Annotated in this window: 49 protein-coding genes and 1 pseudogene; 17 read left to right on the forward strand and 33 right to left on the reverse strand. The window is 63.2% G+C overall.

From position 1 onward, the window contains the following. Positions 1-134: 134 nt before the first annotated feature. Positions 135-839, reverse strand: coding sequence for a PAQR family membrane homeostasis protein TrhA (gene trhA, locus NOV21_RS08900; RefSeq protein ID WP_283170693.1), 705 nt, complete (start codon positions 837-839; stop codon positions 135-137). A gap of 148 nt (positions 840-987) precedes the next feature. Between trhA and NOV21_RS08905 the strand changes: the two genes are divergently transcribed. From NOV21_RS08905 to NOV21_RS08940, 9 genes and pseudogenes are all read left to right on the forward strand, one after another. Continuing rightward, positions 988-1,518 (forward strand): DUF1836 domain-containing protein, encoded by a 531-nt coding sequence (locus NOV21_RS08905; RefSeq protein ID WP_283170694.1) that lies wholly within the window; start codon positions 988-990, stop codon positions 1,516-1,518. A gap of 24 nt (positions 1,519-1,542) precedes the next feature. Next, the gene (locus NOV21_RS08910) at positions 1,543-3,060 is read left to right on the forward strand and encodes a TerB N-terminal domain-containing protein (protein ID WP_283170695.1); all 1,518 of its coding nucleotides are present in this window, start codon (positions 1,543-1,545) and stop codon (positions 3,058-3,060) included. Beyond that, complete coding sequence (locus NOV21_RS08915) at positions 3,057-4,373, forward strand: ATP-binding protein (protein ID WP_283170696.1); 1,317 nt, start codon at positions 3,057-3,059, stop codon at positions 4,371-4,373. Before NOV21_RS08910 ends, NOV21_RS08915 begins: the two co-directional genes overlap by 4 nt. Before the next feature lie 9 nt (positions 4,374-4,382). Further along, a complete protein-coding gene (locus NOV21_RS08920) occupies positions 4,383-6,935 on the forward strand; it encodes a DEAD/DEAH box helicase (protein ID WP_283170697.1) in 2,553 nt (850 codons plus the stop codon). Further along, on the forward strand, positions 6,925-8,454 hold the full coding sequence (locus NOV21_RS08925) for a Y-family DNA polymerase (protein WP_283170698.1): 1,530 nt from the start codon (positions 6,925-6,927) through the stop codon (positions 8,452-8,454). Before NOV21_RS08920 ends, NOV21_RS08925 begins: the two co-directional genes overlap by 11 nt. Continuing rightward, positions 8,451-8,663, forward strand: a complete 213-nt coding sequence (locus NOV21_RS08930) for a hypothetical protein (protein ID WP_283170699.1) — start codon at positions 8,451-8,453, stop codon at positions 8,661-8,663. The genes NOV21_RS08925 and NOV21_RS08930 overlap by 4 nt, the downstream gene beginning before the upstream one ends. Before the next feature lie 106 nt (positions 8,664-8,769). Beyond that, a pseudogene (locus tag NOV21_RS11385) lies at positions 8,770-8,835 on the forward strand (zinc-ribbon domain-containing protein); the annotation flags it as partial. Between the two features lie 309 nt (positions 8,836-9,144). Next, a complete protein-coding gene (locus tag NOV21_RS08935; protein ID WP_283170700.1) occupies positions 9,145-10,020 on the forward strand; it encodes a hypothetical protein in 876 nt (291 codons plus the stop codon). Positions 10,021-10,108: 88 nt separating this feature from the next. Continuing rightward, the gene (locus tag NOV21_RS08940) at positions 10,109-10,582 is read left to right on the forward strand and encodes a hypothetical protein (RefSeq protein WP_283170701.1); all 474 of its coding nucleotides are present in this window, start codon (positions 10,109-10,111) and stop codon (positions 10,580-10,582) included. 613 nt (positions 10,583-11,195) lie between these two features. Here the strand turns inward: NOV21_RS08940 and NOV21_RS08945 are convergent. From NOV21_RS08945 to NOV21_RS08955, 3 genes are read right to left on the reverse strand one after another with little or no spacing between them, the layout of a single operon-like run. After that, positions 11,196-11,741, reverse strand: a complete 546-nt coding sequence (locus NOV21_RS08945; protein WP_283170702.1) for a hemerythrin domain-containing protein — start codon at positions 11,739-11,741, stop codon at positions 11,196-11,198. Between the two features lies 1 nt (position 11,742). Continuing rightward, positions 11,743-12,315, reverse strand: a complete 573-nt coding sequence (locus NOV21_RS08950; protein WP_283170703.1) for a hypothetical protein — start codon at positions 12,313-12,315, stop codon at positions 11,743-11,745. 1 nt (position 12,316) lies between these two features. Continuing rightward, positions 12,317-12,517 (reverse strand): DUF1858 domain-containing protein, encoded by a 201-nt coding sequence (locus NOV21_RS08955; RefSeq protein WP_283170704.1) that lies wholly within the window; start codon positions 12,515-12,517, stop codon positions 12,317-12,319. Between the two features lie 1,117 nt (positions 12,518-13,634). Here NOV21_RS08955 and NOV21_RS08960 point away from each other — a divergent pair. Further along, on the forward strand, positions 13,635-14,387 hold the full coding sequence (locus NOV21_RS08960; RefSeq protein WP_283170705.1) for a hypothetical protein: 753 nt from the start codon (positions 13,635-13,637) through the stop codon (positions 14,385-14,387). A gap of 742 nt (positions 14,388-15,129) precedes the next feature. Here the strand turns inward: NOV21_RS08960 and narI are convergent. From narI to NOV21_RS08995, 7 genes are all read right to left on the reverse strand, one after another. Next, entirely contained in the window at positions 15,130-15,909 is a 780-nt protein-coding gene (gene narI / locus NOV21_RS08965; RefSeq protein WP_283170706.1) for a respiratory nitrate reductase subunit gamma, read from the reverse strand. Then, positions 15,909-16,448, reverse strand: a complete 540-nt coding sequence (gene narJ, locus NOV21_RS08970) for a nitrate reductase molybdenum cofactor assembly chaperone (RefSeq protein WP_283170707.1) — start codon at positions 16,446-16,448, stop codon at positions 15,909-15,911. The genes narI and narJ overlap by 1 nt, the downstream gene beginning before the upstream one ends. Then, positions 16,445-17,881 (reverse strand): nitrate reductase subunit beta, encoded by a 1,437-nt coding sequence (gene narH, locus NOV21_RS08975; RefSeq protein ID WP_283170708.1) that lies wholly within the window; start codon positions 17,879-17,881, stop codon positions 16,445-16,447. The genes narJ and narH overlap by 4 nt, the downstream gene beginning before the upstream one ends. Beyond that, the gene (locus tag NOV21_RS08980; protein WP_283170709.1) at positions 17,871-21,566 is read right to left on the reverse strand and encodes a nitrate reductase subunit alpha; all 3,696 of its coding nucleotides are present in this window, start codon (positions 21,564-21,566) and stop codon (positions 17,871-17,873) included. Before NOV21_RS08980 ends, narH begins: the two co-directional genes overlap by 11 nt. 63 nt (positions 21,567-21,629) lie before the next feature. Further along, on the reverse strand, positions 21,630-22,955 hold the full coding sequence (locus tag NOV21_RS08985; RefSeq protein WP_283170710.1) for an MFS transporter: 1,326 nt from the start codon (positions 22,953-22,955) through the stop codon (positions 21,630-21,632). 292 nt (positions 22,956-23,247) lie between these two features. Next, positions 23,248-24,933, reverse strand: coding sequence for a helix-turn-helix transcriptional regulator (locus tag NOV21_RS08990; protein ID WP_283170711.1), 1,686 nt, complete (start codon positions 24,931-24,933; stop codon positions 23,248-23,250). A gap of 103 nt (positions 24,934-25,036) precedes the next feature. Continuing rightward, the gene (locus NOV21_RS08995) at positions 25,037-26,497 is read right to left on the reverse strand and encodes an FAD-dependent oxidoreductase (protein ID WP_283170712.1); all 1,461 of its coding nucleotides are present in this window, start codon (positions 26,495-26,497) and stop codon (positions 25,037-25,039) included. Between the two features lie 349 nt (positions 26,498-26,846). On the opposite strand from NOV21_RS08995, the gene NOV21_RS09000 reads away from it, so the two are divergent. Further along, positions 26,847-27,344: an NUDIX hydrolase gene (locus tag NOV21_RS09000; RefSeq protein ID WP_283170713.1), complete on the forward strand. Its 498-nt coding sequence runs from the start codon at positions 26,847-26,849 to the stop codon at positions 27,342-27,344. On the opposite strand, the gene NOV21_RS09005 is transcribed toward NOV21_RS09000, so the two are convergent. Further along, the gene (locus tag NOV21_RS09005) at positions 27,341-28,855 is read right to left on the reverse strand and encodes a helix-turn-helix transcriptional regulator (RefSeq protein ID WP_283170714.1); all 1,515 of its coding nucleotides are present in this window, start codon (positions 28,853-28,855) and stop codon (positions 27,341-27,343) included. The genes NOV21_RS09000 and NOV21_RS09005 overlap by 4 nt on opposite strands. Before the next feature lie 261 nt (positions 28,856-29,116). Between NOV21_RS09005 and NOV21_RS09010 the strand changes: the two genes are divergently transcribed. Next, positions 29,117-30,769, forward strand: coding sequence for an FAD-dependent oxidoreductase (locus tag NOV21_RS09010; protein WP_283170715.1), 1,653 nt, complete (start codon positions 29,117-29,119; stop codon positions 30,767-30,769). A 178-nt stretch (positions 30,770-30,947) separates the two neighbouring features. Here the strand turns inward: NOV21_RS09010 and NOV21_RS09015 are convergent, their stop codons facing one another. Continuing rightward, positions 30,948-31,169, reverse strand: coding sequence for an acyl carrier protein (locus NOV21_RS09015; RefSeq protein WP_283170716.1), 222 nt, complete (start codon positions 31,167-31,169; stop codon positions 30,948-30,950). Positions 31,170-31,488: 319 nt separating this feature from the next. Here NOV21_RS09015 and NOV21_RS09020 point away from each other — a divergent pair, with 319 nt between their 5' ends. Beyond that, entirely contained in the window at positions 31,489-31,851 is a 363-nt protein-coding gene (locus tag NOV21_RS09020) for a hypothetical protein (protein WP_283170717.1), read from the forward strand. Positions 31,852-31,992: 141 nt separating this feature from the next. On the opposite strand, the gene NOV21_RS09025 is transcribed toward NOV21_RS09020, so the two are convergent. Continuing rightward, on the reverse strand, positions 31,993-33,918 hold the full coding sequence (locus NOV21_RS09025) for a fructose-1,6-bisphosphatase (RefSeq protein ID WP_283170718.1): 1,926 nt from the start codon (positions 33,916-33,918) through the stop codon (positions 31,993-31,995). A 101-nt stretch (positions 33,919-34,019) separates the two neighbouring features. On the opposite strand from NOV21_RS09025, the gene NOV21_RS09030 reads away from it, so the two are divergent. After that, entirely contained in the window at positions 34,020-34,307 is a 288-nt protein-coding gene (locus NOV21_RS09030) for a type II toxin-antitoxin system RelB/DinJ family antitoxin (protein ID WP_283170719.1), read from the forward strand. Beyond that, positions 34,288-34,656, forward strand: a complete 369-nt coding sequence (locus NOV21_RS09035; protein ID WP_283170720.1) for a type II toxin-antitoxin system VapC family toxin — start codon at positions 34,288-34,290, stop codon at positions 34,654-34,656. The genes NOV21_RS09030 and NOV21_RS09035 overlap by 20 nt, the downstream gene beginning before the upstream one ends. 105 nt (positions 34,657-34,761) lie before the next feature. On the opposite strand, the gene NOV21_RS09040 is transcribed toward NOV21_RS09035, so the two are convergent. The 18 genes from NOV21_RS09040 to NOV21_RS09125 all read right to left on the reverse strand — a co-directional run bounded on the left by NOV21_RS09040 (position 34,762) and on the right by NOV21_RS09125 (position 53,264). Beyond that, positions 34,762-35,253 carry a hypothetical protein gene (locus tag NOV21_RS09040; RefSeq protein WP_283170721.1) on the reverse strand — a complete coding sequence of 164 codons (492 nt, stop codon included), beginning with the start codon at positions 35,251-35,253 and terminating at the stop codon, positions 34,762-34,764. A gap of 101 nt (positions 35,254-35,354) precedes the next feature. After that, positions 35,355-35,915 (reverse strand): redoxin domain-containing protein, encoded by a 561-nt coding sequence (locus tag NOV21_RS09045; protein WP_283170722.1) that lies wholly within the window; start codon positions 35,913-35,915, stop codon positions 35,355-35,357. Between the two features lie 157 nt (positions 35,916-36,072). After that, positions 36,073-36,915 carry a formate/nitrite transporter family protein gene (locus NOV21_RS09050; RefSeq protein WP_283170723.1) on the reverse strand — a complete coding sequence of 281 codons (843 nt, stop codon included), beginning with the start codon at positions 36,913-36,915 and terminating at the stop codon, positions 36,073-36,075. An 82-nt stretch (positions 36,916-36,997) separates the two neighbouring features. Continuing rightward, complete coding sequence (gene hycI, locus NOV21_RS09055) at positions 36,998-37,465, reverse strand: hydrogenase maturation peptidase HycI (RefSeq protein WP_283170724.1); 468 nt, start codon at positions 37,463-37,465, stop codon at positions 36,998-37,000. Beyond that, positions 37,462-37,980 carry a formate hydrogenlyase maturation HycH family protein gene (locus tag NOV21_RS09060; RefSeq protein ID WP_283170725.1) on the reverse strand — a complete coding sequence of 173 codons (519 nt, stop codon included), beginning with the start codon at positions 37,978-37,980 and terminating at the stop codon, positions 37,462-37,464. Before NOV21_RS09060 ends, hycI begins: the two co-directional genes overlap by 4 nt. A gap of 5 nt (positions 37,981-37,985) precedes the next feature. Beyond that, positions 37,986-38,870 (reverse strand): NADH-quinone oxidoreductase subunit B family protein, encoded by an 885-nt coding sequence (locus NOV21_RS09065; RefSeq protein WP_283170726.1) that lies wholly within the window; start codon positions 38,868-38,870, stop codon positions 37,986-37,988. Continuing rightward, positions 38,867-39,478 carry a formate hydrogenlyase complex iron-sulfur subunit gene (locus NOV21_RS09070; protein WP_283170727.1) on the reverse strand — a complete coding sequence of 204 codons (612 nt, stop codon included), beginning with the start codon at positions 39,476-39,478 and terminating at the stop codon, positions 38,867-38,869. Before NOV21_RS09070 ends, NOV21_RS09065 begins: the two co-directional genes overlap by 4 nt. A gap of 13 nt (positions 39,479-39,491) precedes the next feature. Continuing rightward, complete coding sequence (locus NOV21_RS09075; RefSeq protein ID WP_283170728.1) at positions 39,492-41,225, reverse strand: hydrogenase large subunit; 1,734 nt, start codon at positions 41,223-41,225, stop codon at positions 39,492-39,494. Positions 41,226-41,239: 14 nt separating this feature from the next. Continuing rightward, entirely contained in the window at positions 41,240-42,793 is a 1,554-nt protein-coding gene (locus NOV21_RS09080; RefSeq protein ID WP_283170729.1) for a hydrogenase 4 subunit F, read from the reverse strand. A gap of 10 nt (positions 42,794-42,803) precedes the next feature. Continuing rightward, positions 42,804-43,463, reverse strand: a complete 660-nt coding sequence (gene hyfE, locus NOV21_RS09085; protein ID WP_283170730.1) for a hydrogenase 4 membrane subunit — start codon at positions 43,461-43,463, stop codon at positions 42,804-42,806. Positions 43,464-43,473: 10 nt separating this feature from the next. Further along, positions 43,474-44,919 carry a hydrogenase 4 subunit D gene (locus NOV21_RS09090; RefSeq protein ID WP_283170731.1) on the reverse strand — a complete coding sequence of 482 codons (1,446 nt, stop codon included), beginning with the start codon at positions 44,917-44,919 and terminating at the stop codon, positions 43,474-43,476. A gap of 15 nt (positions 44,920-44,934) precedes the next feature. After that, positions 44,935-45,876, reverse strand: a complete 942-nt coding sequence (locus NOV21_RS09095; RefSeq protein WP_283170732.1) for a respiratory chain complex I subunit 1 family protein — start codon at positions 45,874-45,876, stop codon at positions 44,935-44,937. Between the two features lie 13 nt (positions 45,877-45,889). Continuing rightward, a complete protein-coding gene (hyfB, locus tag NOV21_RS09100; RefSeq protein ID WP_283170733.1) occupies positions 45,890-47,893 on the reverse strand; it encodes a hydrogenase 4 subunit B in 2,004 nt (667 codons plus the stop codon). After that, positions 47,890-48,510: a 4Fe-4S binding protein gene (locus NOV21_RS09105; RefSeq protein ID WP_283170734.1), complete on the reverse strand. Its 621-nt coding sequence runs from the start codon at positions 48,508-48,510 to the stop codon at positions 47,890-47,892. The genes hyfB and NOV21_RS09105 overlap by 4 nt, the downstream gene beginning before the upstream one ends. A 127-nt stretch (positions 48,511-48,637) precedes the next feature. Beyond that, positions 48,638-50,908, reverse strand: coding sequence for a formate dehydrogenase subunit alpha (gene fdhF / locus NOV21_RS09110; protein ID WP_487277365.1), 2,271 nt, complete (start codon positions 50,906-50,908; stop codon positions 48,638-48,640). Positions 50,909-50,923: 15 nt separating this feature from the next. Next, positions 50,924-51,469, reverse strand: a complete 546-nt coding sequence (locus tag NOV21_RS09115; RefSeq protein ID WP_283170736.1) for a 4Fe-4S dicluster domain-containing protein — start codon at positions 51,467-51,469, stop codon at positions 50,924-50,926. A 567-nt stretch (positions 51,470-52,036) separates the two neighbouring features. Beyond that, a complete protein-coding gene (locus tag NOV21_RS09120) occupies positions 52,037-52,225 on the reverse strand; it encodes a hypothetical protein (RefSeq protein ID WP_283170737.1) in 189 nt (62 codons plus the stop codon). Between the two features lie 310 nt (positions 52,226-52,535). Then, positions 52,536-53,264, reverse strand: a complete 729-nt coding sequence (locus NOV21_RS09125) for a class I SAM-dependent methyltransferase (protein WP_283170738.1) — start codon at positions 53,262-53,264, stop codon at positions 52,536-52,538. 679 nt (positions 53,265-53,943) lie between these two features. Between NOV21_RS09125 and NOV21_RS09130 the strand changes: the two genes are divergently transcribed. After that, positions 53,944-55,128, forward strand: coding sequence for an NAD(P)-dependent malic enzyme (locus NOV21_RS09130; RefSeq protein WP_283170739.1), 1,185 nt, complete (start codon positions 53,944-53,946; stop codon positions 55,126-55,128). A gap of 177 nt (positions 55,129-55,305) precedes the next feature. Here NOV21_RS09130 and NOV21_RS09135 read toward each other — a convergent pair whose 3' ends face one another. Continuing rightward, positions 55,306-55,890: a GNAT family N-acetyltransferase gene (locus tag NOV21_RS09135; RefSeq protein ID WP_283170740.1), complete on the reverse strand. Its 585-nt coding sequence runs from the start codon at positions 55,888-55,890 to the stop codon at positions 55,306-55,308. A 334-nt stretch (positions 55,891-56,224) separates the two neighbouring features. On the opposite strand from NOV21_RS09135, the gene NOV21_RS09140 reads away from it, so the two are divergent. Next, a complete protein-coding gene (locus NOV21_RS09140) occupies positions 56,225-56,797 on the forward strand; it encodes a nitroreductase family protein (protein WP_283170741.1) in 573 nt (190 codons plus the stop codon). The last annotated feature ends 548 nt before the right edge of the window (positions 56,798-57,345 follow it).

Here is a 57,345-nt window from a genome sequence, read left to right on the forward strand (position 1 = left end):
TTCTAGCAGGGGCGGCGCCAGCATGCCCGTAAACGCGCGAATCGCCTTCGGCCGGGCTAATCGGAGCTGACCGTCCGGCCATCCGAAAATGCGTCGTACAATAGAAAACAACTTATAGGTTGATCAGTGCTTCCCTAGAGCATCTGCAGGAAGCCGACCATCTGCAGCACGCTGCCGGCGAGCACGAACATGTGCCAGATCCCGTGCATGATGCTGCGCTTCTTCCCCCCTATGTAGAAGACGATCCCCACCGTGTAGGCGAGTCCGCCCGCAGCGACCCAAGGGAGCCATGCCGCCCCCACGGTGATCAGGTCATGCCAGGGGATGAAGGCGATGGCCCACCCCATGGCAAGGTAGCTGACGATGCTGCCGATCTTCACCGGTTTGGCGGCCATGTTGACGGCGTTGGCCAGGATCCCCGCCGCCGCGATGCCCCATTCCGCCGCCAGCAGCGGCACGGCGAACGGATAACCCCAGAACGCGATCAGCAGCACGGGGGTGTAGCACCCTGCGATCAGCAGGTAGATGGAGCAGTGGTCGAGCACGCGGAACACGCGCTTCGCGTTTCCCTCGGGAAGGCCGTGGTATAGGGCGCTGATGGCGTAGAGCACGATGAGCGCGGCGCCGTAGACGGCGATGCCGGCGATGACGTTGGGCGCGGGGTCGGGCTGGGCGGCGGCGATCATCCATCCCAAGGCGAAGACGCCCAATGCCACTCCGACTGCGTGGGAGATCGTGTTGAAGCGTTCCTGGCCGAGGGAATAGCTGGGGAGCGTGATGCGGCAAAGCGTTGGGGCGCATTCCACGGGATCAGGTTTGCGGGTGATGGCGTCATCCATGGGATTCTCCTTTCTGTCGCGTTCAGTATATCAATTCGAAAACCATATCATAAGGTTTTTAAAAACCGCTTAGTATATCCACGAATCCTGTTATTGACCTGTCTTCGCGCTTTTCGTAGAATGGCGTGGCAACGAACGGGGGGTGCCTATGGACAACGACGTCGAACGTGCGATCCGAAGCGATCTGGATGCGTTCCACCTGCCGCGTTTCAGGGATGTGCCCGACGTGGGCCTGATGCTGGAGCAGACGGCCCGCTTGGTGAACGGGTATCTGGAGCCCCTGGGGAGCATCCACCTCACCTCGTCGATGATCAGCAACTACGTGAAGCAGGGCATCATCGCCCGGCCCGTGCGGAAACTCTACTACCGCGAGCAGATCGCCAGCCTGATCTTCATCGCGGTGGCTAAAACCGCCCTGCCGCTCGACGACATCAAGCGCATGCTGCTCATCCAACGCGAGGTGTACGAGCCCGCTGCGGCATACGATTGCTTCTGCGCCGAATTCGAGCAGGCTATCCAGCGGATATGCCTGGGCGGGGGCGAGGCCGACGATTCCCATCGGGAGGCTCCGGTGTTGAAGGAGATGCTCGTCCGCCTGGTCAGCACGACCGCGCACCAGATCCACCTGGAAAAATACGTTCGCCTCGCTTTGGGGGAACTCGAATCCGAGCAGGGCTAACGGCGCATCGCGGCGGGGTCGGGTATGGATCGGCGGGATGAAGTGCGGGAGCTGCGGGACCGCATCGCGGCCCGCGCGAGCGAGAAGGCGGCGTTTTCGGGCGCCGTCTACCGCGATGCCCCCATCATCATGACGGCCAACCAGCTGAGATCATTCACACCCGAGCCGATCCGGGCCATGCGCGCGCTGGCGAAGGAGGAGGGGACGCGGCGCCTCTCCATCGCGCAGCGCTTCGTCGCGGAGGCGCGCGTGCTGGCGGATTGCGACGACGAGTTCTCCGGCTTCGCCGACTTCCAATGCTATTTCCCCACCTTCGACGATATGGACAACGATCAGCTGCGCACCTACCTGACATGGCGGGGGCGGGTGCGCCGGGGCGATGTGCGCAAAACGAGCACGTCGTACGCCTATGTGTACCTGTACGAGCTGATCAACCGCGTGCGCGACCAGGATGAGCGCGCCGGATGGGAGGATCTGCGCGCCTTCGGGGAAGCGTATGCTGCGGTTGATCCGAGCATCATGCGGTTCGTGGGCGAATGGGCGGATGATTACGCGGTGTATTACGGCCTGCCCGCGGATATGCTGCGCGTGCTGCCCGAACGCGTGCTGGACGGCGCGCGGGAGGTGCTCCTGCACGCGGACGGGTGCGGCGATGCCGAGCTGTTCGCGGCCCTCGAGGTGCTTTCGGGATATCGGGTGGCCTCGTCGGCGTTCTACGGCGCCCATGCGGAGGATTTCCAATCGGTGGCGGCGCGCTGCTATCGCCGGCTTGCGACCCATTACGAAAAGCTGTCCCGGGGGTATGCCGAGCGGCTGCTGGGCGCGCGCAAAGCCGTTGCGTACCAGCCGTTCGCCCGCGCGGTGTTCTGCGATCCCCTGCGGCGGACGGAGTACTCCTATCGGATCGGACCGCTCGATACGGTGTATTGCCGTGGGGGCGCATGGTCGCGCGTGCGGTACGCCGACGCGAAGAAGACGCGCAGGCAGGTGGGCGATCTGCTGAAGACGATCGACGCCCGCATGCGCCTTATCGGGGGAGACCCGCGGACGCTCGACGCTCCGCTGAAGGCCAAGTTCCTGTTGAAGATCGTCGACGAAGAGGCGCGCGCGGCATTCGAGCGCCGCCGCGATGCCGAGGCGCGGGTGGTCCGTATCGACATGGGCAAGCTGGGCTCCATCCGCGCAGATGCCGACGAGATATCCGACAGGCTGATCGTCGACGAGCCGGAGGATGACGAAACCAACCCGAACATCTGTGCTATAATGCCGGAAAAGGAAGAACAGATGTTCGTCGAAAAGCAGGCGGATCAACAGCGACGGCACGGTCTTTCCGTCGACGAGGCGGCGTTTTTGAAGGTGTTGCTCGCAGGCGGGTCCGTGCGCGATTTCGAGCGGGAGCACCACGCCATGGCGTCGATTCTGGCGGAATCCGTGAACGCGAGGCTCTTCGACGAATTCGACGATATCGTCATCGATGCCGCGGCCGATCCTCCCGCGCTCATCGACGACTATCGGGATGACGTGGAAGGGATGCTGGCGTGAAGAAGGTGCCCCGGCGCATTGCCAATGCCATCGTGAGCTCGTTGAAAGGCGGTGTGGTCCCGCGCATCGGCCTGCCGTACATCGCCGTGGGGCGCAAGGCGGAGCTCGACGCGCTGCTGCGCGATGTGGATATCATCGCCGACGGGGGCGCCGCGTTCCGGTTCATCGTGGGCAAATACGGCAGCGGGAAGAGCTTCCTTCTGCAAACCATCCGCTCGTACGCCATGGACCGCGATTTCGTGGTGGTGGATGCGGACCTTTCCCCCGATCGCAGACTGCACGGCACCGCCGGCCAAGGGCTTGCCACCTACAAGGAGCTCGTGCGCAACATGAGCACCAAGACGCGCCCGGAAGGCGGCGCCCTCACGCTGATCCTCGATCGGTGGATCGCCGGGGTGCAGAATGCGGTGGCGGCGGAGGGCGTCGACTCCGGCACGCCCGCGTTCGCCCGAGCGGTGGAAGCGCGCATCCGCTCCGTGGTGGATTCCCTTTCCGAGATGGTGCACGGGTTCGACTTCTCCCAGCTGCTGGTGGTGTATTACCGCGCGACGGCCGCGGGGGACGATGCCGCGAGGGCGCGCGTGGTGAAATGGTTCCGCGGCGAGTACGCCACCAAGACGGAGGCCCGACGCGATCTGGGCGTCAACATCATCGTCGCCGACGACGACTGGTACGAGTACCTGAAGCTGTTCGCGGTGTTCTTGAAGCAGGCGGGGTACGCCGGCATGCTCGTGCTCATCGACGAGCTGGTGAACGTATACAAGATCCCCAACGCCATCAGCCGCCAGTACAACTACGAGAAGATCCTCGCCATGTACAACGACACGATGCAGGGGAAGGCGCGGTACCTGGGCATCGTCATGGGCGGCACGCCGCAGGCGGTGGAAGACCGGCGCCGGGGCGTGTACAGCTACGAGGCGCTGCGCAGCCGGCTTTCCGAGGGGCGGTTCGCGGGGGAGCGCTACAAGGACATGCTCGCGCCCGTCATACAGCTGGCGCCGCTCACCTACGAGGAGCTGCTGGTGCTGGCCGGCAAGCTGCAGGACATCCACGCCGGGCTGTTCGGCTACGAGCCGCAGCTGTCCGACGAGCAGCTGGCGCGCCTCGTCGCGGGGGAGTTCGAGTGCGTGGGCGCTTCCACGCATATCACCCCGCGCGAGGTCGCGCGCGATTTCATCGAGCTGCTGGACATACTGCACCAGAATCCCGAAGCCACGTTGGAATCGGTCATGGAGGGCGCGGATAAGCTCGATGCCCCCCGCGGCGAAGCGGCCCCGCGCACGGCGGCCGACTTCGCGGAATTCACGCTGTAGGGGCGCGTCGTGGATGCGTTTGCGCGCTATGCGCCCTTCATCCAGGATTTCATATACCGCAACGGCTGGGATTCGCTCCGCGCCGTCCAGATGGCGGCCGCCGATGCGATCTTCAACACGGGGGAGAACGTGCTGCTGGCGGCAAGCACCGCCTCGGGCAAGACGGAGGCGGCGTTCTTCCCCATGCTCACGCTGCTGGAGGAGCGGCCCAGCGCATCGGTCGGCATCGTGTACATCGCACCGCTCAAAGCGCTCATCAATGACCAGTTCGGGCGCCTGAACGTCCTGTGCGAGGATTCGGGCATCCCCGTATGGCGCTGGCACGGCGACGTCTCCAGCTCGCGCAAGGCGAAGCTGCTGAAAAAGCCCGGCGGCATACTGCAGATCACGCCCGAATCGCTGGAGTCGCTGCTTCTCCATAAGCATAGCGCCATCCCGCGCCTGTTCGGCGACGTCCGCTTCGTCGTCATCGACGAGATCCACTCCCTCATGCGGGGCGATCGCGGCGGGCAGACGATGTGCCTGGTGGAACGTCTGGCGCGCACGGCCGGCGTGCAGCCACGCCGCGTGGGGCTTTCCGCCACGGTGGGGAATTTGAAGCTCGCCGGAGACTTCCTCGCGCGGGGCAGCGGGCGCGGGACCGTCGTCCCGCGCATCCAGGAGGGCAACCAGCGCTGGCGGCTTTCCATGGAGCATTTCTACACGAGCGACCGCCAGGCCCCCGACGACGATGTCATCGATATGGCGGTTTCCGCGGACATGACGCTTCCCGAGGAGGCCGACGGCACCCGGTTGCCTAAGGGGCGCACGCCGGGTGCGTCGGGGATAGCGCGGGAGCGTTTCTCAGGATCTGCGGGCCATTCCCCTGCCGGAGGGGCATCCGCCGCGTTTGCCACGGCGGGCGGCCCGGAGATCCCCGAGTCCTTCGGGGGCGTGCATCCAAGAAATGAATTCGGCGAAGGGCACATCGGCGACGGGGCTTCCGGTTCGCCCGCTGAAACGGGTTTGGGCGAGGCTTGCTCGCAGGTGGTCGCCGAAGCGCCGACGGACACGGCGCCCGCGGCGGCGGATCCGGGCATGGGCTGCATCTTCGAGCACACGCGGGGCCGCAAGTGCCTGGTGTTCTCCAACTCGCGCGAGGAGGCCGAGGCGGTCACCACCACGCTGCGCTCGTACTGCGAGGCCGTGCACGAGCCCGACCGGTTCCTCATCCATCATGGCAACCTGTCCAGCAGCTATCGCGAGACGGCGGAGGATATCATGCGGGACGGGGAATCGTCCCTGACCACGGTGACCACCGCCACGCTCGAGCTGGGCATCGACATCGGGCGGCTGGAGCGCGCGTTCCAGATCGACGCGCCCTTCACCGTGTCGGCTTTTTTGCAGCGCATGGGGCGCACGGGCCGGCGCGGCCAGCCGAGCGAGATGTGGTTCGTGATGCGGGAGGACCGCCCCGAGCCGCGCGCGCTGCTGGGCGAGACCATCCCCTGGAAGCTGCTGCAGGGCATCGCGCTGGTCCAGCTGTATCTCGAGGAGCGATGGGTGGAGCCTCCGCGGCCGCATGCGTTGCCCTTCAGCCTGCTGTACCACCAGACCATGGCGACGCTTGCCAGCGGCGGCGAGATGACGCCCGCGGAGCTTGCCGGACGCGTGCTCACGCTGTCGCCGTTCCGCAACGTGTCCGCCGGCGATTACCGCATCCTGCTCCGGCATCTGCTGGAGATCGACCATATCCAGACGACCGACGAGGGCGGGTTGATCGTCGGGCTGGCGGGCGAGCGCGTGGTGAACAGTTTCCGCTTCTACGGCGTGTTCGTGGAAAGCGAAGAATACACCGTGCGATCGGATTCCCAGGAGCTCGGCACCATCGTGCAACCGCCTCCCCTGGGCGAGAAGATCGCCATCGCGGGGCATACCTGGCTGGTGGGGGAGATCGACCACGACCGCAGGGTGGTGTATTGCACGCAGGTGAAGGGGCAGGTTCCGGCCTACTTCGGTGAATGCGCGGGAGATATCCACACGCGCATACTGGAGCGCATGGCGCGGGTGCTGGCGGAGGATGCGCCGTACCCGTACCTCATGCGCAACGCCCAGGCGCGCCTGCGGCAGGCCCGTTCCACGGCCCTCATGGCCGGGCTCGTGCGAAACCCGCTCATCAACCTGGGCGGCGACACCTGGGGCCTGTTCCCCTGGCTGGGCAGCTACGCGTTTTTGGCCCTCGAGCGGTTCCTGAAACGCATATGCGCCTCCGACTTGGGACTGCGAGGCCTCGATTCGTCGCGCCCGTATTTCCTCCAATTCCGCATGGATGCCTCGGCCGGACGATTCTGGCAGGTGCTGGGCGCACGTGCCGCCGCAGGGGTCGATCCTCGGGACCTTCTGTATCCCGGGGAGGTTCCGTATTTCGAGAAGTACGACGGTTTCGTGCCCGCAGAGCTCATCCGCAAGGGATTCGCGCTCGGCGTGCTGGATGCGGAGGGCATGCTCGAGCGGGTGCGCCAGTGGACGGACGCTTCCGCTCCCATCCCGCCTTCCCCCAGGGGGCTTGCGCATGGGGAATAGGATCTACGCGGCCATCGATCTCAAATCGTTCTACGCGTCGGTCGAATGCGTGGAGCGGGGGCTCGACCCGTTGACCACCAACCTCGTGGTCGCGGACAAAAGCCGCACGGACAAGACCATCTGTCTCGCCGTCTCCCCCTCGCTGAAGGCGCAGGGCGTCCCGGGGCGGCCGCGCCTATTCGAGGTCGTCCAGCAGGCGGCCGCCATCAACGCTCAGCGGAGGAGGCATGCGCCCGGCGGTCGGCTCCGCGGGAAATCGTGCGACGAGCGGGAACTGCATGCGAACCCCTCCCTCGCCCTGGACTACATCGCAGCCACGCCGCGCATGGCGCTCTATATCGAGCGGAGCACGCAGATCTACGAGATCTACCTGCGGCACGTCGCCCCGGAGGACGTGCACGTGTACTCCGTCGACGAGGTGTTCATCGACATCACGGGGTATCTGCACGCCAGTGGGCTGAATGCGCGGTCCTTCACGATGATGCTGGTGCGCGAGGTGCTTGACGAGACGGGCATCACGGCCACTGCCGGCATCGGCGAGAACATGTACCTGGCCAAGGTGGCGATGGACATCGTGGCCAAGCACGCGCAGCCGGATGCCATGGGCGTGCGCATGGCGTTCTTGGACGAGATGGGGTATCGGCGCCTACTGTGGACGCACGAACCCCTCACCGATTTCTGGCGGGTGGGCCGAGGCTACACGCGGAAGCTGGCGGAGAACGGGATGCGCACGATGGGGGACATCGCGCGCGCGAGCGTGGCGGATCCCGATGTGCGGCCCAACGAGGAAACGCTCTACCGGCTCTTCGGGGTGAACGCCGAGCTTCTCATCGATCACGCTTGGGGGTGGGAGCCTGCCACCATCGCGGATGTGAAGGCCTACATGCCCCAGGCGAAGAGCATGGGCCAAGGGCAGGTGCTGCAGCGCGCCTACGAGTGCGACGAGGCGCGCCTGGTGGTGCGCGAGATGGCCGATGCGCTTTCATTCGACCTGGTGGGGAAGGGACTCGTGTGCGACCAGGTGGTGCTTTCGGTCGGGTACGACATCGGCAACCTGAAGGACGCGGACCGCGCGGCGGGCTATGGGGGCGAGGTGTCGGTCGATCACTATGGCCGTTCCGTCCCGAAACACGCCCACGGAATGGTGCATCTGGGCGGGTTCACCTCGTCGTCCCGGGCCATTATCCAGGCGGTCCTTTCCGTGTTCGATGCGAAGGTGGACGCGCGCCTGCTTGTCCGCCGCATCAACGTCGCCGCGTGCAACGTGCTGCCCGAGGACGCCGCCCTGCGGCTCGAGGCGTCGGTGGGGGAGCAGATGAGCCTGTTCGATGACGCGGAGGCGCTGGATGCCGCCCGCGCTGACGAGGCCGCCGCGCGGGCACGCGAGAAGCGCATGCAGCAGGCGATCGTGGATCTGCGCAGCCGCTTCGGCAAGAATGCGGTGCTGAAGGGGATGGATTTGAAAGAAGGGGCCACCACCGTGCAGCGGAACAGCCAGATCGGGGGCCATCGGGCATGACCGCGCCGAAGCCTCAGACCCCGTTCGACAAAGCGGCCGCGCTTGAGCGCTACGGGGACATCATCGATATGCCGCATCCCACGTCACGCAAGCATCCGCGCATGTCGCGTGAGAACAGGGCCGCTCAATTCGCCCCCTTCGCTGCGCTGGCAGGGTACGCCGAATCGATCGACCAAGCTGCTCGCGAGAACGCGCGGAAGTGGGAATAGGCTTCGCGGTCGGGTCATCCGACCGGAGATGCGTCTTTATATCGTCTTAAGGCCCATTAAGCGGTAGAATATGCGCAAACGGTGAAACGGCGTGAAAGGACACACTATGCTATGCCCGAACTGCGGATCCGAAAATAAGGAGCAGGCGAAATTCTGTGAGAACTGCGGCGCCCCCCTCGCGGGTGTGGCGGGGCAAGGGCAGACTGCGCAACCCGCCTCGGTCCCCCCGGCTGTAGGGACCGCTTCCGTGGCGGATAGCCCCGAACCTCCCGCTCCCCGGCCCCCCGCGGCTTCCGCTCCGGCGCAGGCCGCTCCCGTTCCGCCCCCGCCCCCGAACGCGGCGGCAACCGAGCAATCGCAGACGGAGGCCAAGACCGCCCCTGCCCAGACACCGCCTCCTCCAGCTCCGGCGAGCCCGATGGGGGATGCGGCCCCGCAGCCGACCTCCTCGCAGACGGTGCCACCCCCTCCGGTTCCGCCCATGCCGCAAACGGCGGCGAGCGCCTCCGCATCCGGCCCCGCAACCCCGCCGCAAGCCGTCAGCAGCGGCAAGGCGGTCGGTGCGCTCGTCTGCGGCATTCTCGCCATCGTCTTCAGCCCGTCCGTCATCTTCGGCATCATCCTCGGTATCGTCGCACTCGTTCTGGCGAGTTCGGCGGGGAAGATCGCGCCCGACGGCAAAAGCAAGGCGGGCAAGGTGTGCGGCATCATCGGCATCATCATCTCCGCCATCATCCTGATCTTCTCGATTGTGACGGGTGTTGCCCTGTTCAAGTACATCGAGGAGAACCCCGAGGTTCTTTCGACATCGTCATCCTCTTCCATAACGATCCCGAGGTCGAGTTCCGAGCCCAGCTTCTCGTCGAATTCCGCATCCACCTCGTCCTCGGCGCAGCCCGGGACGTCGGCGTCGAATGGAACCGCGATGCCGAGCGGCAAGCTCACCGCGCCCACCGTGTATGCCAATAATAAATACGGATGGAGCCTCACCGTCCCCACCGGCTTCGAATTCATCACCGACGACGAGGATAGCGCGATGTTCGCCGATCTCGCGGCCGACATGTGGATCATCGCCATGGCGATAGACAACACATTCGGCCTGACCCTCCAAGACGTTGAGGACGGTTACAAGTCGGAGTATGCCGATGCACAGGTCGAAAGCCATGACGGATATCTCGTGATCAAAGCGAGCGAGGATGACGAGACCGTCGTGTACCTAATCGCCGTAGGCACGGGCTCGATCCAAGAGGTCTACGTGACCTATCCAAAGAAAGCGGACGATGCGGCCAGTTATGCGATCGCGAAGGATATATTGAACTCGTTCCGCGTGGCGGATTTGGCAACGTCGCACAGCTGATTCGCATCTTAAGGCGAATTTGCCCGGATGGCGCGATGGCGGTCGCGCCATCCGGCTTTTCCGTTAGGGAAGGGACATGTGATACGGGGTGAACGATTCGTCTGTCGCGCCTCCCAGCCGCTTCATCGGCAGAGCATCTTGGGCGATCCTCGGCTCGTCGGTGCTGTTGGCGGTGCTCGGCGCGCTTCTCTCGCCCGGCCAGGTTCCCGTGCTCTTCGATGGCAATGGGATCCCCGAACGGTATGGCTCCCCGCTTTTCCTCTTCTCCATGCCGGCGATCATAGGAGCGTGCATGCTCGGATCCGAGTCGGTCATCCGCCGGCTTTCCAGCACCCATCGGAATGTGCCGGCGAGCGCGACCGAACGGAGTCGAACGCCGACCTTCCAGGTGATCGCCTCTATGCTGCATGTCCTTCAAGCCGAGATGGCGACCTTCGCGTTCTACAACGTGGCAATCGTATTGATGCAAAGGGCTCGGAGCCTGCCGGCTGTATTGGTCGTGCTCGTCATCGGCGTCATCGGCACGATCGCCTACTTCGTCAAGGAAGCGGTCCGGATGTAGTCCCTTCCCGTCTTTCGCATGCGATCCAGGGTGAGCGTTCGCCCCTCCGGCAAGCGGGACCCCTCTTGCAAGCGGGGATGGCGGCTCGCGCGCCGCTGCCGTCCGAGCCGATTTGCAGCTTCTGGGGATTCACCGCCTGCCCCTGCAGTCCGCGCGAGGTAAAATGCCCGCTTTTGCGCGGGCGTTGGCGTTCGCAGCTGCCTGTCCCGCCTCTTCTGTCGAGAGTGTCGGGGGGTGGCAACACCCCCCGGGCCCTCGGCTGCAGGGGACTCAGGCCATCCGGAGCGGCCGGCCGGCAACCCTGGAAAGGGCTGTCATCATCCTAGGCCAACAGGCGGGCGCCGCGCTGCGGCCGAGCATCGCTTCGCTCGCTCTGATGGCCGAATTCGACTGTAATGGGGATGCGCCGTCCTCGATGCGCCCGTCTGCCGGCGTCCGGCTCGCCTTTCCGATTGGTCCGCGGTAGGCTGCGCAGCGAATCGGACACGTTCTCCCGATCAAAGGCAGCGGTATCGCGTGAGGCGTCGAGGCGGACAGGAGGGATGCGGGGAAAGAATCGGCGGCGGGACGGATGGCCCTGCCGCCGATTCGATACGGGGAGCTTCTCGACCGTTTACACCTGCGGAACGTATTCGCGCGCCTGGAGCGTCAGCTCGTCGAGAACATCGTCTCCGAGGGCGCGCCGCGCGAAGGGGTACACGACCGTGTTCTCCTTCTCCACATGGCGGCGGATCAGATGCACGTACTCCATGCCCCACGAGATGATCTCGAGCTTCGAATCCGCTTCGGGGTTCTGCTCGAATGCGCTGACTGCGGCGTCGAGATTGCGCACCGCGTTGCGCCCCAGGTCGTGCTCCACCAGCATGCCGTGCTGGATCAGGTTTTCCGCCACCCTGCCCAGGTGCTTCAGCATGTAATCGTACAGCACGTCCTCTTCCTTGCAGTGGTGCGCGGCATCGGAGTACTCTCGAACGAAGCGGATGACCTGCCGGTATTCTTCCGCATCGAATGAACCTTCGACCATGAAAGCAAGGCTCATCTGCTCAAGCCTGTCCGCCTCCTGGAGGATTCGCTCGTGCTCTGCCACCATCGCATCGACGATGCCCATGGCGGATGTGTCGGGCAGATCGGTGAATTGGGAAAGATCGACGGCCGCCATGTCACGCCGCCTTGCTGATGCGATACGAGCCCGCCTCGGGGGACGAGAAGTCAAGGCCGGCACCCTGGCAGAAGCCTTCGAGCCAGGCGGCGCGGATTTGGGCGTATCCGAGTGCTTTATGTGCGTCCAGGTTGACGCTCCAGCTCACAGTCGAGTCGTCGTTATCGCCGAACTTCACGAAGCCATCGCAGGGCATGCCGTCGAGCCATGATTCGTCAAGTGCGTTCCATGCCTGCTGCAGCGTGCCGAACTCCGCCTGCTTGCCAGCGGATGCGCCAACCTCGCGCACGTGCGCGGCAAGATCGGCCATGTGCCCGCTCAGCGGGGCGGTGGCGGCGGCGAGCGCGGATTCGCTGTTGCCCACGAGCGCGTTCAGGCTCGCGTGGATGGACGACAGGTCGATATGGTCGGCAATCTCGCCCTGCAGGCGCGGATGCTCCGCGTCCAGGGCCGCTGCCAGGCCGTCCGTCCAGCTTTCGCCATCGGCATAGGCTGCGATGTCGCGCGCCAAGCTGTCGACGGCGAGCGCCTTGCGGAACATGCGGTAGTGGATGGGTCCCAGGAACGCGCTCATGCTAGTTGCTCCCGTTCAGCTGCGCCAGCACATCGGCGGCATCCATGCCGTGAACCATGCAGGCGTCCGCAAGGGATTCGCTCTGGGATGCCGGGCATCCCACGCAGCCCATGCCGAGCTGCTCAAGCTTGATAACGGCGCTGGGGTCCATGCGGATGATGTCTCCCACCAGCATATTCGAGTTGAATTTCTGATCTGCCATGATGAACTCCTTCGTTCGTTTCGTTTCATCCTGCACTTTACGGGTGACCCAATGACACTTCTGTTGTCATTCCAACAAATACATGGAATTCCGCTAACCTCTCCCCTCAGTACCGAGGTGGCTTGGAAAACGAATCGGAATAGGCTTTTCTTCGCGGGTGGTGTTGATGCGCGCGATCGAGGTGTGCGTCGCGATGTGGCCGTACATGCCTCCTTCGACGGGGGGGTAGTACCCTGCTCGGTGGGCGTGTGCCCAAATTAATTCCTTGCGAGTGTGGAAGCGCATTTACGGAACGACCCTGTGGACCGAGTTATGAGGTCTTGTTGCGGCGAACCGCGAAGAATCCGATTCCGGCGACGTACGCAACCGCACGCTCGCTGGGGTCTCGTTGCATCGAGTTGCGAAGAATCCGATTCCGAATCTTCGGCATTGGGGGCCAACTTTGAGGGTTTCTAGCCTTTAGGGAAGCTGAACGGCGGATTCCGACACTTTCGGGGCCAACTTCGGGGGTTTCCAGCTTTTTCCCTATCTGAGAGAAAAGTCGCCTGGTGCCGATATTGACATATACACCTTTCTGAACTGGGGAGATGGATAGCGGATTGAAGCCGGATTTATCGACGAAGAGAATTTCAGCTTATGGAAAGGTTAGAAACCCTCAAAGTTGGCTCTCGAGGGGCATATTTCGGCAATCCAGCTCATGGAAAAGTTGGAAACCCCTGAAGTTGGCCCATGTGGCTCACGGATCTTCGCAGGCCCCTTCGCGTGCGCTGCGCACGAATCCGTCTGGCGCGTGGAGCGCAAGTGACTCCGAGAGTATCGTCGGGGTGTGAAAAGGGAGTATCGAGCGCGACATTTCGCTGATAGCCTCATCTGCATGGTTGTTGTTCTCTCACATTCATCTGCCGTGAGGTATTGGCGGTATTCGTATCCGTCCGCTTCCTCCTCTCATGATGCGCGAATACCGCGGAAAAGCTATTGTGGTTTGGAAAACGCCTGTTCGAACTTGCGGGACATCCGAGCCTTTCCCGATGCCTGGGAACTGGCTCGATCATCGAAAGTGCATGTTCTTGTTGGAGACGGCGCTCTGTTGCGAAGTTCATCCAAGCACGTGACGCACATGTGCACGACGGATATCCCCAGAGGTGCTTTGCGCTCGCTGGGAAACGGACTCTTCGTTGCCTCACCGGAGTTCTGCTTCTTGCAGATGGCATCGAAATTGAGCTTTTATCGGCTTATCCGTTACGGGCATGAAATATGCGGAAGCTACGCGATGCAGCGTGGGACGCCGCGCGGTTTCATAGAAGCGCGCCCGTTGACTTCCGTGGCAAATACGCAAACGTTTTTAGCTCGCTACCCGGATGCGCACGGACGCGCTCGGGCGATGCATGCGTTACCCTGGGTGGTTGAAAACGCGGCGTCCCCTATGGAAACGGCGGTGGGGATGATTCTCCATCTCCCGATGCGGTATGGGGGTTTCGGTTTGCCACGGCATTCTTTCAACCGAGAAGTGCTTCTTTCGCCAACCGCGCGAAACCTGGCAGGAAGAAAGACATGCCGTCTTGATTTGAGTTGGGAAGGGGTCAAGTACGATCTGGAGTATCTGGGAAAGATCGACCACGAAGGCCAAACATCCATCGAGCGTGATTCCCGGCGAGTCCATGCGCTGGAATACGATGGTTATCAATGCGATTCGATCACTCGCGTTCAGGTGATGGATCCTTTCGATATGGAAGTGATTGCTCGAAAGATTGCACGGGAAATCGGGACGAAAAGACATTGGGAGCGAATGGGGAAGTACAGGGGTCGGCGGATCATGCTGTACAACGATCTGTTTCCTTGGGCCGCTCCGTTCGATACCCGTTTCCGATAACGTTGTGCGAGCTCGATTGGCGCACCCACCGTTTGCATGCTCTGTGCGCAGAATAGCGGATGCAGTTCAACGGTGCGGGCATGCTCGGTTTGCTCCGTTGAACGAGAGTCGGAGCAGAGGACAATCGGAGACACGGACGAGAAAGCCACTCGACGTCCTAGACTGTCCGCATTTGCTCAACGCCTCTTGTCAAACAGGATAGGAGCAATGCGTGGAAGAGCAGAAGGACTGCCAGGGTAGAAGGGGCGAGTGGGATTGAGGGTGCGCGGGTTTTCGAGGGGGCCGACGCCGATGGAAGGTCCGACGGCGACGGCATCCGCAGCGCCGTCCTGCGGAGGCTTTCGGAGGCGGGGACGACCACGACCGCCGAGGCCGTTCGGCTGACCGGCGCGAATTACCGCACGGTCCGCCGCCTCGCCTCGATGGTCGGCGTTGGCGAGATAACGACGGTCGGCGCCGGGAGGTCGACGGCGTACCGGCTCGCCGCGAAGGGGCGCGGGGCATATGGGCGCCGGCGGTGATTCGGCGCCTTCGGTCGCGCCCTCGATGGGGTGGCCCGGCGGCGCGACGGGCGAACCGCCCCCCCCGGAGCCGATTCCGCCCCCTGCGATGCCGTCCGACGCGTGCTCCCGATAGGGGGCCGCATGGCACGACCCCGCCCTTGCTTAAGGGGCAAGAGCGGGGCTCGCAGGATGCTTATGGGTGCTCCGGCGGTGGGAAATCACGCCCTTGACACTGCGTATCAGCTGCGCGTGACTCCCTTGGGGAACTCGAGGGCACGCTGGTCATCGCGCACGGGTTGCGGGATGTCGCGTCGGCGGTACAGGATGTCCTTGCGCTTCGCGTAGCGGAACGGCGCGGTCACGCCGCTGAACATGTGCACCAGGCGCGTGAACGGCAGCACGGCGAACAGGCACATCCAGCAGCACATGTGGAGCTTGAAGAAGATGGGCACGCTCGCCATCAGCTGGGTCTGCGGCTGCAGCGCCAGCACGCTGCGGAACCACGGCGACAGGCTCTCGCGATAGTTGAAATCGCCGCCGGCGTTGGTGAACGTGGCGATGAGCCCGAACGCGATCGTCAGCGCCAAGAACACGTACATCACCTTGTCCATGGTTGACGTGTTCGCCTTCATATAATCGTTTCCGGGGCCGAACCGGCGCTTTAGCAGCATGATCACGGCGATGCCGCACACGATGCCGAACAGGCCGCCCATGCCGAAGGCCATCAGATGGTACATATGCTCCGCCGTGGGCTCGTCGAATCCCATGAACGTCGCCATCATGTCGTCGACCAGTGTCTTGGGCACCAGCACGCCGCCGATATGGCCGAACAATATGAACAGGATCGCCAGGTGGAAGAGGGGGGTGAACAGGCGCTCGCCGCCCTTGTCCAGGAACTCGCTCGATTTCGCCGTCCACGTCCGGGCGAAGAACACGCGGCGGATGATGGTGCCCACGATCAATATCGTGAACGAGATGTACGGGGCGATGCCCCAGAGGAAGTTTTCGAAACCGCTCATTATGCAGCCGCCTCCTTATCGGGCTTGCCGGCCATCGAAAGCGCCAGGCCGACGAGGTCGGCATATTCGCCCAGCCCGCACTCGGCCAATTCATCGCGCAGGAGCTTCATGTCGTCGCGGGAACCGCGCAGGATCCTGTCCGCTTGGGCGGAATCGGTCGCCGCGGCGAGCTCCAGCAATCCCGGCAGGAAGTCGGGGGTCTCGCCTTGCGGCTCGAAGCCCGATTCGGCGAAATAGGCGGAATACGCCAGCAGCCCCATGCGCTTCTGGTTGTCGTCGTTGTAGCCGCGCGCGGTCAGATAGAGCCCTGTGGTCTTCCCGAAATCGAATTCGTCCACGTAACTCTGCTCGAACCGCGTGGCACCCACCTTATCCGCATGCGCGAGGAACGCGCGCATCGTCCGCGCTGCCGCCTTGTCGGAAAGCCCGTCGATCGCCGACTCCGCTTCCGCACGTGCGTCACGCCATGCGCGGTCGGGATAGTCCAGCAGGAACGCGATGAGCGCGAGCGCACGCTGTTTTTCAGTCGGGGTGCTCATACGTCGAACCTCCCTTGCTTCGAGGCGTTCGAGAATCCGCATTCGCGCTGGGCGGCAAGACGTTCCGCGCGTACGGGCGTCGCCGCTTCGGGGACGTTGAAGCGATCCGCACGGTCAGCGATGGCCAGCAGCTGGTACATCTCCTCCAGTTCCTCGGCATCAAAGGCGGTCTCGGGCAGGGGGAGCCCCAAGCCCTTCGCGCGCATATGCTGGCGCATCGCCGTCATCTTGTTGATGATGCTGCGCACGGGCTGCGGGTCGCCGGCGGAGAACAGCTCTGCCAGATATGCCACGGGAATGCGCATCTCGTCCGCATCAGCCAAATCGGTGGTCGCGGCCACGCGCGACAGGATGGGGCTCAGCGGCGGGATGTACCACACCATCGGCAACGTGCGGTATTCCGCGTGCAGGGGCAGGGCCAGATTCCATTCGCAGATCAGCTTGTGCACGGGCGAATCCTGCGCCGCGAGGATCCACGAATCGGACACGCCGCCCTCCTTGGCGCTCGCGATGACGGCAGGGTCGAACGGGTCGGCCAGCACGTCCTTGATCGCGCACCAGATCTGCGCCGGGTCCTCGGTGGAGGCGGCCGCCTTCACCTTGTCCTCGTCGTAGAGCAGCACGCCGTTGTAGCGGAGGCGCCCCACGCACGTGTCGGAGCAGATGGTGGGCAGCCCGCTTTCCAGGCGCGGGTAGCAGAAGGTGCACTTCTCCGACTTGTTCGTCTCGTAGTTGTAGAAGATCTTCTTATACGGGCAGCTGGGCACGCACGCGCGCCATCCGCGGCACTGGTCCTGGCTGATGAGCACCACGCCGTCCTCGTCGCGCTTGTACAGCGCGCCGCTGGGGCATGCCGCCACGCAGGCGGGGTTCAGACAATGGTTGCACGTGCGCGGCAGGTACTTCATGAACAGGTCCTCGAGATCGAGCTTGATCTGCGTACCCACCTCGCTCGCCTTCTGCAGGTTCGCATCCTGCCGCGCGTGCTCGGTACCCGCCAAATCGTCATCCCAGTTGGGGCCCCAGGTGATGTCCATGCGGTTGCCGGTCACCAGGCTGCGGGGCCGTGCGACGGGGCTGTGCTTGCGCCGCGGGGACTCGACAAGCTCGTCGTAGTCGTAGGTGTACGGCTCGAAATAGTCGTGCACGCCGGGTTGCTCGGGGTTGTAGAACAGCTTCAGGAAGCGTGCCAGCTTGCCGCCGCTGCGAAGGCGCAGCTTGCCGTCCACGAGCTCCCAGCCGCCCAGCCAGCGGTCCTGATCCTCCCAATCGCGCGGATAACCGCGCCCCGGGCGCGTCTCCACGTTGTTGAAGTACATGTATTCGGTGCCCGTCCGGTTGGTCCAGGCGTTTTTGCAGGTGATGGAGCAGGTGTGGCATCCCAGGCATTTGTCCAGGTTCATCACCATCGAGATCTGGGCTTTAATCTTCAAGCCAATCGACCTCCTTCAGCTTGCGCACGACCACCAGCAGGTCGCGCTGGTTGCCCGTGGTCCCGTAGTAGTTGAAGCCGTAGCTCAGCTGGCCGTAGCCTCCGATCATGTGCGTGGGCTTCACGTGGATATGGGTGGGGCCGTTGTGGCCGGTTCCCCGCGTGCCTTCCAGCACGTTCACGCCGGGCACGTAGATATGCTTATCCTGCGCGTGGTACATGTACAGGGTGCCCCGCGGCAGGCGGCTGGTGGAGGCGACGCGTGTGGCGACGGCGCCGTTGCGGTTGAACACCTCGATCCAGTCGTTGTCGGCGACGCCGATGGCAGCGCAATCGTCCTCGTTCATGAGCACGGTCTGCCCGCCGCGGTACAGTTGCAGAAGCTGCTGGCTGTCGAAGTACATGCTGTGCGTGCTCCACTTGTTGTGGGGCGTCAGGTACTTCAGCGTGATCTCCGGCCCGTCCGCCTGATGCGCCATCTTCAGGGGTTTGTAGGTGAGGATGGGCTTGTACGTGGCGAGCGCCTCGCCCAGCTCCTGCATCATGTCGTGATCCAGATAGTACGACTGGCGCCCGGTGACGGTGCGGAAGGGCAGCTTCTCCTCCACGTTCATGGTGAAGGGGGTGAACCGCCGGCCGGTGTTCGACCCGGTGAACGCCGGCGTGGTGATGACCTCGGCGGGCTGCACCTGCGTTTGACGGTAGGTGACGGCGATGTCTTCCTTGCCGCGCGCCAGGTCGGCCAGGTTGTCCAAGCCGCTGATCTTCTCAAGTCCTTCGAACGCCGCCACGGCAAGCTTGCCGTTCGACGTGGTCGACATGTGCAGCACGGCGTCCACGGCATGCTCGGCTTCCTTCACGGAAGGAAGGCCGCAGCTGATCAGCCCTTTATCCTTGATTACGCCGTTGCGGTCGGCGACTTCCCTATATGCCTGCTCGGTGCTCCAACTGAAACCCCTCTGGGCCATCGTCTTGCTGACGTTGGGGCCGAGCGCGATGTACTTGTCGTACGTGGTGGTGTAGTCGCGCACCACATGCGCAAGGTTGGGCATGGTCTTGCCGGGGATGGGCTCGCATTCGCCGCGCGCCCAGTCCCGCACCTTGCCTTCGGCCTGCGCCAGCTCTGCCGGGGCGTCGTGCATCAGCGGGGTGGCGACGATGTCATCGAGCGGCTGGAGGCCCGCTTCGCGCGCCACATCCGATACCGCGGCGGCGAGCGTCCGGAAGATGTCCCAGTCGCTGCGGCTTTCCCAGCCAGGTTTCACGGCTTCGCTGAAGGGATGGATGAACGGGTGCATGTCGGTGGAGCTGATGTCCACCTTCTCGTACCAGGTCGCGGTGGGCAGCACGATATCGGAATACAGCGGGGTGGTGGTCATACGGAAGTCCAGGCTCACCATCAGGTCGAGCTTGCCCTCCAACACCTCTGGGCGCACCTTGATCTCCTCCGGCTCGACTGCGCGGTGCTCGTCCTCCACGATGTTGTTCTGAGCGCCCAGCAGGTACTTGAAGAAATACTCGCTGCCCTTGGCGGAGGAGCCGAGCAGATTGGCGCGCCATGCCACCAGGTTGCGCGGCCAGTTCTCGGGCGCGTCGGGATCGGCGTAGGCAAAGCCGATCCGCTTCGATTTCAGCTGATCGACCAAGTAGCCCTTGATTCCCTCGTCATCTGCGGCGCCGGCGGCCTTCGCGTCGGCCACGATCGCGGCCCCCGGCTTGTCGAACGTGGGGTAGGCGGGCAGCCAGCCCAAACGAGCCGCCAGCACGTTGTAGTCGCCGCTGAAGCGGTAGCGCGGCTCGCGCAAGGGGCTCGCCAGATCCTTGACGTCGATCTCGTCGCTGCGCCATTGGTCGGTGGCGAAGTACCAGAAGCTGGTGCCGTTCATCAGCCGCGGGGGAGCCTGCCAGTCGCTGGCCGTCATCATCGCCGCCCAACCCTCGGCGGGCCGCAGCTTCTCCTGGCCGACGTAATGCGCCCAGCCTCCCCCGTTGCGCCCTTCGGTCGCCGTGAACAGCAATATGTTCAGCACGGTGCGGTAAATGTCGTCGGCATGGTACCAGTGGTTGATGCCCGCGCCCATGATGATCATGCTGCGCCCCTGCGTGGCGATGGAGTTGTCTGCGAACTCGCGCGCCGTGCGGATGACGGTCGCGGCGTCGCAGCCGGTGATACGCTGCTGCCATGCGGGAGTGAACAGGCATTCCGCATCATCGTAGCCGCGGGCGCCGTCGCCCATGCCGCGATCGATCCCGTATTGGGAAAGCAGCACGTCGTGCACGGTCGCCACCGGCCGCACGCTTCCGTCCGCCAGCGTCACGTGACGCACGGGCACGTTGCGGTAGAACACGCCCTCGCGGTCATCGCCGAAATAGGGGAACGCCGCCCTCACCACGTCATCGCGCGTGTCCACGAACGAGAGGACCGGATCGATCGCCTCGCCCGTCAGGCTGTTCTCCAGCTTCAGGTTCCACTTCCGCTGGTTGCCCCAACGGTCGCCCATGGTGCCGTTGGGAATCGTGAGCTCGCCGCTTGCCGCGTCGAGCACGTAGAAGTTGAATTCGGGGTTCTTCGCCCTCGCGCCCATATCGGCGGCGTTCACGAATCGCCCCGGCTCCCAATAGCCGTCGCGCTCGTCCATGAAGATGACGAACGGCATGTCGGTGAACTGCTTGGCGTAGCCCAGGAAGAACGGCTCGGGCTTCTTCCAATAGTACTCGTTTAAGATGACGTGGCCCATTGCCATGGCGAGCGCGCTGTCGGAGCCGGTTGCCGGCGCCAGCCACGTGTCGGCGAACTCGCAGAACTCGGCGTAATCGGGGGAGACCGCCACCACCTTAGTGCCCTTGTAGCGCACCTCGGAAAGATAGTGCGCATCCGGCGTGCGCGTCTGCGGCACATTGGAGCCCCAGAGCATCAGGTAGCCCGCGTTGTACCAGTCGGAGCTTTCGGGGACGTCGGTCTGATCGCCCCATACCTGCGGGCTCGCGGGCGGAAGGTCGGCGTACCAGTCGTAGAACGAAAGCTGCGCGCCGCCCATCAGCTGGATGAAGCGCGCGCCCGCCGCGTACGAGAGCATGCTCATGGCGGGGATGACCGAGAAGCCCGCGTTGCGGTCGGGGCCGAAGGTGTAGGCCGTGTACAGGTACGAGGCAGCCACGATCTCGCTCGCCTCTTCCCAGGTAGAGCGCACCATGCCGCCCAGCCCGCGCACCTTCTTGTAGCGTGCCATCTTCGACGGGTCGCTCGCGATGCTGGCCCACGCCTCGTAGGCGGTTGCGTGCGTTTTGCGCGCCTCGCGCCACAGCTCGGCCAATTCCGCGCGCAGGTAGGGATACTTGATGCGCAGCGGTCCGTACAGGTACCAGCTGAAGCTCGCCCCGCGCGGGCAACCGCGCGGCTCGTGATTGGGGATGCCCTCCTCGGTCTCGGGATAGTCGGTCGCCTGGTTCTCCCACGTGACGATTCCGTTCTTCACGTAGATGTCCCAGCTGCACGATCCGGTGCAGTTCACGCCATGGGTGCTTCGCACGACCTTGTCGTGCGCCCAGCGGTCGCGATACATGTCCTCCCAATCGCGTCCCCCGTTGCGCACCTCCTGGTACCCGGAAGCCGAGACGCCCGGCGCAATGTCTGCGGGGATGTCGTCGGCGCGGCGGATGTGGGAAAACTCGTCTAACCTTCCCATTCTCGCCCTCCTTCTTTCAAACTAAGATGCCGGAGCGTTTCGCCCCGGCATCGATTTCCCGTGTCAGCACTTCACTTCCGCGTTCTTGCGCGTGTACACGACCCAGGTGAGGGCCAGCGTCACAACGGTGAAGCAGGCGAGGACCACCAGCGCGGTGAAATAGTCGCTGCGGAACAGTATGGGGATGATGAAGGCGCCGTACGCGGCGATGCCCGCCGTGAAGCCCGTCACCTGGCTGGCCTGCTGCCTGTCGTGGAAGATGTTGGGCACCATGCGGAATGTGGCGCCGTTGATCATGCCGGTGGTCAGGAACAGCACCAGGAAGGCGATGAAGAACAGCGCGAAGTTGTGTGCTTGGATCTCGATGATGACCAGGATGGTGCAGATGAGCATGATGGCCAGGCTCACGAAGGTGACCTTCGCGCCCGAGTCGATCTTGTCGGACAGCCAGCCGCCCACGGGACGGATCCCGGCGCCGATGAGGGGGCCCAAAAACATCATCATGGAGGCGTCTACCTCAGGGAAGACCGCCTTGATGATCAGCGCGAGCGCCATGGAGTAGCCAATGAACGATCCGAATCCGCACGTGTAGATGATGGTCATGAACCAGGTGTGCTTGTTCTTGAAGATGGCGAGCATCTGCGCGGGGCTCTGCTTCTCCATGGGGAGGTTGTCCATGAAGAACCATACGAGCACCAGCGAGACGACGATGGGGACGATCCAGACGAAGCAGGCGTTCTGCAGGAACAGCTGCGTTCCCACAGGGGTGGTCGCCGCGCCGCCGATGCCCATGTTCATGCCTATGACGATAGGGGTGACGAAGTAAGTGACCGCCACGCCCAGGTTGCCGATGCCGGCATTCAGGCCGTTCGCGGTGCCCTTCTTGGCGATGGGGAAGAAGAAGCCGATATTGGCCATGCTCGCCGCGAAGTTGGAAAGCGAAAGCCCCAGCAGGGCGAACCAGAAGCAGAACATGCCGAAGCTGGTGGAGGCATCCTGCACCGCCATGCCGATGCCGACGAGGGGGATCAGCATGAATGCGGTGGAGACGAAGGTGAAGTTGCGTCCGCCGAAAATGGCCGGCAGGTAGGTGAACACCAGACGCCCGGTGGCGCCGATCAGGCCGGGGAGCGCGGTGAGCAGGAACAGGTCGCTTGCGCTGAAATCGAATCCGGCGTTGCCCAGTTGCGCGCTGACGAGCGCGGCGAGCGTGTTCACGCAGAACGACATGAGCAGCGCGATGATGGAGACGACGAGATTGCGGTTTGCCGCGCCCTTGCCGTACTTCTCCCAGAACACGGGGTTCTCGGGGTCCCAATGGGCGATGATGTCCTTGCGTGTGGGGTTCGGTCCGAGCTCCGCGATAGGTTCAACTTGCGATTGCGCCATGCGCTTCCTCCTTCTCCGCAGCGCGGGGACATCCTGCGCCAAAGCCGGGGACATCATCTCACCTGATGGGTGGCGAAGTACGTTGCGATGGCAACGGGCGGGAACTCCCACGCTGCCAAAGGAATCGATTTAGGGGAAACCCTTAGCGATCTGCCTGCCGGTGCAAGATAGGGGGAACGCGAGCGTCGCGGAGATGGGTGCGAGCATGACCAGCCAAAGCCCCGAGTAGGCAGCTGTCTCGCTGCCGAGCGCCGCATGCATCGTTTCGATGGCGGACTGTCGGGTGGGATAGCTAATCGAGCAGTTCGTGGAGGTCGTTCTTATTGTGCACGCCCAGCTTCGCATAAGCGCTTTTCGCGTGGCTCCGCACGGTGTTCTCGCTGATGAACAAAAGGTCGCCGATACGCGCTTTGCTGTTGCCGCGCAGCATCAGCTCGACGACCTCCGCCTCGCGTTCCGTGAGGTTCCATTCGGCGATGAGCCGCGGTTGCAGGGCCACCGTGCCGCGTGCGGTTGCTGATGGAGGGGCGGCAAGATCCGATTCCTGGGCGGCTGGGGAAGTCTGGCCGATCCGCTCCGCCATCCCGTCCGGCGCAGCGGAATCGACAGCTCCGGTACAGTCTGCCCTTCCCGGTGCCCGCCCTGGTTCGATGGGGGGATCCGCTGTTGCGACGGCTCCAGCTGAGGCGGTAGCTCCACGCGCGCTGGTTCGGGAATCAGCCTCGGATCTGCCGCTTTTTCCCGAAGCTGCATCCTTGGCGCTTCGTTTGCCTGCGGCACTGTTCGAGAGGTCGGAATAGAACGGGCGCACGCGGGGGATGCTGTCGCTGATCAGCACCGCCGTGGCAGCGGAGACGATGCAGATGAGCGCGGCGACGATGACGATGCTGTTCCCGGAATCCAGGGCGAGGGTCAGCATGGTCCAACGGCCGATCTCGCGGGAGAGCAGGAACACGGCCCAGGCGATCCCCAATGTCGCATAGGGTGACGTAGAGCTGTGGCGCGCAATATCGTAGCAGGTGAACCATAGTATGCAGAGCATGCACGTGTTGGCGATCGATGCGATCGATGTGCCGAGCTGCGAGGGGAGTCCGCCGGGGAATGACCCCATGAGGACGATGCTCAGCAGGATGAGCCCGATCTCGAGTCGCCAGAGTAGCGCATAGCTGATCTTGAACCCGCGCCCGCAGACAGCGTACACCCCCACAGCCACGATCGTCACAACGCCAAGCTGGTGAAACAGCTGCTGCGCGAGCGTGAAGGGGATGGGTTCTCCGGTGGGAAACCCCCTGAGCACCCCGACGGCGAACATGAGCAGCGCGATTCCGGCGTTGACGCGCACCACGGTGGACACGGGTTCGCGGTCGTAGACGGTGTCCTGCGATGCGGGGTCTTCCTCGTAGAGCGACGCAGCCCCGGTGAGAGCCATGGCGCGGCGCAGCGAGACGAGCGAGAGCGTGGGCAGAGCGATGCTGATCATATAGCAGGTGCCTTGCGGGAGAAACCCGACCAGCAGGCCCAACAGCGACCCCAGTCCCAGTGAGCCCATGGCGCAGATGAACGCCTTCACGGGTTCGAGCCGCAGGTAGAATTGCATCCACATGCCGCCACCCCAAACGATGCCCGTGGCGGCGAACCAGCAGGCAAGGGCATCGAAGCCCTGAATCCGGCTTTGCGTCCCCAGCAGGAACAGCACGCCCGCAAGCGTCATGAGCGGGATGGAAAGCCAGGTGAGCGCCCGCCTGAAGGCGGGCGGGAAGCCGCGTTGCACGATAATAGCTACCAGGATGAGCGTGATCGCAGCGCGGGGAAAGTTGATTCCCAAGCTGACCACGCCGGCATCGCTGAGCAGGTAGCGGTCGTAAAGGATGCACTGAATCCATACGCGGACGAGGGCGAGCCCGAAAAACGACAGCTGCAATCCTGCGAACGCGCGCGAGAGCGCATTGCCGGATGTGCGGCGTAATTCGTTTGCCATGGTCCCACCTCGTTGTATCCCCTGCCGTTATGAGATTATAGCGGCAGGGGATGGGAATGTGTGGGCAGGTCGATTTGCAGGGAAACTTGCCCGCCAGGAGGGGCTAGGCCAAAGCGGCATGGGCGGCATTGGCGCCTGAGAACCGGCCCGACGTGTAGGCGAAGTTCAAGCCGCAACCGCCTGCGGGATAGTCGTCGTAGATGAATGTGCCGCAGCATACCTCGCCCGCCGCGTACAGGTTGGGGATGGGGTTGCCCTGCTCGTCCAGTACGCGGAATTGCGTGTCAACGTGGTATCCGCCGAAGCTGCCGTGTGTGCACACACCCATCTGCAGCACGTAGTACGGTGCCTGCGTGAGCGGCAGCAGCTTGTCGGCCTTCTTGTTGAACTGGGTATCCGCGCCGGCGGCGGCGAGCGCATTGTAGCTGTCGAGCGCTGCCTGCGCTGTGGCGCCGTCGATCCCCAGCTTCGAAGCCGCATCGGATACCGTATCCGCTTTCGCGAACATGCCCCGGCGCAGGCCGAACTCCATCTTCCTCTTCAGCGCATCGGTGAGCGCGTCATAGGCTGCCTGGTCGTAGATGGCGTAGAACTTCTGATCTGCGAAATGCGCGACGGTGTAATAAATGTCGTGGGTCTGGCCAGCTTCGTTGGCGAAGCGATTGCCGGCGGAATCGATCCACAACGTGTTGCCGTTGATGAGCTTGGACTGGCCGGGTTCCACGGGGCAGGCGAGGATGCCGTTCGTACCGCCGTGGCCGATGTAGGCGGCGCCCAAGTCGAGGCCCATCTGCAGGCCCTCGCCGGTAAGGCCGAGGCCGACCTCGGTGTATACGCCGGAGTAGTCGGGCATGTACTTGTCGATCATCTCGGCATTGCGGCAGAATCCGCCGGAGGCGATGATCGTCTGCTTCGCGTTGAAGCGCAGCAGCGTCTCGTGGTTGACGCGTGCGGTTGCGCCGCAAACCTTGCCCGAGCCGTCGACGATAAGGCTCTCAGCGGGCGTGTTGAAGCGGAATTCGACACCGTTCTTATAGGCGAGCTCGGTGACCGGCACTAGGTACTCGCGGGCGTTGTGCACGGCGTTGTGCCCGCGGGGCACGGTGTCCTTGCCCTTGATGGAGACCTGCTCCTTGAAGGGCACGCCCAGCTCTTGCAGCCAGTCGATGGTCTCGCCGAAATGGTCGGCGCAGAACCTCTGCATGTCGTAGTCGAGCTTGTTGCCGTTGCGCGAGAGGAAGTACTGCAGCAACGCGTCGGGCGTGTCATCAATGCCGGCGGCCTGCTGCAGCTTGGTACCCGCACCGTAGAGCGTGCCCAGGGCAAGCGAGCTGGAACCCGCCTGCCACGGCATCTTCTCGATCAATATGGTTTTGGCGCCGGAGTCCGCCGCCATCGCCGCCGCCGTGGTGCCCGCACCTCCGCCGCCGATCACCAACACGTCGCAATTAATTTCCTTGTCTGCCTTGCCGCAGCCCGTCAGGTCGGCAAGCGCGACCGTTGCCAAGCCGATGCCCGCCAATCCGAAGAATTGCCGGCGCGACAGAGTTTTATTGAGTTCCATGGTGTCCCCCTGTTATGTGTGTTCGACTTCCCTGTGCCGAAGATATTCCGATGATAGGAGGTTCAGGGCGTTCCGTCAGCTGCTTTAACGGGTGGAAAAGGCCGGGAACGGGTGAGATTGCGCCGGCCATGGACGGGTGAGGGGCCGATTGAGCATCGGGGACCGCTGCTCGCATGCGATCTGCCTGCCGGTGCAAGATAGGGGGAACGCGAGCGCTGCGGAGATGGGCTCCTGGGCGATCACGGGAGGCGGAGGGCGAAGGCGTCGGCTCCGGCCGGGGGCCGTCGACCGGAGCCGACGCGCTATAATCCCTTGCAGACAATTGCGTGGACGGAAGGGCGGAGCGCTGATGGAACGGTGGGATATCTACGACGGGAACCGCAACAAGACGGGGCGCACCATGGCGCGCAACGATTGGCGGATGGAATCTGGCGAGTTCCACGCATCGGTTATCGGAGCGGTGCAGACGCCGGATGGACGCTATCTGATCACCCAGCGCAAAGAGGACAAGGAATGGGGTGCCGGCTGGTGGGAGTTTCCCGGCGGAGGCGTGTTGGCGGGCGAGACCCCGGAGCAGGCCGTCGCGCGCGAGGTGCGCGAGGAGACGGGGCTCGATGTGTCGGGCGTCCGGGGCGAGGTCGCCTGCAGTTATATGCGCGAGACGCCGGAAGAGCGGAACAACTACTTCATGGACGTGTACCGTTTCGTGCTCGATTTCTCGGAAGATGACGTGCGCGTGCAGGAAGAGGAGGTCGCGGGCTTCAAGCTGGCAACTGCCGAGGAGATCGCCGAGCTGGGTGCGCGGGGCGTGTTCCTGCACTACGCGAGCATTCGGAGCATGTTCTAATCCTCGACGATGCCCAGCAGGTCGAACAGCTCCGGACGGGAATGCACGTTCATCTTGCGGTAGATGTGCTTCACGTGGGTCTTCACCGTGTCCTTGGAGAGCGTGAGGTCGTTTTGGATCTGCCCCACGGTCCGCTTGCGGGCCAGCAGCTTCAGCACGTCGGTTTCGCGCGGGGAGAGCCCGAAGCGGTCGGCCATCTCGCTGCAGCGTCTGTCGATGTCCCCGCGACGCAGGCGGGCAGCTTCTGAGGGCGTGTCCCCCGCGCTTCTGAACGAGACGTCCCACCGGCCGGCGAAATCCTTTTCCGACACGAAAAGCATGGTGCCGATGACCACGAGCGCGACGGTGGCGGAGCCGATGATGAGGCTTGCGATCGGAGGTGCTGCAAGCAGGGCGAAGCTTTCGGCGGTCATCCGGCCCGCAATGGAGAAGAGCGCGCGCACGCCGCGCTCGATCCCGAAAAGCCATACCGCCGAGATGCTGTACCGGTAGGACAGGTGCGCCAGTATGAGCATGATGAGCACGCTGAACGCCGTGTAGCTCGCCATCGCGCAGAAGTTCGAGACCTGCGCGTTGAGCGATCCGAATGCCGGGATCACCAGGAATGCTCCCATCATCAGCGGAAGGGCGATGCGGTAGAACGTGTTGAACTCGAAGCGTTCGCCTTTGCGCCAGATGAGCACGAACAGGAGGACTGCAACCGCCATGGTTCCCGGTGCGGAGTGGGGTCCGAATCCCGTGGCATATTGGCTGGTCTCGCGCATGCCCCATGCGAAGGCGTATACCGCCATGATGAGCACGGGTTTCCAGGGGAACGAGAAGTGCGCGGCGGACGCATGGGGGCGTTCCAGGCGGGGCAGCCCGATGAACCCGAGCATCGCGAAGGCCAGCGACCCGAAGGGGAGCAGGATCGCGGCTCCCGCGAGCCATGGGGCCGCCAAGCCCTTGCAGAAGTACAGTATGAACGCCGCCGCGATGATGGAGGCGCAGTAATAGAGGCCCACGCGTGCGGGTGGGAGGCAGCTGTACAGTTCCGACCAGATGAGGATGATGCCCGCCGTGCCCGCTCCGCCCACGATGGCGGCGGCGATGCCTAGGGCGCGGCCCGAATCGGGGAAGCCCATGCCGGCGAACGCGCATGCGCCGCCCGCCGTCATGCAGAGGCAGGTGAGCAAGTAGAAGCGACGGCGCGCGTAGAGCGGCTCGATGAATCGGTGCGCGGCGGCGCAGCCGAAGAGCACGACGATCATGGATGTATCGTATACGTTGTGGATCAGGGAGCCGTCGAAGGCGAACGACGTGAACGACCCGACGAACACTAGTTCGATCCAGGCACGGTACAGGCCGAGGCCGAGGAAGGCAAGCGGTACGTAGGGAAGCTTATCGACCAGCCAGAATCCCGGCAGCCGCTCCGCCTCGTCTGCCGCCTTCGAAAAATCACCGTCCGCGTTCGATCCGAGCAGCTCCCGATCGGCCAATGCGGTCGCCCTCTGTGCCGACAACGTTCCCATGCCGTCCGTCCTTCTCCCGATGCGCAAGGGGGATCGTCCCTTCGAAAGGCAAGTGTAGTCGAGGAAGGGAAATTGGGAAACCCGATGTCGGAGATAGGGTGAGGCGGAATGGGTGATGGGAATCACCCCAGGGGTTTCCCAATGGGCGACGCATCGTTCGTCTGCGGAGCGTACCATCTCCCTATCAGATGTTGCGAATCCGCAATCAACAGCGTCGGGACAAGGAAAACCGCGCGGGATCGCAGCAAAGGGGAGGGATGCATGATGAAGGAGAATATCAGTAGGCGCGACATGCTCAAATTCGGCGGCATCGCTGCAGCTGCAATGGTGGGCGGCACCGCCGTCGGGGCGGTTGTGGCTCCCGAGCGGGCGCAGGCGGCGCCGATGGTCCGCGAAGGGGGGCATGCGAAATACACCACGGCCGCGGGCCATCAGCGCGAGGAGCTGCCGAGCTTCCTGCAGGCCCCCGACCCCATCACCGCCATCGATGAGGTGAGGGAATACGATGTCGTGGTGATCGGCGCGGGCTCGGGCGGCGTCCCCTGCGCGCTGAAGGCATTCGAGGAAGGCGCCAGCGTCGCGCTCATCCAAAAGGAGAACAAGGCGAGCGCCCATGGCAACAGCGGCAGCGGCATCAACCTGGAGAAGAGCGATCCCGCGAGCATAGCGAGCCTGGTCACGCTGCTCATGAAGGAGTCGCAATGGCGCCCCAACCGCAAGCTGGTGGAGATGTGGGCCCAAAACTCCGGAGAAGCCGTCAGCTGGGTGATCGATCGATGCAAAAAAGCCGGCGCCCAGGTGGTCGACCAGGGCAATCTGCAGCATGTGCCCATGATCAACAAATACGGGTACACGCTCGATATGGTCACCTCGTTCTTCGGGCCAAAGCCGTATTGCGTGGGCGACGGCATGCAGGCGCTTGCCGAGTATGCCGAGGAGCAGGGCGTCGACGTGTTCTATCGCACCCCCGCGAAGCAGCTGATCCAAGCTTCCGACGGTGCGGTCGCAGGCGTCATCGCCATGAAGCCGGGCGGCGGGTATATCCAGTTCAACGCCAAACGCGGCGTGGTGCTGGCGACGGGCGATTACCAGAGCGACGAGGAGATGTTGCTGTACTATCTGCCCGACATGAGGAATTTCGACCAGAAGCAGATCGGCCGCACCGGCGACGGCCATAAGATGGCCGTGTGGGCCGGCGGTTCCGTGGAGAACATCGGCCATACCCATATGCTGCACGACTTCGATGCCGCGCCCGCCAGCATGTGCAACATGCCGTTCCTGCGCATGAAGATGAACGGCGTGCGGTTCTGCAACGAACTCGAGGAAATGTCGGTCATGAACAACTACCTGCGCAGCGAGGAGGATTCCGGCAACTACACGTACGTCTTCGATAGCGCCTACATGGACAAGGCGGCGGGCTTCCCCGGAAAGCTGGTCGATCCCGAGGCGCTGCGCCAGTATATGCCCGCCGAGGATGTCGAGCACACGGGCGTCATCGACAGCCAGATCAACACGTGGAAGGCCGACACGCTCGAAGAGCTGGCGGGCCATTTGAAGATCACCGATGTGGACCAGTTCAAGAAGACCATCGCCCGCTGGAACGAGAACTGCGCCAATGGGAGCGATCCCGATTTCGGCCTGCCCGCGCAATATCTGAAGGCCATCGACACCCCACCGTATTACGGCGTGCACCTGAAGGTGCGCATGAGCAGCATCTGCGCGGGCGTGAACGTGAACGACGACCTGGAGGTCACGAGATCCGACGGCTCCCCCATCGGCAATCTGTATGCGGTCGGCAACGTTGCGGGCAATTTCTACGGCGGCATCGACTACCCGCTGGCGGTGTTCGGGATCAATCTAGGCCGCAACTACACCCAAGGCTACGTCATCGGCAAGAGGCTCGGTGGGATGTAGCGCCTCCCGAAAAGAACCGTACGTGCGTCCGGCAGCCTCACCCGTTGGGCGCGCGGGTTCGCGGATGGTGCCGCAACGACCCTCCCGCGCGGCACCATCCCTATGGAAGCGCCTGGCCGCTCTGCAGCAGCGGTCGGGCGCTCCTTCATGCGAAGCGGCGGCAGTGCGCGCCGGGCTCCTACATAAGAGAATCGATGTAGGCGGCCATTTCTCCGATGGTCTTGATGCCCTCGGTCTCGTCGAATTCGATGTCCAGCTTCTCTTCCAGGTCGACGGTCATCTCGACCAGGTCGAGCGAGTCGATGCCGAGCGAATCGAGGGTGGAATCCGGGGTGACGGTCGCAGGGTCGATATCGAGATTCTCGCTCAGGACCTCTTTGATCGCATCGATGGTTGCCATTGCTATCCTTTCACGCTGAATTGTCGTATCCGCATTAGACCATCATTGGCCCGCCCGTGCAAGGGGTAGGCTTTCTCACGGGGAAGGGCGGGATCGGAGGGATCGGCTTGGATCCCGATCCCCAGATCCTTCGATGCCCATCGTGGCGAGGCCGTCGATCGGCGTGCCGCCAAATCGGGCGGATAGATCCCCGGCCCGTAAATTCCTTACTCATGCGATCCTCAGGTGATCCTTGAAGAAAACGATAAACGACGATAAAAAAATTCATAAACGATAAACGACGATAAAATTCGGGCTCGGCCATTCAGATGCTCTTGAAATGGCGAAGCTCACGCAGGGCTATGCTTTCGCGTTCCAGGTGCTCGGTTATTTGACATGGAAGAACGGGGGCGATTATAAAAACGCTCTCGGGAATTACAAGCTTTACCTTGACGAGTTCGTATATGACAAGATGTGGTCGGAGCTTTCACGGAAGGACAAGCTCGTTCTCTTTGGGATGGCGAAGGCGGGCACGGGAAAAGTCTCTGACGTGAAGTCGCTTCTGAACATGGAGAGCAACGAGTTCAGCCCCTACCGGATACGCTTGATAAGGAAGGGCTTGATTTCCGGTTCGGAACGCGGATACGTCGCCTTCACCCTTCCGTTGTTCGATCGATATGTTCTGGAGAACTACGTGGATTGATTCAGTTTTGGGCAGTTGCACCCGAAGCGGGTAGCCGATGAATTCGCGTTCATCGGCTTTCCCGCATGACCGCGCTAATGGGTGGCGGATTCGAGGACGGGGCCTTGCCGGGGCGGCCGCGCCCCGCGGCGGGGCGCGGCATTACGAGTTGTACACGTCCAGCAGGCGAAGCAGGTCTGCCACCTGGTTCCTCAAGTCGTCTCCGGCGTCGGTGTCGGCGATGCGGCGCGGCGGGTCGTAGCGCTCCACGACGCGTGCGTGCGAATGGATGTCGGCGTCCTTCGTGACAACCTCCTCCTTGGTGGGGTAGGGCTCGTGCGAGTACAACGTGAGCGCGTGCGCATCGCTGACCAGCGTGTATCCGGCAATGCCCGTGGTTTCCCGGTACGCGGCGGACATGCCGCCGTCGATGTAGATGATCCTGCCGCCCACCTTCACCGGATCCTCGCCGTCCTTCACTTTCACGGGCACGTGGCCGCAGATGATATGGGCGGTTTCCCTGTCCAGCCCGAAATCGTCGAACACCGCATCGTAGCTGCTGGCATCTTCGAACAGCTTGTAGAACGCGTTCTTGTTCTCCTTGCGCGCGGACTTCTCCGCCACAAGATAGCTTTCGAACGTCGCCATCTTGCTCTTCGCGAACAGGGGCGATCCCTCGCCCAGCCACATGTACCACATCAGATCCCGGCCGCGCTTGCGCTCCTCGGGGTAGAGCGAGGTGAACGCGCGGTAGACCCATTCCTGCATGGTGTCGAACAGGGCCTTTCCCGAACATCGCTGCCCGAACACATCCACCTCCTCTAGGCTGCCGTTCTGGTTCATGGGAACGCAGGCGTGCAGCAGCAGGTTGTTGTTGCATATCTTGTACAGGCTTCCGGATTCCAGCAGGAAGCGCACGTGGCGCTGCAGCTTTTCCGACGTGGTGAACGCATGCTCCAAATGAGCGACGACTGCTTCCTCCTCCGGGGTGAGCGCGTAGGGGTCGGCGCGATCCACCGTGGGGAAATAGGTGTCGGTGAGCTCGTACTCCACGCCCTCCACCATCACCGTGCCCGCCTCCCAATCGATGCGATGAAGCAGCTTGCGCCCCTCCAGGCCGAACGTGGGGTTCTCGTCGATCAACGCGGCCTCCACCTTGAACTGGATGATCGCCATCGCCTTCTGGATTTTGACGCTCATCTGCGCCTCGAAGGGCGAAAGCCCCGGATCCGACTTCAGCCCGAACGCCGTGCAGGGGTCGTCGCGGTACGTTTCCAACGCGAAGGTCGCCAGCGGGAGGATGTTGATGCCGTAGGCGTCCGCCAGGATGTCCAGGTTGCCGTACCGCGCGCAATTGCGCACCACGTGCGCGATGCAGCCGCGCTGGCCCAGGCTGGCGCCCATCCACACGATGTCGTGGTTGCCCCATTGCACGTCGACGGACGGGTATCGCATCAGCAGGTCCATGATGGCGTCGGGCGAAGGGCCGCGGTCGAAAATGTCCCCGATGATGTGCAGGCGGCCGACGGTCAGGCGCTGTATGAGGAAGCAGAGGTCCTGGATGTACGACGTGGCCTCGCCGGTGTCCACGATCGTGTTGATGATCGCATCGCGGTACGCCTCCTTCGCCGGGCCCTTTTCCGCGATGAGCTCGTCGATGGCCTGTGCGGTGGGGCCGGAGAGCATCTTGTCCACCACGGAGAGCGGCAGGGCATCGGCGGCGTGCTTCGCCACCTCGGCCAGGTGCCGCAGCACCGAGACGCACCAGGCATCGGGGTCGGCTTGGTGGGCGAGCGCGTACTCGAGCTTGCCATAGGGGTAGGTGACAAGCGTCGCCAGCGCCTGCGCGTCCTGCTCGGGGAGCGCATCCCCCAGGGCCTCGTCGATGAGCTTGCGGACGGAGCCGCTGCCGTTGCGCAGGATATGGGCGAATGCGCGGTATTCGCCATGGACGTCCGAGAAGAAGTATTCAGCCCCCTTGGGGAGCTCGAGCTCGGAGGTGAGCCTGATCAACTCCGCCGCCGCCTCAGCCTTGGTGGGGAAGCGCTGCGACAGCAGTTCCAGATAGCGTTCGTCAGTGGTTTGCATGATCGGCTCCGCTCACTCGGTTTGTTGTTCCCGCCGCCCCCCATTTTAGACGACTTCATGTATTACAATCGTATGGCAGCATCTCATCTTAAGGAGGTTGTATGGGCAAAGATGCCACCATGCACGTTCGTATCGATCCCGCGGCGAAGGAAGCGGCCGAGGAGATTTTCGAGAACATGGGCAGCAGCCTCTCAGAGGCGACGCGCGTCTTCGTGAACGAGGCCATCAAAGCCAACGGCCTGCCGTTCCGCCCCATCTCGACCGTTGGGAAGGGGCAGATGAAAGCCCAGGGCATTCTGCATGTGTTCGCACATCAGGAAAAGCGCGAAGCGGAGCGCGAGGCTTGGATCAGATCGCTGAGTGATAAATATGAGACTTTTAATCGATGAGACCGTCATCCTCAGGTATCTGCTTGAGGACAGCAAGACGAATTTCCGGAAAGCGTGCTCGGCCATATCGTCCGGTGATGCCTACACCTATCCCGAGATCATCGCGCGCGTGGCCGTCGCGTTGCGCGATGTCTACGGCGTTCCCCGCACCCAGATCGGCTACACGCTCGAGAAGCTGCTCGACGATATCTACGTGGTCGAAGAGGATGTGGTGCGCTATGCCGTGCGGCTATTCGGATCGAGCATGCTCGATTTCGTGGACTGCCTGCTCGTAGGGCGCAACGCGCTGCACGGCGAGCAGATCATGTCCTTCGACAAACCCCTGCTCAAGCGGACGCTCATGCTGTAAGGGCGCAAGGGGGAGCGGCGGAGGCGCGCTCGATTCGCACGCGCCTCGCAACGACTCTGAAGGCCGCGGATCCCCAAGGCGCCGCCCGTTTCCCTTCGCAACGTGTCAGCTGCCTGCTGCCTGCTCGGCTCCCGCGGTCGTTCCGTCCTCTGAGGCGGCGGTATTCCCTGCGAGCATGAAGCCCACATGCATCTCGTTCTTGCCGACGTTGATTTCCATAACGCAAGCGCGCGTGTCGAGCGCGCCCGAAGGGTCGATGACGGCAAGGGTGTAGGTCCCCTTCCATCGGCCCGGGATGGGGACCTCGGTGCCCGGAGCTACCTTGACCGCGGCAAGCGGTTGGAGCTGCACGATGCCCGAGCGGGCATCGTCGGTGAGCTCATCTTGCACGGCTCCCTCGTAGACGCAGACAAGGCAGGCATCGCGTGCCACCTGCGCGTTCGTATCGACCTTCACGAACAGGCTGCCTGTCCAAAGCGCTTCGACTGCGAGTGCGGAAGCGGCGACGAGCAGGATGAGGACGGCGATGACGGCATGTACGTTATGCCGTGTCGATTCCTGTTCTTCGACGGGAGCCTGCTTTCTCGGTCTTGCCATCGATGCGTGTGACCTCCTCGATATTGCGCATGCAGTCTCTGCGGTGCGGGCTTTTCGCTACCATTATATCAACAGTCGAGATGCCCGGGGACCGCGCACGGCTACATGCCGACCAGCCCGATGCCCGGGGTGAAGGTCGGCGCGCCGGGATGCCACTTCGCCGGGCAGACCGCGCCGCCGGCTTCGGCGACGAATTTCGCAGCCTGCAGCAGCCGCAGCAGCTCTTCGGCATTGCGGCCGATGCCGTCGGCGTTTATCTGGTACACCTGTATGCGGCCCTCGGGATCGACGATGAATTCCCCACGGTCGGCGACACCGCCTTCGGCGCGCATGACATCGAAATCGCTCACGAGCACGTGGCCGGGGTCGGCGAGCATGGGGAAGCGCACCTTCGAGACGCGCTCGGATTCGTCGTGCCAGGCCTTGTGCACGAACTCGGTGTCGCAGGATACGGAGTAGACCTCCGCCCCCTCGTTCACGAATCGATCGTATTGCATGGCGAGATCCTCGAGTTCGGTCGGGCACACGAACGTGAAGTCGGCCGGGTAGAAGAAGAACACGCTCCAGTGCCCGAGCACGTCGTCCTTGGTGACCGTCTTGAACGCACCGTCTTGGTAGGCACGTACCGAGAAGTCGTCGATCTGCTTATTGATGAGTGTCATGGTTATCACTTTCTCGAGTCATCGGATTGCGAATCCCCGCATGCCGCCCCGCCTTCGCCCGTCGGCGATCGCGCGCATCCCCATCAATCGGAATGCCGGGATGCGGTTGGGCGCGGGCGGGGGAGAATACTGCGGCATGCGGGCGGGGTTTCCAGCGCTATGCGGCAGCCTCCTTCCTGCGGTAGCCGAGCCAGTAGATCAGCCCGACGAAGATCGCACCGCCGACGATATTGCCGACCGTCGCCAAGCTTATGTTGTATATGACGCCGCTCCAGCTGAGGGGTGCCGCTCCGTATCCGAAGGACGACGCGATGACGCCCATGGGGAGGAAGAACATGTTCGCGACGCAGTGCTCGAAACCCATGGCGACGAACGCCATGACCGGGAAGATCGCCGTGAATATCTTGTCGATGACCGTGCGCCCCGCAAAGCCCATCCAGACCGCCAGGCATACGAGCAGGTTGCACATGATGCCGCGGAAGAATATCTGGTCGGGGCCGAGGTTGATCTTGCCGGCGGCAACCGCGACCATCTGCGCGCCGATGGTGTTGTCCCCAGCCTTCGTGCCCATCAGGCCGCAGCCGAAGATGATGCCCACCAAGATGAGCGAGCCGATGAAGTTGCCCAGCCAGACAACAGCCCAGTTCTTCGCCACGGCGCTCCAGCGGATCTTCCTGCTGCCCGCTGCCATGACCAGAAGCACGTTGCCCGTGAAGAGCTCGGAGCCCGCAACGATGACGCAGATCAGGCCGAGCGCGAAGCATAGGCCGCCGAGCACGTTCGCCGCTGCGAATCCCAGCGTCTGATCGGCCTTGACATATGTCATGAACAGGGCCCCCATGCCGATCTGGATACCGGCCATGATGGCCAGCACAACCGTTCGCCCCAACTCGAGATTGGCCTTGCCCGTACCGACGGTCTCGGCTTTCGCCTCGAGGGCGGCTGCGGAAATGCAATCGGGCTTCGTAGACAGGATGTCTTCCTTCGTGATATGTTCCATCCTCGTTCCTTCCCTCCTTAAAGCGGGTCTGGACTGCTTGCAAATCGGCGGCGTGAATAGCTTCGGATGCACGGGGCCTTCCTCAGCGTGCCGCCACGGGTTTCACATCGGGGAATTCCCCGCCCTCCTTCAGGCGCTCGTAAATCCATATGACCGAGTCATGCACGGCGGGCGTCAGCGCACCGAAGAAGTCCATGTGGGCAGGCTGTATTCCCAGAAAGACGATCTGCCCGCACGCGTTCGACAATTCCTCGAGCATGAGCGAGATGGGCAGCGAATGCGTTGTCATGAGATAGTTTGCCGCCACGTCGTCGGCCGTGAGGGTGCGAACCTCTCCCGGCGCGAGCTGCATGTCGGCAGCGTCGACGACGACCAGCAGGTCGGGCTTGCTGCGCCGGATGACCGAGAGGTAGTCTTCGGGCATCTGCCCGCCATCGAGCACATCCCACCCCTCGATCGGCTCGTCGAGCATCATCTTGGCGAGCATCGGGCCCGCGGCATCGTCGCCGCGCAGCACCGCGCCCACCGTCAGGACCGTCTTACCGCTCATGGCCTGCGCTCCCTTCCCATAAGGTAGAGGACGCGGTCGCGCTTCATCGCCTGTAGCATCCCCGAGAACTCCTCGAGCCAGGCGCGGCACTCGCCGTCGGCACCCTGGGCCCGCCCGCACGCCTCGAGCGCGCGGGCGATCGGCTCGTCGAGCACGGCGAGCGATTCCTGGTCGACCTGTATCTCCCCTTGGCGCAGGATGCCCTCGAGCTTGTAGCGCGCCGCATCGTCTTCCACCAGCGCGCATATGCGGCGGTACTGCGCGAGCGGGCAGCTCAGCCGTGCGCTGAAGCAATCGATGACGCCCGTGTGGTGCCCGACTGCGAGCGTGTAGTACACGATATCGGTCGAGTCGGGGTCCACCGAGCGTTCGTTGTCGACGAATTTGCGACTGAGCTGGTAGAACACCACAACCGGCTCCTGCGGCGCCCGCGCGGGGCCGATGACGAGCGAGGCGGGGTCGGCGTGCTTCGCCCGCATCGCCTTTTGCGCCTGGCTCGAGATGGCGGTTCCCATGCCCCTCACCTCTCGGCGGCGTCGAGTATCGCCTGCGCGTTCTCGCCGGGCATCGTCCCGGGCGGGACGATGCGCCGCAGCCCTTCGCGCAAGAGCTCGTTTTCCTTCTCGGGCCCGACCGCCATGGCCATCAGATCGTCGCGCAGCGTGCGATAGACCTCGACCTTGCGCGGATCGCTCTCGCGGACGATGAGCTCGTTGAGGTTGGCGTAGACGCTCCCGTCCTTCTCGAGCGTCTCGAGGAAGATGTCCGAGAGGTCCTGCCCATAGCGATATCCCGAGTACAGGCGCGCTTTACGCTCGATCGCCGTGCGCACCTTGTAGGGCACATCGGAGAAACGCAGCGTCGCCTTGACGCCCGGCTCCTCCACGGTGTCGCTATGGTGCAGCTTCTGCCCTAGCAGCCCGAGCACGAGGGCGAACCCGTATACGGTTTGCGCGGGCGTCGGCGGGCATCCCGGGATGTAGACGTCGACGGGGATGACCTTGTCCGTCCCGCCCCACACGCAGTAATTGTCGTGGAAGATGCCGCCGGTGCATCCGCAGGCGCCGTAGGAGACCACGAGCTTGGGGTCGGGGGCGGCGTGGTAGGCGCGAAGGCCCGGCATGCGCATGGCGCGGGTGACCGCGCCCGTGTACACGAGGACGTCCGCGTGGCGGGGGCTGGGCGTGTTCTTGATGCCGAAGCGCTCGGCATCGAACACGGGGGTGATCGTCGCGAAGATCTCGATCTCGCAGCCGTTGCAGCCGCCGAGATCGCATCGGTAGATGTACACCGAGCGCTTGATGTCGTTGAGCAGCGCCTGCTTTGCGGCCTGCACGCTCTCATCCAGCGTGATCTTGTCAGGACGGTACTGCAGCCGTTCCGATACCCTGTGGTCGATGATCATCGGGATGCACCTTCCCTTCTCTGCTCGGCGATGCGCCGCGCTTCGGCCATGGCGTCGGCGCTGGGCTCGGGCGTCGGATCGCCCATTGCCTGTATCCGGTCGCGGGCGCGGTAAGCATCTGCCTTGCGCTTGCAGTCGGGGCAGGTGCGCACGAGCGCAAGCGCTTGCCGAATCTCGTCTTCGTCGGCATCCTGCGTCAAGATGCGCGCGGCATAATCGACCTCCTTCTGCGATGCGAAGTACGCGCCGCATTCGGCGCACTTCTGCAGGGGGTAGCTTGCCGTCTCCTCCAGGTCGTTCTTGTCGAACACGGCGAGTTCGAACTCCTTGGAGAGTTTGATGGCCTTCGTGGGGCACACTTCCTCGCAGCGCCCGCAGAATATGCAACGTCCGAAGTTGATCGACCATGTTGTCAGCCCCTTGCCGACGTCGATTTTCATCTGGATGGCATTGGGCGGGCAGGCGATCGCGCATGCCGCGCAAGCTATGCAGTCGGCCACATCGTGCACGGGCTTGCCGCGGTAATGCTCGTGCTGGTGCAGCGGTTCGAACGGATAGCCCGTTGTCGCGTTGCCGGTCCTGAGGACCTCCTTGATGGTTTTGAGCATCTTGCCACCTTCCTCACATGTCCAGCGGGCTATGGCGGCGGGTGCGACAGTAGTTTTCGAGCTGCTGCTTCGTCACCACCTGCTCTTTGTCGTTCGTGACGTCGACGATGGTCACGCGCTCCGTGCATGAATAGCACGGGTCCAGCGACCCGACGATGAGGGCGGCATCCGAGATGGTGTTGCCGCGGAACATGTAGCGCAGCACCGGCCAGTTGCTATACGTCGAGGCCTTCGCGCGCCAACGGTAGCATTTCTGGTCGTTGCCGATCATCGACCAATGCACATCCTCGCCACGCGGCGCCTCGGTCCAGCCCAGGGCGAACTTGCCGGGGACGATGTCGAACTTGTCGTTCAGGACCGGCCCCGCGGGAAGCTCGGCCGAAAGCAGCTCCTCGATGATGTCGAAGGAGTCGTTCACCTCGCCGGCTCGCACGAGGGTGCGTCCGAGGACGTCGTTGGTGTCGGCCGTGATGGGCTTGTGCCTATCGGCTATCGCCTTGTACCCGTCGAAGGGGTGCAGCCAGCGCGCATCGCGTGCGAACCCGCTGCCGCGCACAAGCGGTCCGACCGGACTGTAATCGCGCGCTATCTTGGGGTCGAGCACTCCCACGCCCTTGGCGCGGTTGATGAAATTCGGCGTGGATATCAGTTCGGCGACCAAGCGGCTCACGTCATCGCGCAGCTCGCCGATCAGGCGCAGCGTCTCGAGCTTCTGCTCGGCCAGTATGTCGCGCCGCACGCCGCCGATCAGGTTGTAGCCGTAGGTCTTGCGCGCTCCCGTGAGCAGCTCGGCGAGGTCCATCGCCTTCTCGCGCACGCGGAAGAAGTGCTGGAAACCCGTATCGAAGCCGCTGTAGTGGCAAACGAGCCCGAGGTTGAGCAGATGGGAGTGGAGCCGCTCCGTCTCGAGCATGATGGCGCGGATGTATTGGGCGCGCAGGGGCACCTCGATGCCCTGAGCGCGCTCGATCGTCTCGACGTAGGCGACGGAATGGGCGTAGCCGCAGATGCCGCATATGCGCTCGGCGAAAAACGATACGGCATCGTAGTCCAAGCGTGCCTCGGCGCACTTCTCCATGCCGCGGTGGATGAAGAACATGCGGTAGTCGGCGTCGACGATCTCCTCGCCCTCGACGTAGAGGCGGAAATGCCCCGGCTCGTCGGAGGTGATATGCATCGGCCCCATCGGGATCGTGGTCGTCTCGCGGCCCTGCGTGTCTTTCAAAAACTCGTAGTTCTCGATATCGCGCGTGGGCGCCGGGCGGTAGCGGTAGTCCATCGCGTCCTTGCGCAGGGGGTACATCCCCTGCGGCCAATCATCGGGCAGCACCAGGTTGCGGTTGTCGATGATGCCGATCGCGTGCAGGCCGAACATATCCTGCACCTCGCGCTCGCTCCACACAGCAGCGGGCACCTTGGGCGAGACCGCGTAGAACTCGCAGGTGTCGGCGGGAACCTCGACGCGCACTTGGAGCATGCAGCGGTCCTCTTCCTCCATCGACAGGACGTAGTAGAGCGCGAACTTGTTTATGAGCGGGCGCTCGTCGTTGCCCACCATGACGGGGAGCCATCCCCCGCGCTGGTAGTACAGGTATTCGATGATCACCGGCGCCGAGTCCGCTTTGACGGTCATCACCGGCTGGTTCTCGGCAGCCCAGTTCACATCCTGCACGGCGCCCGGAAAGCGCTCCTTGACCGCTTCGATGTGCGTTGCGCCGGGACGGGCCTTTGCCTTGCTTTTCGGCATGGTGCCTCCTCTCTCTAATTTCTGCTGGCGAGCGTTGCGACGCCCGAAAGGAGCGAGCCCGTATCGCCAGGATCGACATCTTGCTGCATGACGATGCCCGTCGCATCGTTGACGCCCGTCATGAGGGGTTGCGGCAGTGCGACGCCGAACCATAGGATGACGAATGCCAAGATGACTTCGGGCGCAAGCGCCAGGAACGGCATATCGCGTTTCTCCATGTCAGGGGGCGCTTGCCCGAAGACCGAGGTGGCGACGACGTGGACGCATGCCGCGACGACGACGGTGAGCGCCAGCGCGAACAGCACGAGTATCCCCAGATAGCCGCCCTGGAATCCGGCCACGAACGCGCCCATCTCGGACGTGAACATCGCGAAGGGCGGGAACCCGGCCAGCGCGAAGAACCCGACCGTCAGAAGCACGGCGGTCGTGGGCATGACCTGCAGGACGCCCGCCACCTTCGTGAGGTCGCGCGTCCCGTACTTGATGAGGACATTGCCCGACAGGCAGAACAGCAGCGCCTTGGTGAAGCCGTGGAACACGCAATGCAGCAGGGCTGCCGCGACGCCCACCGGGCCTCCGAATCCCAGGCAGAGGATCACGATGCCGATGTTCTCGCAGGAATGGTAGGCGAGCTTGCGCTTGAGGTCGTCCTGCACGAAGACCGCGCCCGCCGCGACGAAGACCGATAGGGCGCCGAGCGCGATGAGCATCGTCTGCGGGAACTGCGTTCCGATGCAGCCGACGGCGATGATGTAGAAACGGATGATGACCAGCACCGCGCATTTCAGGAGCACGCCCGACAGCAACGCGGATACGGGGCTCGGCGCCTCGGAGTGCGCGTCGGGCAGCCAGGTGTGCATGGGGAAGAGCCCCGCCTTGGTTCCGAAGCCGATCACCGCGAATACGAAGGCGATGGTGACGATCGTCGGGTCGAGCTGCGGGGCGATGGGCACGATGGAGGTCCAGAAGATGGCCGTCTCGCTGTCGCCCATGACGTCCGCCGCGTTCGAGTAGATGAGCAGCGTGCCGTACAGGCCGAACGCGACGCCCACCGTGCATACGATGACGTACTTCCACGCCGCCTCCAGGGCGAGCTTGGTTTCATAGCACCCGACGAGGAACACGGTCGCCAGCGTGGTGGCCTCGATGCATATCCACATCATGACGATGTTATTCGACGTGGCTGCGAGCAGCATTGTGAACAGGAACAGGCTGAAGAAGGCGTAGTAGTTCTTCACCTGACGCCCGGAGAGCTTGCCGGCGTCGTCCTCATGCTGGATATAGGGGATGGAGAAGATGCCCACGAGCACGCCGATGACCCCTATCAGGATGACGAAGATGCTCGAGAGCGCGTCGAGCCTGAACCACATCCCGCCGGCCGTGATGACCTCGCCGGTCGTGAATCCTTCGAACACCAGGTACACGCTCAACACGAGCACGGCGGCGATCGACATGACGTGGATGGTCTCGAATGCGAAGCGCGACACCGACTTAGGAAGCACTGCCATGACGAGCGTGGCGGCAAGCGGTGCTATCAGCAGTGCGATGAGCAGAGTCGAAAGGCCCATGCGATATCACCTAACCCTTCAGATCCATGAGGTTGTGCGCGTCGAGCGTGCCGTTGACGCGGTGTATCTTCATGGCGATGATGACCATGATGACCACGGCGAACACGGCGTCGGTCGCGATGCCGGTCTCGACGAGATGCGGTGCCGTCGGCGCCAGCAGCGCCAGCGTCACGTGCGAGCCGTTTTCCATGAGGCAGTAGCCGAAGACCTGCTTGACGATGTTGCGCTGCGACACGATGCAGGTGAGGCCGATGAAGAAGTGCGCGAGCGAGATCGCCAGGGCCGGATGCACCTCGGCGGCCGTGGGCAGCGCGATGTTCATCACCGCCAGATAGCAGATGATAAGTTCGAGCACGACCAATATGACGCACGCGATAGGCGAGAGCTTGGTCTTCAGCTCCACGTCGGCATCCGGCCCGAGTTTCTTGATCGTGTGCAGGATGATGCCGGGGACGAGCAGGACCTTCGTGACGAAGGCCGTCGCCGCCCAGGTGAACAGCTGCACCGATCCGGTTGTGAATGCCAACGCGACGAACATCGAGACCAAGACGAGCGATTGCAAGGCGTACATGAATGCAGCGGTGCGCAGCTTGCGGGATAGCACGACAAGCGTAGAGGTGATCACCAGTACGCAACCGAGCAGATTGACGAGTACATAGCCTGTGGTCATTTGCTCCCCCCTAACCGAGCCATGCAGCAGCGATGAAGCTGGAGCAGAACGTCATGATGATGAGCAGGATGAATACGGCGCTCATCGCCTTGGGAACCGGTGCCGAGTTCTCGACTGCCTCGCTCGGCTCGCCGGACATGACGCTGCCGATCCACTTGAGGAACCACATGAAGCAGACGACCGTCTCGATGAGCGCGACGACGACGATGAACATGAGCGGACCGTTGCCCGCGGCGGCCATGAATCCTCCCGAGAAGATGTAGAACTTGGAGAAGAACCCGTTGAGCGGCGGGCAGCCCGCGATGGCGAGCGCCGCAACGCCGAAGCAGACGCCCAGCAGGGGACGCTTGCGCATGAGGCCCCTGATAGCGGGGAGCATGCGCGTTCCCATCGTCACGCTGAACGCGCCGGCGAGCAGGAAGAAAAGCGTCTTGGCCCAGGCGTGGTTGAAGATGTGCATGATGCCGCCTTCGAACGACATGCTGCTCCCGAAGATGTAGAACCCGAAGCCCAGGAAGATGTAGGAGAGCTGGCTGATCGTCGAGAAGGCCAGAAGGCGCTTCATATCCGTCTGCGGCAGGTACATGAGCAGTGCGAACACGCAGGTGAGGATGCCGCCGATAACGACTACCCAGCCCACGACTTCGGAGACCGCGCCTGCGCAGATGAGGGCGCGGGCGAACACGCACACGCCGACCTTGACCATCGATGCGCCGTGCAGATACGCCGAGACCGGCGTGGGGGCGTCCATGGCCGAGGGCAGCCACATGTAGAACGGCAGCTGCGCCGACTTGCCCCACGCCGCGAACAGGATCGCGAGCATCACGAAGGTCTTCCATCCCGGGGCGAGCCCTTCGATGGCGGCGAGCTCGAACGAGCCCGTCTGGGCGAACAGGGCCACGGTGGCGATGTAGAGCCCCAGCGAGCCGATGTGGGTGACGATGAGCGCCTTCATCGCGGATGCGCGAGCGGAGGCCGTGTCGTAGTAGCCGATCAGCGCCCACGAGCAGGCGCCCGTGATCTCGAAGAACACGAGCTGGCTGACGATTGTGGAGCTGAACACCAACCCCGGCATGGCCGCGATGAAGATGATGAGGAACACGTAGAAGCGGCGGCGGGGCTCATCGGGATGCTCGCGATTGGCCGGCGTGAGGTACGCCGTCGAGTAGATCGCGACGAATAGGCCGATGATAACGAAGGTCGGAGCGAGCAGGCAGCTCACCTTGTCGAAGACGAAACCCATGATGGGCACGGTCCCGAAGGAGAGCCATGTCACGGTCTGAGGCTCCATGCCGCCTTGCGCGAAGAGCGCCGCCGTGGCGAGCGCAGCGAGCGAGGCAAGGGCCGCACCCGCGATGCACAGCGCCTTATCGGCCTTGCGTGGCGATACCACGATCAGAAACGCGCACGCGAGAGGTATGAGGATTGAAAGAGAGGCAGTTAACAGCATCATCATGATTCCCCCCTTTCGCTATATTCCCAGCAGGCAGAATGCGAAGGCGCAGACTGCGACGGTGACGATGAACCAGGTTTGCCGGCCCGTGAGCTTCCAGCGCACGCGGCTGACGACGTTTTCCACCACCATCGTGACGAGCAGGATGGCGATCATCTTGAGCAGGTAGAATCCCGTCCCTATCAGCACGTTCGCAGGCGAGAGATCGACTGCGCTGCCGAAGGGGATGAAGATCGCGATCAAAAGCGTCGCGACGACGGCCTGTTTCATGGGGATCGCGATGTGCATCATCGCGAGCGAAGGCCCCGACATCTCGGACAGTGGGCCTTCTTGCAGCTCCTGCTCGGCCTCGGCGAGGTCGAACGGGAGCTTGCCCATCTCGACGTAGCATGCCAGCGCGAAGGCGACGCCCGCGATGACGAAGCCAAGGACGTTGCGGATCTCGCCGGCGCCGACGGCCATCCCCATGTCGCCGACGTTCGTGGTGCCGCATGAGATGGCGGCGACGAAGAGTGCGAGCATGAGCGAGGGTTCGACAAGCGTGCCGATCAGAAGCTCGCGCACGCCGCCGGTCCCCGCGTAGGCTGAGCCCGAGTCGAGGCCGTAGAGCGAGAAGAAGAAACGCGGCAGGGCGAGCAGGTAGATGATCAGGATCGCGTCCGCCAGAAACGGCAGCGGGCTGAAGCGCGTTGCCATGGGCAGCCCCATCGCGAGCACCACCATGGTGCCGATGTAGAGCGGCGGCGTGAGGCGCGCGATCTTGCTCGAGGCGTTGCTGTGGACATCGGGGCGCTTGAGCAGCTTGGCGATGTCGTAGTAGTCCTGGAAGACGCTCGGGCCCTTGCGCGTGTGCATGCGCGCCCTGAACTTGCGGCCGATGCCCGAGAAGAGCGGGGCGAGAAGCACGAGCAGGATGCCCTGGACCAAGGCGATGATGATCTGAAGGATATCGATAGTCATAGTGAGCACCCCCTTACACCAAGGTTACGGCGAGGACGAGGAAGACGACGAGCGCGATGACCACGTACATGATGTAGACGCGGAAGTCGCCTCCCTCCAGCTTGCTTGACAGATTTCCGAGCCAGTTGACGAACTTGCCCGTCGGCTCGACCAAGGCGACGTCCCCCCAGTTCTGGGCATGTTCCGCCCATGACTGGAGCCTCGTGAAAGTCGAGGCGAAGGCGGGGCTTGTCGCGGAGAGCTGCTCGCGCAGACGGTACAGGGGCGTCCAGAATTGCTTGACCTGGGCTCCGACGCTGTTGGCGACCAGCGGCATATCCGGTGTCGGCTGGTATCCGCATGCCCATGGATCGGGCTCCCACGAGACGCCTTTGCGCGCCTTGAGGCCGAAGATGGCGGCCACAAGCCCGATGGCGGCAACGAGGAGCACCGCGAGCAGGGGCGTGGATATCGCCGCGGAGATCGCGGGGTTCACGAGCATCGTGCCGCTCGCCGCATCGATGGCGGCCTGCCCGGCGATCGTCGCCGCGGCTCCGACGAGCGTGGGCACGATCCAGGGGGCGCACACGCCCAAGGCGATGCAGATGAGGGCCAAAAGGACCATGGCGAGCTTCATGGGGGCGGGAACCTCCTTGGCGCTGCGCGCGGCGTCGCTGCGCGCGTCCCCGAGGAAGGTGACCCCGTACGCCTTCACGAAGCAGGTGACGGCAAGCGCGCCCGTGATGGCAAGCATGACCGTGCCGAACGCGCAGACCAGGCGTATGACCGGGTCGGCGCCCATGGCCGCCGTGATGAGCCCCTGATAGGTGAACCACTCGGACACGAAGCCGTTGAGCGGGGGTATGGCAGATATGGCGAGCGACCCGATGAGGAAGCAGATTGCCGTCGTCGGCATGGATTTGCGCAGGCCGCCCAGGACCTCCATGTTGCGCGTGCCCGTGGCGAACAGCACCGAGCCCGCCCCGAGGAACAGCAGCCCCTTGAACATGGCATGGTTGATCAGGTGGAACAGCCCCGCCAGCAGGCCGAGCACCGTGAGCAGCGGGAAGTTCGCCGCCGCGCCGATCAAGGCGACGCCGACGCCGAGCAGGATGATGCCGATGTTCTCCACCGAGTGGTAGGCGAGGAGGCGCTTGATATCATGCTCGGCCAGCGCGTACGCGACGCCGAGCACCGAGGAGACGGCCCCGAACAGCACGACCATGACGCCCCACCACAGCTGGCACCCGGATGCGCCGAGCAGGTCGAAGCCGACCTTGACGATGCCGAAGATGCCGATCTTGATCATGCCGCCGGACATGAGCGCCGACACATTGGAAGGGGCGGCGGGATGCGCCATGGGCAGCCAGGAATGGAACGGGATCATGCCGGCCTTGAAGCCGAAGCCGAGGAATGCGAGCACGAAGCACAGCGATGCGATCGCCGGGGCGAATTGGGTCTGGCGGTACGCCGAGAACTCGAAGCTCCCCGTGATGGCCGCCATGATCAGGAAGGAGATCATGATCATGAAGAAGCCCACGTGGGCCATCACGAAGTACATGAAGCCGCCCTTGATCGATGCCTCGTTCTGCTCGGTTATGACCAGGAAGTACGAGGTCAGCGACATGAGCTCGAAGAACACGAGGAACCAGAACATGTTGTCGACGCAGATGACGCAGTCCATCGACGCGATGAACAGGTTCATGAAGAAGCACATCGTCCCGATGCCGCTGCCGCGGTACTCGTCGAAATACGAGAACCCGTACACCCATGCCGCGAGGGCAAGCGTCGAGATGACGGCCACCATGATCGCCGCGAGGGGATCGAGCCGCAGCGAGAACGTGAAGAACACCGTCTCCACGCTCAAGCTCGCAACGGGGGCGAACAGAGCTTGGATGCCCGCGATGAGCGCGAGTATCGCCGCGATGGCGCCCGCCGTGCAGCCGGCGACTTTGCCGGCGTCCTCGTTTTTCCCGCATGCAAGTGCGAGCAGGGCGCCGATTGACGATACGCCCAATGATGCGATGAGCAAGTTCATTGCGCCTCCCCCCTCTCCGAAGCGACGTCGTCCCCGTCGTCTGGGTTGCTGGCCCCCAGCATGGCGAGGCTGTCTTGCCCCGCCTTCACGCGCCGGGCCGCAATCTCGTGCTCGTCGTCTGCGTCCTCGACGAGGCGCAGGGCGTTGGTGATGCACGCATCCACGCAATGCGGATGGCAGTCATCGTATGCGCACAGGTCGCACTTGACGGCTGCGGCGTACACCCCGACCTCCCATCGCAGGATCGGATTGAGGGATGCCGGGAACGTCGGTGTGAGATATTCCTTGCCCTCGATGCCCGAGATGGGCGTGCCGTACATGTGTATCGCGCCGAACGGGCAGGCGACCGCGCATAGTTTGCAGCCGATGCACTGATGCTCGTCCACCCTGATGCAACCGTCGGGATCGCGCCGGATGGCATTGACGGGGCAGACCTTCAAGCAGGGCGCCCCCGCGCAATGATGGCAGGTTACCGAGGCGACCACGTCGCGGCTCTCGTATAGGGCCAGGCGCGGCTCGTCGAGCAGGCCGGCCTTGCGATGCCCTTCGCTGCACTCCGCGCGGCAAGTGCCGCACGCCACGCATCGATTCGGATTTATTGCGATAAAGCGATTCATTATTCACCCCTCACCGGAATAGCAGCTCGCCTGTTGGATATACATGGCACGAGAAGCCCGGGCAGGCATCGAAATGCCTGCGCAAGTTCGGGATCTCCTCGTCCAACTCGCCGCACTCCCATGACGATCAGGCCATGGCGCGCTCGCGCAGCTCGGCCTTGCCTTCGATCTCGTTTATGACCTGCTCGTCCTCGCGCGGGCCGTACTGGAGGTTCGCCTTCATCTCCAGGCGCTCCTTCAATTCCATGTACAGCTCCATGCAGTGCTGCTCGGCCCACACCTGGTCGTCGATGCGCTCCACCTGGCAGGCGCTATACTTGTCCTCCGGCGTCTCCGAGCGCATGTCGACATGGTGCAGGGCGAGGTCGTTGCACTTGCCGATCCACCATTGGTAGGTCATGTACAGCGCGCCGTCGTTGACACGGTCGTCCACGAACGCGCGCGTGATGATCTTGCCGCGCCGCGAGTACGCCCAGATCAGGTCGTTGTGGCTGATGCCGCGATCCGCCGCGTCCTTGGGGCTGATGTGCGCGTATCCGGGCTCGTCGGCCAAATCGGTGAGCTCGCGGCAATTGCCCGTCATGGAGCGGCAGGAGTAGTGGCCCACCTCGCGCACCGTGCACAGCACGAGCGGGTACTGCTCGTCGGGGAGCTCCGAGGGAAGCTCGAAGTCGTGCGCGATGAGGCGGGCGCGCCTGTCGGGGGTCGAGAACTGGCCGCCCAAGAACAAGTCGGGCGTGCCGGGATGGTCCAGCGTGGGCAGCGGCCATTGCGCGTGCCCCACGCCCGCCATCTTCTCGTATGTGGCGCCGTATGCCCCCGGCCACAACGCGCGGCATTCCTCGTCCCAGATCTGCTGCGTGTTCTCGTAGTGCATGGGATAGCCCATGCGCGTCGAGAGGTCGGAGATGATCTCCCAGTCATGGCGGCATTCGCCCTTGGGCGGCACGGCCGCGGTGAAGCGCTGGAAGGTGCGGTCGCAGGCCGTGAACACGCCTTCGTGCTCGCCCCAGCTGGTCGCCGGGAGCAAGACGTCGGCTTCGGCGCAGGACTGCGTCATGAAGATGTCGAGGCACACGAACAGATCGAGGCAGGAGAGCTGCTCTTTGAGGTGCCGTGCGTCGGGTTCGGTTTGCAGCGGGTCCTCGCCCATGTTCACGAATGCGCGGACCTTGCGCTCTTCCGCGAGGTGCCCGATATTGGAGACCTTGTAGCCCACATGGTCGGAGAGCTTCTCGACGGGGATGTGCCATGCATCGGCGAACTTCTGCTTCACCTCGGGGTTCGTGACGTTTTGGTAGCCGGGGAAGAAGTTGGGCAGCGCGCCCATGTCGCAGGCGCCCTGCACGTTGTTCTGCCCGCGCACCGGCGCCAGGCCCGAGTTGGGCTTGCCGATCTGATGCGTGATGCAGGCGATGGCCGCGCACGTGTGGACCGCCTCGACGTTCTGGCGGTGCTGGCACACGCCCATGCCCCAGCCCAGGATGGACGAGGGCTCGGCGGTCGCGTACATGCGCGCCGCCTCATTGATCATCTGCGGGTCGATGCCCGTGATGTCCTTGGTCGCCTCGGGCGGGTACTTCGATACGACCTTCACGAAGTCCTCGTATCCGGAGGTGTGGTCGCGTACGAATTCCTCGTCGACGAGCCCCTGGTCGATGATCGAGTAGGCGAACGAGTTCAAGAACGCGATGTTGCTGCCGTTTCTGAGCGGCAGGTAGATATCGGCGATGCGCGCCGTCTCGATGAAGCGCGGATCGGCGACGATGATCTTCGCACCCTTCTCCTTGGCGCGCACCACGCGGCGCGCGACGAGGGGATGCGAGGTGTTGGGATTGTAACCGAACAGGAAAATGCAGCCGGCGTCCTCCATGCCGGGGGTGCCGCAGCTCATCGAACCTGCTCCAACTGTGTCAATCAGACCGACGACCGTGGGGCCGTGTCAAGTACGGGCGCAATTATCGATGTTGTTCGTGCCTATGCACGCGCGGGCGAAGCGCTGCATGACCAGGTTCGACTCGTTGCCCGTGCCGCGCGAGGAACCGGTCGTGTATATGGCGTCGGGGCCGTACTTCTCCTTGATCCGAGTCAGCTTCTCGGCCACGTAGTCGAGCGCCGTGTCCCATGAGACGCGCTTCAGCGGCTTGTCCTTCGCCGTGCGCATCATGGGATGCAGAAGACGCGGCGTGAGAATCTTCGTGTCGTTGATGAAATCGTAGCCGCTGTAGCCTTTGAGGCATAGCTCGCCCTCGTTCGCGAGGCCCATCAGCGGCTCGACGCCGACGACACGTCCGTTCTCGACAAGCAGGTCGAGCTTGCATCCCGTACCGCAGTAGGGGCAGACTGCCATGTGTCGTTCCATGCTACTTTCCCATCCTCTCTTTCCAAGCCCTCTCATCTGTGGGAACGCGCATCATGTGCGCGTGGAAACCGATCGGCCGGGCCTGCCGTGCCCCGCGAGCTCGGCGGCGGCCCCCTCGATGCTTTGGCGCTGCAGGTCCTCGGCGGTGGTAAGCTGCAGCGCGCCGGATGTGCACGCCTCGACGCACGCCGGGCCTTGCGGGCGGTCGACGCAGCGGTCGCATTTGATCACGGCCGCCTGGGATGTCGCGGCGACGGGAAGGTCGCCGAGGGCTGCCGCGTTGCGGTGCTCGATGACATCCACCGCGCCGAAGGGGCACGCGATCACGCAGCTGCGGCATCCGATGCAAAGCTCCAGGCGCACGCCCACGCGATCACCATCGCGATAGAGCGCGGCTGTCGGGCAGGCGGCCGCGCAAGGAGCGTCTTCGCAGTGGCGGCACAGGATGGGCGCGGTCATGTCGTCTGCTATCTGCATCACGTTCAAACGCGCTATGGGTATATCGCCTGGAACATAATGCTTGACGAGACAGGCTGCCATGCACGCCTTGCATCCCACGCATACACGAGGATCGGCAATAACGAACTTGCTTGCCATAGGTGCCTCCGATTCCCCTCTTCTCCTCCTTGCCCCCGAGACGCAACCAACTGCGAGACGAGGGGTGCTGACTTTTCAATAAGGCGCTTGCAATACACGCCTTCAATCGCGCAAAGGGATGACCCGCATCACATAAAGAACTTCTTCTCGGTACAGTGCCCTGTTCTTTGAAGAAGTGGGAAGCACACAATTCCTACATTTGGAATTATAGCTTCATGGCCATTGGAGTCAAGCTAACTGTTCTCGATTTTCTAAAATTATTTCTATTTATGCAGGTGAAAAGCCATTTTTTATTATTTAGGCCATTTTTATCGAATCGGCTTTATTTTTAGGTATGTGTACCAATCGCAATACATAAATACAAGATTTCTGTGATTTTCAGCATATATGAATGTATAACGGTCATGATACGAAATAGGTACTTGACCACGTGTTTCCCGTTTTATTCAGCAGAAAGCGGGATAATCCGATGCCGAATCGGGGGCTCTTCGGCATATCCCGGAGCACGCGTGCCCGGATTTGGCTGTAAACGGGTTCGATCGGCGCGGCAACGACCGCATGCCTCTCCTATGCGAACGCCGGGTCGGCGAAACGCTCGCGGCGCGCACCGTGCAGCAGGCGCCAATGGAGCGCTCGGCGGGCCTCCATCTGCGTATCGGCGAGGGGCCGCTGACGCTTGCCGAAGCTCTTCTTGATGCCTTCCATGATGCCGTTGAACGCATCGTAGTCGCCCAGCTGCTCGAGGGTGAGCCCCATGGGGGAAGGCCGAGCAGTTGGTGCACGTCGCGCTTGCGGGCGTCGTGTGCCATATTCCGGGACGGTGCCGACGGCTCCCAGTACAGGTCGGGGACGATCGCGGCACCCCATGACGCGCCGCGCTTCGCCTTTGAGGGGGTGGGGCGGTTCAGCCCGGTGGCGGGAATCGCGAAACCGCCGCGGAAGCGGGGCATGGCGGCCATGAGGGCGATCTGGCTTTCCTTGGGCGATCGCGAGCTCGCGACGAGCCAGGGGGCCACGTGTCGGGCGCGAATCGGAGGAGGGCGGACTGGGCACGCATCGAATCGCGTTAGGCGAGGGCGATGCAGTCGTAGCGGATGGCCTTGCCGGCAAGGGAATAGCTGGGCTTGACGCCGGCAAGGTGGGGGCCTTTGGGAGGCCGCTTGATCACGACTTTGCGCGGATGAGCGGCGAGAGCCGCTTCAAGCAGGTCTTCGGCGTCCGCGCAGGGCAGCTCCAGCAGATGCAGCAGCTGGAACTTCTTCTTGACCGCCGCGCTCTTGCTGCGCTTGGGGAACATCGGGTCGAGCAGGACGACGTCGGGTCGGTATCCGAGGTTGCGCAGGGCGGGGATGCTGTCTGCCCCATGCAACGTCATGCGGGCGACGATCGGGGCGAGCTCATCCGACTCGCGTGCCCGTTCGAGCGCGTTTGCAAACAACGCGAATATGGCCGGGTTGCTCTCATAGAGGTCGACGTCGAAGCCGGCTGCGGCCAGAAGCAGCGCATCGCTTCCCAGGCCCGCCGTCGCATCCACCGCTCGGGGGTATGCGGTGCCGGTCTTCGCGGCCTTCACCAGCAGCTCGGAATTCAGCCGCGCCGGACTCAGGCGGGGAAGGAGGTCGGCGAAATCGGGGCGCAGCTCCATCCCGTCGGCTGCGAGCGCCAGGCCGGATCGGTCGAACCGCAGCACGATATCGGACGCTCGCACATCAGACGCTTCGATTGCCACGCGGGCATCGAGTTTCTCCGCCAATGCGGCGGCACGGTCGCGGTACTCAGGTTCGGTGGCGTGCACGCACATTGCACGGTTACCGGGAGGGGCGGAAGAAAATGTGCTAAGGGGTTCGTGCTCGGTGGATTGCGGGCGCGGTGCTCTCCGCAGGGGATCCCTCGTCGGCGCGCAAGCTGCCTGCTTTGCCGCGGTGGCAGATGGAAGAGGGGAACCGGATTGAGCCATGCGGTCGGAGGCGGGGAAGGACTCCGCTGCGACGGAGGATCGAGGAGGTGGGTCGCAACGATGATGCGCCCTTCGGCGCGCTTCCGACTCCGTTGCGGCGGGGGTTTGCGACGAGGGGTCGGAATGCCCAGGCTCCGATGGGCTGCCCATCGAGCAGGACTTGCCCGCCGCACCATGCGCAAACGTTCGACCCATGCTTCCTCCTCAGGCTGTTTAGGAACTCCTATCAATCCGTTCGAGCATGCACCGTATAGTATCTATATGTTTCTTGAAACGCTATATGCCGTATGGACAGAAGTCTCAGAGGGAGTTTCGAGACAGCCCCCCCTCATAGCTTCCGCTTTCCTTCCAAGAATACACCGCTTTTTGTGGGGACGGAGCTTTCCCCGGCGGATGCAGGGTATGAGCAGTATCCTGAAAGCCGTGCGTTCGATCCAAGTGGGTAGGATTCGAATGCGCGTACTACCACAAAGAGCTGGCTAACCAGCACGTCCGACTGCGCACGAGGGAGCGGAGCATGGCAGAGAAGAAGGATTATGGCGCGCTTGCGCTGAAGATGGTCGAAGCGCATCGCGGTAAGATCGAGGTGACGAGCAAGGTGAAGGTGGAGACCCGCGAGGATCTTTCCACCGCATACACCCCGGGCGTGGCAGAACCTTGCCGTCGAATTGCCGCGAACCCGCATGATGTATATCGATACACATCGAAGAGCCATACGGTGGCGGTCGTGACCGATGGCACTGCAGTGCTGGGGCTGGGCGATATCGGACCTGCGGCCGCCCTACCGGTCATGGAGGGCAAATCCGTGCTGTTCAAGCAGTTCGGCGGCGTGGATGCGTTCCCCATCTGCCTTGATACCAAGGATACGGACGAGATCATCGAAACCGTCAAGCGCATCGCGCCCGGTTTCGGCGGCATCAACCTGGAGGACATCTCGGCACCGCGGTGTTTCGAGATCGAGACCCGCTTGCGCGAGGAGCTTGACATCCCCGTTTTCCACGATGACCAGCACGGCACCGCCATCGTGCTATCCGCCGGGCTGTTGAACGCGCTGCGCGTGGTGGGCAAGAGCCTTGAATCCGTGCGCATCGTGATCAACGGTGCGGGGTCGGCGGGCATTTCCATCGCGCGGCTGCTGATCGAGCTGGGCGCGCAGAACATCGTGCTGGTCGATTTGAAGGGCGCGCTCGCCGAGGGCGAGGGCTGGATGAATCCCGCGCAGGCGGAGATGGCGAAGGCAACCAATCCCGAAGGCGTGCATGGAGCGCTGGCGGACGTGCTTGCCGATCGCGACGTCTTCATCGGCGTGTCCGCCCCGGGCATCGTGACGGCGGACATGGTTGCCGCGATGGCGCCGGATGCGATCGTGTTCGCTATGGCCAACCCCATCCCTGAGATCATGCCCGACCAGGCGAAGGCGGGTGGGGCGCGCGTGGTGGCCACCGGACGATCCGATTTCCCGAACCAGATCAACAACGTGCTCGTGTTCCCCGGCGTCTTCCGCGGGGCGCTGGACGTCGAGGCGAGCGATATCACCACGGACATGAAGATCGCCGCCGCGCGTGCGATCGCGGATCTCATCTCCCCCGAAGAGCTGTCCAAGGAGTACATCATCCCGGATGCGTTCGACGAGCGCGTGGCCCGGGCCGTGGCTCAGGCCGTGGCCGAATCGGCGAAAGCGGGAGGCGTGGCACGGGCGTGACAAAGGTCCCTGACAAAGGTCCCGGTGACCTTTGTCACGCCCAGCGCGCTTGGGACGCAGCGCGTCCCATGTCCGGCTCTTCCATCGGGTAGGTGGTAAAAGTCCAAGACCTCTGCCCCCGTGCGTCGGGCGGGTGACAAAAGTCTCCGGGACCTTTGTCCGTGTGGGTCGCTTCCGCTATCCGAGCATGTCGGGGGTAAAAGGTAGCAGCGGTGCTTGGTTTTCGGTGCGGTCGGCGATGGACTTCTGCATCCAGACGATGTCGTACCAGCGGTTGAACTTCAACCCGATGCGGTCGAGGCGGCCCACCCTTTGGTATCCCAGCCTCTCATGGAAGCGGATGCTGTCGTGGGAAAGGTGCTCGGTTTCCTCTTCGGAATACGAGACGCATGCGAGCATGTTCACCACGCCTTGCGCGCGGCAGCATTCTTCGAGCTTCGTGTACAGCTTCCTTCCCGCTCCGAGCCTTCTGTGCTCGCGTCGCAGATAGATGGATGTTTCCACGTCCCAATCGTAGCCCCGCCTGGCACGATAGCGCGAAGCATAGGCGTACCCGACCATCTCCGATCCGCATTCGGCGACCAGGTACGGGTACATCGCTTGGATGGAGCGGATGCGCTCTTCGAATTCGCCTACCGTGGGAACATGGGTTTCGAACGTCACCGCCGTGTCGGTCACGTATGGGGTGTAGATATCCAGCAGGTCGGCAGCGTCCTGCGGCGTGGCGATGCGAATGCGGATCTCATCCTGCTTCGATTCCAACGCAATCCTCCTTTTTCGTTCCGCCGGTTCTCCCGCCGGCATGCCCGCGCCCGTCCGGGGAAAGTTGCCGGGCGGACGATAGGCTGCGCCGCAATGCAGCTTGAACATGCGGCATGCAGAGAATACCCGCCGAGCCGCGGCATTGTTTCGAAAATCCCGATATTCCGTCTGGTTCGCGATATCTCCCGAATCAGGCGTTTTGCATTCGATTCCAATTCAGAGGAATCCCGTGTGGATTTTAAGATGTCGAAGGATTATTAGATTGTACGCAATAAATATGTGTACAATGAAATATATCGAACACGTGAAAAGAGTACAGAATGAAAGGGTTGTCATGGGCATTTCCGATTCGCTGAGCAAGCGCCGTACCATCTACCAAATCAACAAGCAGCTTCCCGTTTCCGAGGGCGAGATCTTGGCGCAGGTGAGGAAGATCACCGAGCTGGTTCCCGACGCCTTCAACATGAAGAGCGCTCGCGTGGTCGTCGCTCTGGGCGATAAGAGCACCGCACTATGGGATGCGATTTACGATGCATTCGAGGGCAAGGTCGCCCGCGAGAAGATCGACGGGTTCGCCGCGGGAGCGGGCACGATCCTCTACTTCATCGACACCGCCGTCGTGAAGGGGATGCAGGAGCAGTTCGCCTTCTATGCGTCCAACTTCCCCATCTGGGCCAACCAGGCGAACGGCATGCTGCAGATCTCCGTCTGGACTGCGCTTTCCGAGATGGGCATGGGTGCGAACCTCCAGCACTACAACCCCGTCATCGACGAAGCTGTCCGCACGATGTTCGGCCTTCCCGAAAGCTGGCAGCTGGTCGCCCAGATGCCGTTCGGCGGCGTGGTTGCCCGCCCCGAGGAGAAGCCAGCGGAGGACATCGACGCACGTGTGAAGGTGTTCGCGTAGTGGATGTCCCGCGGCTTGAGCTGCGATGAAGGTTGTCGAAGCGAGGCGGGCCGACGTGCGGACGTGACAAGCAACCGCATTGTTTGTCACGTCCAATTGCAGTGCGCATGGCACCGCAGGAGTTTTCCCGCGATTGGAGTAATCGCTGAGGATCAACTACAAGCCGCTTGCCCGCAGTCGCGACGCTTTCTACGATTTCATCGAGCGAAAGTCTGATGAAAAGGCTTGCCGCGCTGGAAGGAGTGCAGAGCAGGCAGGACATTGTTCAGCCGCGCAAGGGACAGCGACCCTACCAGCCCAAGCTGAGGGGCGACGCAAGCGTGACAGACAATGCGGTTGCCCGTCACGCGTGCATCTCCTCTATCTCGCGGAAAGTATAGCCCGAAGCATATAACTTGACTGCCTTGCTTTTTGCATCCATGCGGACTCCCAACCGGACCTAGATTGGTCCAACTTTTCGTCCGCCCCCCGTGGGAAAAGCGTGACAAACAATGCGGTTGCCTGTCACGATGCGGTTGCCTGTCACGGTTGCCTGCCACGCCATGAGG

This window comes from Curtanaerobium respiraculi, assembly GCF_024609215.1.
Taxonomy (GTDB): domain Bacteria; phylum Actinomycetota; class Coriobacteriia; order Coriobacteriales; family Eggerthellaceae; genus Curtanaerobium; species Curtanaerobium respiraculi.

What these genes read in the sequence shown, in the direction of transcription:
- trhA (WP_283170693.1), bottom strand. Translation starts at nt 839, where the DNA reads ATGGATGACGCCATCACCCGCAAACCTGATCCCGTGGAATGCGCCCCA.
- NOV21_RS09045 (WP_283170722.1), bottom strand. Translation starts at nt 35,915, where the DNA reads ATGACACTCATCAATAAGCAGATCGACGACTTCTCGGTACGTGCCTAC.
- NOV21_RS09120 (WP_283170737.1), bottom strand. Translation starts at nt 52,225, where the DNA reads ATGGGGCTCACCCTCGAGCAGCTGGGCGACTACGATGCGTTCAACGGC.
- NOV21_RS09015 (WP_283170716.1), bottom strand. Translation starts at nt 31,169, where the DNA reads ATGGCAACCATCGATGCGATCAAAGAGGTCCTGAGCGAGAATCTCGAT.
- narI (WP_283170706.1), bottom strand. Translation starts at nt 15,909, where the DNA reads ATGAGCGGTTTCGAAAACTTCCTCTGGGGCATCGCCCCGTACATCTCG.
- NOV21_RS09060 (WP_283170725.1), bottom strand. Translation starts at nt 37,980, where the DNA reads ATGGGAACCGCCATCTCGAGCCAGGCGCAAAAGGCGATGCGGGCGAAG.
- NOV21_RS08930 (WP_283170699.1), top strand. Translation starts at nt 8,451, where the DNA reads ATGACCGCGCCGAAGCCTCAGACCCCGTTCGACAAAGCGGCCGCGCTT.
- NOV21_RS08950 (WP_283170703.1), bottom strand. Translation starts at nt 12,315, where the DNA reads ATGAGCGCGTTCCTGGGACCCATCCACTACCGCATGTTCCGCAAGGCG.
- NOV21_RS09080 (WP_283170729.1), bottom strand. Translation starts at nt 42,793, where the DNA reads ATGGGCCTTTCGACTCTGCTCATCGCACTGCTGATAGCACCGCTTGCC.
- narJ (WP_283170707.1), bottom strand. Translation starts at nt 16,448, where the DNA reads ATGAGCACCCCGACTGAAAAACAGCGTGCGCTCGCGCTCATCGCGTTC.
- hyfE (WP_283170730.1), bottom strand. Translation starts at nt 43,463, where the DNA reads ATGACCACAGGCTATGTACTCGTCAATCTGCTCGGTTGCGTACTGGTG.
- NOV21_RS09025 (WP_283170718.1), bottom strand. Translation starts at nt 33,918, where the DNA reads ATGCAAACCACTGACGAACGCTATCTGGAACTGCTGTCGCAGCGCTTC.
- NOV21_RS09130 (WP_283170739.1), top strand. Translation starts at nt 53,944, where the DNA reads ATGGCAGAGAAGAAGGATTATGGCGCGCTTGCGCTGAAGATGGTCGAA.
- hycI (WP_283170724.1), bottom strand. Translation starts at nt 37,465, where the DNA reads ATGAGCGGTAAGACGGTCCTGACGGTGGGCGCGGTGCTGCGCGGCGAC.
- NOV21_RS09010 (WP_283170715.1), top strand. Translation starts at nt 29,117, where the DNA reads ATGATGAAGGAGAATATCAGTAGGCGCGACATGCTCAAATTCGGCGGC.
- NOV21_RS09005 (WP_283170714.1), bottom strand. Translation starts at nt 28,855, where the DNA reads ATGGGAACGTTGTCGGCACAGAGGGCGACCGCATTGGCCGATCGGGAG.
- NOV21_RS08935 (WP_283170700.1), top strand. Translation starts at nt 9,145, where the DNA reads ATGCCGCAAACGGCGGCGAGCGCCTCCGCATCCGGCCCCGCAACCCCG.
- NOV21_RS09030 (WP_283170719.1), top strand. Translation starts at nt 34,020, where the DNA reads ATGGGCAAAGATGCCACCATGCACGTTCGTATCGATCCCGCGGCGAAG.
- hyfB (WP_283170733.1), bottom strand. Translation starts at nt 47,893, where the DNA reads ATGAACTTGCTCATCGCATCATTGGGCGTATCGTCAATCGGCGCCCTG.
- NOV21_RS08955 (WP_283170704.1), bottom strand. Translation starts at nt 12,517, where the DNA reads ATGGCAGATCAGAAATTCAACTCGAATATGCTGGTGGGAGACATCATC.
- NOV21_RS09075 (WP_283170728.1), bottom strand. Translation starts at nt 41,225, where the DNA reads ATGCCGAAAAGCAAGGCAAAGGCCCGTCCCGGCGCAACGCACATCGAA.
- NOV21_RS09035 (WP_283170720.1), top strand. Translation starts at nt 34,288, where the DNA reads ATGAGACTTTTAATCGATGAGACCGTCATCCTCAGGTATCTGCTTGAG.
- NOV21_RS09050 (WP_283170723.1), bottom strand. Translation starts at nt 36,915, where the DNA reads ATGGAACATATCACGAAGGAAGACATCCTGTCTACGAAGCCCGATTGC.
- NOV21_RS09095 (WP_283170732.1), bottom strand. Translation starts at nt 45,876, where the DNA reads ATGACTATCGATATCCTTCAGATCATCATCGCCTTGGTCCAGGGCATC.
- NOV21_RS08925 (WP_283170698.1), top strand. Translation starts at nt 6,925, where the DNA reads ATGGGGAATAGGATCTACGCGGCCATCGATCTCAAATCGTTCTACGCG.
- NOV21_RS08980 (WP_283170709.1), bottom strand. Translation starts at nt 21,566, where the DNA reads ATGGGAAGGTTAGACGAGTTTTCCCACATCCGCCGCGCCGACGACATC.
- NOV21_RS08910 (WP_283170695.1), top strand. Translation starts at nt 1,543, where the DNA reads ATGGATCGGCGGGATGAAGTGCGGGAGCTGCGGGACCGCATCGCGGCC.
- NOV21_RS09105 (WP_283170734.1), bottom strand. Translation starts at nt 48,510, where the DNA reads ATGAATCGCTTTATCGCAATAAATCCGAATCGATGCGTGGCGTGCGGC.
- NOV21_RS08960 (WP_283170705.1), top strand. Translation starts at nt 13,635, where the DNA reads ATGTGCACGACGGATATCCCCAGAGGTGCTTTGCGCTCGCTGGGAAAC.
- NOV21_RS09040 (WP_283170721.1), bottom strand. Translation starts at nt 35,253, where the DNA reads ATGGCAAGACCGAGAAAGCAGGCTCCCGTCGAAGAACAGGAATCGACA.
- NOV21_RS09090 (WP_283170731.1), bottom strand. Translation starts at nt 44,919, where the DNA reads ATGATGATGCTGTTAACTGCCTCTCTTTCAATCCTCATACCTCTCGCG.
- NOV21_RS09115 (WP_283170736.1), bottom strand. Translation starts at nt 51,469, where the DNA reads ATGGCAAGCAAGTTCGTTATTGCCGATCCTCGTGTATGCGTGGGATGC.
- NOV21_RS08985 (WP_283170710.1), bottom strand. Translation starts at nt 22,955, where the DNA reads ATGGCGCAATCGCAAGTTGAACCTATCGCGGAGCTCGGACCGAACCCC.
- NOV21_RS08945 (WP_283170702.1), bottom strand. Translation starts at nt 11,741, where the DNA reads ATGGCGGCCGTCGATCTTTCCCAATTCACCGATCTGCCCGACACATCC.
- NOV21_RS08995 (WP_283170712.1), bottom strand. Translation starts at nt 26,497, where the DNA reads ATGGAACTCAATAAAACTCTGTCGCGCCGGCAATTCTTCGGATTGGCG.
- NOV21_RS09065 (WP_283170726.1), bottom strand. Translation starts at nt 38,870, where the DNA reads ATGATCATCGACCACAGGGTATCGGAACGGCTGCAGTACCGTCCTGAC.
- NOV21_RS09140 (WP_283170741.1), top strand. Translation starts at nt 56,225, where the DNA reads ATGGGCATTTCCGATTCGCTGAGCAAGCGCCGTACCATCTACCAAATC.
- NOV21_RS08905 (WP_283170694.1), top strand. Translation starts at nt 988, where the DNA reads ATGGACAACGACGTCGAACGTGCGATCCGAAGCGATCTGGATGCGTTC.
- NOV21_RS08990 (WP_283170711.1), bottom strand. Translation starts at nt 24,933, where the DNA reads ATGGCAAACGAATTACGCCGCACATCCGGCAATGCGCTCTCGCGCGCG.
- NOV21_RS09070 (WP_283170727.1), bottom strand. Translation starts at nt 39,478, where the DNA reads ATGCTCAAAACCATCAAGGAGGTCCTCAGGACCGGCAACGCGACAACG.
- NOV21_RS09020 (WP_283170717.1), top strand. Translation starts at nt 31,489, where the DNA reads ATGGCGAAGCTCACGCAGGGCTATGCTTTCGCGTTCCAGGTGCTCGGT.
- NOV21_RS09000 (WP_283170713.1), top strand. Translation starts at nt 26,847, where the DNA reads ATGGAACGGTGGGATATCTACGACGGGAACCGCAACAAGACGGGGCGC.